The following is a 56577-nucleotide window of genomic DNA, read 5'->3' on the forward strand; positions in this document are numbered from 1 at the left end:
ACGTGCTTCGTCAAGGCCTATGGCGTCTCCTTTGCCTCCGCGCCCCGCTCCGAGGCCGCGGCCAATGCCAAGGAGGTTCCCGCCCCCATGGTGTTTGCGCAGGGCCTGCTCGCGGCCATCTGCGTCGTGCTGGGCATTGGCGCTCCCGTGATCGCGCCCGTGCTGGTCGATGTCGCCGCGTCCGTGCTGTATCCGTACGGTGGCGTGTTTGCCGCCGAGGGCATGGAGCTCATGAACCAATACTCCGGCGCTGCCACCTCCACGCCCGCGATCGCTATTGCGCTCGTGGTACTTGTCGGCCTTGCCTGCGGTTATCGCAAGCTTAAGACCGTCGGCAAGGTGCAGAAGTCCCAGCCGTGGGCATGCGGCTATGCTCCCAACGAGCATATGCCCGTCGTGGCCACGACCTTCGCCTCCGAGGTGTCCTGGTTTATGCAGCCGCTCTACACGCTGCGCGACCGCTGCACGGCCGTCTGCTGGTCCATCGCTCACTTCTTCCAGAAGCTCACCGGTGTGGCCGAGGCTGTGGAGCCCGTACCCGACAAGGTTCTCGTCGATGCCCCGCATAAGGGTGTCGAGAAGCTCGCCGACCTCGCGACTAAGCTCGAGGGCGGCAACTACAGCATCTATATCTGCTACATCGTCGCGGCACTCGTGGTGTTCCTCGTGCTCGCCGTGCAAATGGGTTAAGGAGGGGAGAGCATGAACAACATCGTACTTGCCGTTCTGCAGGGCGTGGTCGTCATGGCCGTCGCGCCGTTCTTCTCCGGTCTCGGCCGCGTGATCCGTGCCAAGATGCACAACCGTCGCGGCCCCAGCATCATGCAGGACTACCGCGACCTGGCAAAGCTCTTTGCGCGTCCCGAGTCCCAGAGCGAGGATGCGAGCTTTGCACTGCGCATCATGCCGCCGCTGTTCTTCGCCGTCGCCTTTATGCTCGCGATGGGTCTGCCGCTCTTTACGGCGCAAAGCCCCATCCCGGTCTTTGGTGACGCCATCACCATCATGTACAGCCTGGCGCTCGCCCGCTTCTTCTTCGCCCTCTGCGGTGTGGATTCGTCCAACGCCTACGCCGGTATCGGCGGCGTCCGCGAGCTGCTCATGAGCGTGCTCATCGAGCCGTCCATGCTGTTGGCGCTGTTTGCCGCCGCCCTGGTGTGCGGCTCCACCGACATCGCCACCATGGGTCAGCACATCATGACGGGCGCCATCGACGCGCCGGTCGCCGTGATCCTCGCCGGCATCGCCTTTGCGATTGCCTGCTACATGGAACTCGGCAAGCTGCCCTTTGACCAGGCCGAGGCCGAGCAGGAGCTTCAGGAAGGTCCGCTCGCCGAGCTTTCGGGCCCGTCGCTCGCCATGGCCAAGCTTGCCATGTCCATGAAACAGGTCCTGGTCGTCGCCTGGTTCTGCGCGATCTTCGTCCCCTGGGGCGAGCCCACGACCGTGGGCGCCGCCGCCGTTCTTGGCGCAGTCATCTTCCTGGTGAAGTGCCTGATCGACTTTGTCGTATGCGGCGTGATCGAGAACTCCTGCTCGCGCTCGCGTTTTAAGGTGCTCGGTAATCAGACCTGGGCCGTCGTGGGCATCGCCGTTCTGGCGTTTGTCTTCGTGGTCGTCGGCGTGTAGGAGAAGGGAGAAACAATGTCATTTGCAGTCAGTCTGTCCCTTCTCGGCTTGGTCGCTATCGCGGCCCCGATGGTGGCCTCGGTGCTCGTCGCCCTGTTCCCCCGTCCGTACGCCAAGTGGTTCAGCGTTTTGGGTGCCGCCGTCTCGACGGTCTGCACCATCGCCCTCGCCGCGAATTTCGCTGGCGCCGGCATGCCCGACACGCAGGTCCCCCTGATCTCGTTTGGGCAGACCCTCGTCATGGGATTCACCTTCGATCGCATGAGCACGCTGCTCGCGCCTGCCTTTGTGGGTATCGGCCTGCTTGTCGTGATCTATTCGATTCCCTATATGAGCGAGAATAACCGTGAGCATCCCGACGCACCGCGTCGTCGCTTCTACGCGTACCTCGCGACCTTCATCGGCGCCATGGCCGGCCTTGTGTACAGCTCGACCCTTTTGGGCCAGCTCGTGTTCTTTGAGATCACGGGTGCGTGCTCTTGGGGCCTCATTAGCTACTACATGTTGCCTACGGCCAAGAAGGCCGGCATGAAGGCCCTGATCATCACGCATATCGGTGCGCTCGGCCTGTATCTGGGCGCCGCCATCGTGTTTGCCCACACCGGTACCTTCGCCATTACCGCGATTGCCGGTCTCGACGCCAAGCTCAAGGCTATCGTCCTTTTGCTCGTGCTGTTTGCGGCCTGGGCCAAGTCCGCACAGGTTCCCATGTACATGTGGCTGCCTTCGGCCATGGAGGCGCCGACGCCTGTTTCGGCCTACCTGCATGGTGCCTCGATGGTCAAGGTCGGCGTGTGCGTGTTCGCGCGTGCACTCGTCTCTGCCGGTGAGATTCCCGAGATCGTGGGTTGGGTCGCCATTATCGACGCCATGGTCACCATGCTCTTTGGTTTCCTTATGTACCTGCCGCAAAAGGACATGAAGCGCCTGCTGGCCTTCTCCACGATCGCCCAGCTCTCCTATGTGTTCTTTGGTCTGGGCCTTTCGGTCTTTGGCAGCCAGCTGGCCTTTGATGGCGCCGTGTGCCACATCTTTAACCACGCCTTCGCCAAGACCCTGTTCTTCCTGATCGCCGGTTCGTTCTCCTTTACCCTCGGCACGCGTATGCTGCCCAAGCTTCGCGGCATCGTAAAGAAGTACCCGATCTCGGGCGTGGGCTTTGGTGTCGCGGCGCTCGCCATTGCCGGCGTGCCGCCCATGAACACGTTCTTCTCGAAGTTCCAGATTATCGCCGGCGGCTTTTCTGTGGGTGCCGGCAACGTCGCGATCCTGGTGCTCGTGTGCATCATGGTCGCCGAGACCGTCGCCACCTTCGCCTGGTTCCTCAAGTGGATGGGCTATTGCCTGCCCGGCGAGCCGAGCGACGAGGTTGCTGCGGGAGCCCCGCTTCCCCGCGCGATGGCGTTCGTGTTCATCGTGCTCATCATCATGGTTATCGTTAGCGGCCCGCTTTCGGCCAGCTGGATCGGTTAGGAGGTAGAACGACATGGGTTATTCGATCGTCAACATCCTTGGCGGCCTTCTGATCGTCACGTCCACCATGGTGGTCGTCTCCAAGAACATCAAGCACGCCATCAGCTGGTATGCGGTGCAGTCGCTGGTGCTCGTGGGACTGCTCGCCACGCTCGGTGTCACCACCGGTGCGCAGGAGCTGCTTATGTGGGCTGGATCTGCCTTTATCACTAAGGTCGTCCTGGTCCCTTATATCCTTAACCGCGCATATAAGAAGATGGGCGAGCCGAGCGACGCATCGCTCAAGGCCGGCCTTAAGCCCGCGTGGGCCATCTGCATCATCGCCGTCGAGGTCGCGATCTGCTTTGCCGTCGTGACGCAGATCAGCCTGCCCACGGCCGAGGTCGCAACTCCTGCGCTCGCCATTAGCTTCGCTCACTTCTTTGTGGGCCTCACCTGCATCATCTCGCAGCGCAACATCATGAAGCAGATCTTTGGATACTGCCTTATGGAAAACGGCAGCCACGTGACGCTCGCGCTTTTGGCCCCCACCGCTCCCGAGATCATCGAGATCGGTATCGCCACCGACGCCATCTTTGCCGTCATCATCATGTCCATCGTCGTGCGTCGCATTTGGGACGACTCCCACTCGCTCGATGCGCGCGACCTGTCCGAGCTGAGGGGGTAGTCCATGGAAACGTTGATTTTCGCCCTGCTCGCGACTCCTTTGGTGTTCTCGCTGGTCATGGCGTTTTTGCCTAAGAACACGTCCTATAACGTGTTTGCCGGTCTCAACCTGGTCTCCGTCGTAGCCGTCCTGGTGCTGTCGATTATGACGGCCGGTGACGTCCTTACGAGCGGCGAAACCGCGAGCGCTCTTGGCCTGTGGTTCCACCTCGATTCGCTGGGCGCCATCTTTGTGCTGCTCATCGGCTTTATCGGTTTTCTTACGGGGCTGTTCTCGCTGCCCTATGTAAAGGCCGATATCGAGGAGGGCTCCATGCCCGCCGAGCGCGCCAAGCAGTATTTTGCGCTGTTTAGCCTGTTTGTGTTCACCATGCTGCTCGCGTGCCTGTCCAACAACATGATCCTCACGTGGGCCGCCGTGGAGGCAACCACGCTTTCCACCGTGTTCCTCGTGGGTATCTACAAGAACAAGACGGCCCTCGAGGCTTCTTGGAAGTATGCGATGGTCTGTACCGCCGGCGTTGCCTTTGGCCTGTTCGGTACGCTGCTGATCTACGCCAACGCCGCCGACGTGATTCCCAACGCCCACGAGGCCGCATTCCTGTCGTGCGTGCTGCCGTATGCCGACCAGTTCGACCCGACGCTCATGCGCCTCGCCTTTGCGTTTATCGTGATCGGCTTTGGCACCAAAGCCGGCCTGTTCCCCATGCACACTTGGCTGCCCGATGCCCACTCTCAGGCTCCGAGCCCTGTCTCGGCCCTGCTCTCGGGTGTCCTGCTTAAGTGTGCCATGCTTGTGATCATGCGCTTCTACGGCTTTACCATCCAGGCCGTGGGTGCCGAGTATCCGCAACTTCTGCTGCTGATCGTCGGCACGCTGTCCATTTTGGTGGCGGCGCTTTCGATGTTTCGCCAGGACGACCTCAAGCGCCGCTTTGCGTACTCGTCTGTGGAGAACGTGGGCGTTATCGCCCTGTGCCTGGGTATCGGTGGCCCGCTGGGTATCGCCGCGGCCCTGCTGCACTGCGTGTTCCACGGCTTTACCAAGACGCTTGCCTTCTGCGTGTCCGGCAACATCCAGCACGCTTTTGGCACGCGTAGCCTGGCCAAGATCCAGGGCGTCGTCGAGGTTGCCCCCGCAACCGCCGCGCTCGCCGTCCTGGCGCTGCTCGGTCTTGGTGCCTTCCCGCCCTTTGGCATGTTTATCTCCGAGTTCCTGACTTTTGTCGCCGGTGTTACCGCCGGTCCCATGTGGCTGATCGTCGTGGTCGCCCTCGGTCTTACCGTGGCCATCTCCGCGCTCACCCGTATCGCACTCAAGTCGGTATTCGGCCATGCGCCCCAGGGCATGGGCAAGCATGAGGCCCCGGCGCTCATGCTTATCCCCGAAATCATCCTGGCTGTCATGATCTTGTGGTTTGGCATCGCCACCCCGCTGCCTCTCGTGCACGGTGTGGAGACCGCGACCGGCATCGTGCTCGAGCAGAGCACCGAGGAACTTCACGCGACGCCGATGTACCGCGCTGTGTTCGGTACCGAGACCGCTCAGAGCGAGGTGGAGTAACGAATGATTGAAACTGAGAACAAGGTGTATGCCCGTCGTTGCGAAAGCCACGTCGAGGCCCTGCGCGCCGCAGTGCCGGGCGCTATCGAGAAGGTCGAGTGGCAGTGCGAGGACCAGCTGACGATCACCGTCAAGCAGGACAAGCTGCCCGAGGCCGTCCACTACCTGTATTACGAGCGCTACGGCTGGATTCCCGTGATCATCGGCAACGATGAGCGCAGCCTGTGCGGCCGCTACGCCGTGTACTACGTCATCTCCATGGAGGGGGAGGATCCCGGCTGGGTGACCGTGCGCACCGAGGTCGATCCCGCCAAGATGACGTTCCCGTCCGTGACGCCGTTCGTCCCCGCCTGCGTGTGGGGCGAGCGCGAGCTGCGCGACATGTTCGGCCTGATCCCCGAGGGTCTGCCCGATCGTCGCCGCCTGGTGCTGCCCGATGACTGGCCCAGCGGCCTGTACCCGCTGCGCAAGGACTCCATGGACTACCGTTTCCGTCCCGCTCCCGCGAGCGACATGGAAAACTACGAGTTCTTGGCCGATACCAAGGGCAAGGAGACGACGCTCGTCCCTATGGGCCCGCTGCACATTACCTCCGACGAGCCCGGCCACTTCCGCCTGTTCGTCGAGGGCGAGACGATCGTGGACGCTGACTACCGTCTGTTCTACGTGCATCGCGGCATGGAGAAGGTCGCCGAGACGCGCCTGAACTATGACGCCGTGACGTTCCTCGCCGACCGTATCTGCGGCATCTGCGGCTGCGCTCACTCGGTGGCCTACGCCGAGGCCGTCGAGCGCGCCCAGGGCATTCATGTCCCGCCGCGCGCCCAGTACATCCGCGCCATCATGCTCGAGGTCGAGCGTCTGCACTCGCATCTGCTCAATATTGGCCTCGCATCGCACTACACCGGCTTCGATTCCGGCTTCCAGCAGTTCTTCCGCGTCCGCGAGAAGTCCATGGACCTGGCCGAGAAGCTCTCCGGTCACCGCAAGACCTACGGTCTCAACGTGATCGGCGGCGTGCGTCGCGACATTTTGGCCGAGCAGAAGCTCTCCACCCTCACGACCATCCACCAGCTGCGCTCCGAGGTTCAGGAGCTCGTTGACGTCTTGCTCTCCACGCCCAACTTTATTGAGCGTACGAGCGGTATCGGCATTCTGGACCGTAAGATCGCTCGCGACTTCTCGCCGGTCGGCCCGCTCATGCGCGGCTCGGGTTATGCCCGTGACGTGCGCTTTGACCATCCCTTCGACGGCTACGCCGATCCGGACGTCCAAAAGATGCACGCCGCTACGGCCGACACCTGCGACGCCTTTGGTCGCACCGCCGTCCGCATCCAGGAGGTCTACGATTCGATCGATATGATCGAGACCATGCTCGAGAACTGCCCGTCGGGCCCCATCCTCACCACGGATTGGGAGTACACCCCGCACAAGTACGCCATCGGCGCCACCGAGGCGCCGCGCGGCGAGGACGTGCACTGGGCCATGCTCGGCAATAACCAGAAGTGCTACCGCTGGCGCGCCAAGGCCGCCACGTACAGCAACTGGCCGGTCCTGCGCTACATGTTCCGCGGCAACACCGTGGGCGACGCGGCGCTGATCGTCGGCTCGCTCGACCCGTGCTACTCCTGCACCGACCGCGTGACGGTGACCGATGTTGCCGCCAAGCGCGACCACGTGCTCGACAAGGAGCAGTTCGAGAACGTCTGGCGCGACAAGTCGCCGCTTGCGGGCGAGGGCACCATGGCCGCCCCGCTCGATGAGGAGGCGCTCTAATATGCTTAAGCTTTGGAAGGTTAACGCCAAGGCCGGCGACGCGACGGTCAAGTACCCGTTTGCGCCGTTCCCCACCAACAAGGACATGCGCGGCAAGCCCGAGCACAATGCCGAGCTCTGCATCGCCTGCGGAGCCTGCGGCGTGGCGTGCCCGGCCGATGCCATTCGCATGGACACCGACCTTGCGGCCGATACCATCACCTGGTCGATCGACTATGGTCGCTGCATCTTTTGTGGCCGCTGCGAGGAAGCCTGCCCCATGGAGGCCATCAAGCTCACCGAGGAGTTTGAGTTGGCCGTCATGAGCAAGGACGACCTCACCAGCAAGAGCGTCTATACGCTCGAGCACTGTTCGCGTTGCGGCAAGCCGTTTGCCCCGCACAAGGAGATCGACTACGCCAAGCGCCTGCTGCAAAAGGCCGGCGGCATGGAGGCCGAGCAGGCCGCCCGTACCGTCGGCATGTGCCAGGAGTGCAAGCGCGAGCTCGACGCCCTGCGCGCCGCTTCGGCCGTAAAGACCGGCAACGCTGCTGGCATGGCTGCTAACGAGACGCTTGCGTCCGGCGAGCCCCAGGGCCCCGGCATGGAGTATCTGGGCGGCCACGGCGTGAACCCGGAGTATATCGACCGCGAGCTCAACCCCGATGCGCCCGAGATCCCCGCCGGTCCGGCGCCGGTCGAGGGCATCATCATGGATTTTGAAACGAAGGAGGAGTAACCATGGCCGAACCCACGCTTTTGCCCGAGCGGCTTCAGTACCGCCCGACCAAGATCGAGCTCGACGAGAGCATCGAGAAGGCCAAGGCGACCCTTCTTAAGAAGATCAAGCGCTCGGTGTACGTCTACCGTGTCGACTGCGGCGGCTGCAACGGCTGCGAGATCGAGATCTTCGGTTCCATCACGCCCGTCTTTGACGTCGAGCGCTTTGGCATCAAGGTCGTGCCCTCGCCCCGTCACGCCGATGTGCTGCTGTACACCGGCGCCGTGACGCGTGCCATGCGCATGCCGGCCCTGCGCGCGTTTGAGGCCGCACCCGATCCCAAGATCGTGGTGTCCTATGGCGCGTGCGGCTGCACCGGCGGCATCTTCTACGACAACTACTGCGTCTGGGGCGGCACGGATAAGATTCTGCCGGTCGATGTCTACATCCCCGGCTGCCCGCCCAGCCCCGCGCAGACCGTCTACGGCTTTGCCATGGCACTTGGCCTGCTGGACCAAAAGCTCCATGCCGAGACTACGGTGGAGGCTGCCGGCGAGCAGGCCGATATCCTGCACCCCGGCGTGCCGTACAAGCTGCGCGTTGCCATCGAGCGCGAGGCTCGCGCCATGAGCGGCTACCGTTACGGCCGCGACCTGGCCAACGAGTTTATGGATACGCTCGAGGACGCGCCCAAGGGTGATATCCGAGGTGCCATGGCGCTGCTCATCGACAAGCAGGACGATCCGCGCCGCGTTGAGGTCTACTCGGCGCTGCAGGATCTGGTGCTGGCCGGAGGTCACTAGATGGAGCTCACGGACCGCTCTGGTTACTTTGCGGGCCCCGGTATGCTCGGCGGCTCCTTTGGCGATGCCTCGCGCGCAAGCGACGAGGCCGCCGAGGGCGTCGCCGACCCCTGCCTGGGCCATGCGCCCGACCAGGTGGTCTTCTATGAGCTCACGCGTAAGTTTGTGGAGACCGAGGAAGACGTTCCCCAGGAGGCCTGCGACGTGCTGTACTACACGCTCGCCGTGGGCCACCACACCGGCGTGCTCGATTGCTTTGAGCCGCGCCTGTCGGTGCCGGTGGATGTCTTCTATTCGCTCGTCGACGCGCTGCCGGAGGGGGAGGCCAAGACCAAGTTCGAGGCCATCCGCTCCTTTGGCGAGTGCCAGCTCGACAAGGCGGCGGTGCCGTCGCTGCTCGAGGCCTGCGACACGCTGCTCGACGAGCGCGGTTTTCGCGGCTCGGCCAAGGCCGGCATCTCGGTGTTCGACGACGACTTTGGCCTGCATGCCCAGCAGGTCGCGTTTCTGATGAAGTTCCGCGATCTGGTTGAGCGCGTGCGCGATGTGTCGGGCGTGTATCTGACGGGAAGGTTGCAGTAATGGGTCGCGTTGTGGATGGTCGTGTGAACGGCGCCCCATTTGCGGGTATCGTGCTCACGGCGGGAAGCGTGCTGCGCGCCGACGATGCCGCCGGCCCCGTGCTCTCCAAAAAGATGGAGGACACGCCTATCGCCGGTTGGTACACCATCGACGGCGGTCAGACGCCCGAGGATGACATCATCGAGGTCAAGCGCGAGCGTCCGCCGCGTTTGGTTTTGGTCGATGCCGCCGACATGGCGCTGCCCGTCGGCGCCATCCGCTTGCTCGATAAGACCGACGTCGCGCGCAAATCGATGTTCACCACGCATTCGCTTCCTTTGTCGATTCTGATCGAAGAGATTGAGCAATCGTGTGATGATATCGTCTTCGTCGGGATTCAGCCGGGCGACACGGAGTTCTACAACCCCATGTCCCCGGAAGTCTTTGAGGCCGTCGACGCCGTGTACGACGCCGTGGCCGCCAACGACTTTTCCCACTTTGTCCGCTTGGGGCAAGAGCAATAGGAGCGCTTGTTCCTGCTGATTAGGAAAGAAGTGATTGACATGGCAGATTCCAAGGTGGAGTACCCCGCTCCCGATTGCCTGGCGCCCGCCGCGATCGAGGCCAAGACCGAGGCCGCCGGCGTGACCAAGGCTAACCTGCCGGTCGCTAAGACCTTTCTGTTGGCAATGTTCGCCGGCGCGTTTATCGCCTTCGGCGGCCTGTCCTTTACCGTGTTCTTGAGCGACAGCACGCTGGGCTGGGGCGCTCAGCGCGTCGTGGGCGGTCTGTGCTTTTGCCTGGGCCTGGTGCTCGTGCTGGTGTGCGGCGCCGAGCTGTTTACCGGCAATTCGCTTATGGTCTGCGCACTCAAGAGCAAAAAGATCACCCTGGTTCAGATGCTTAAGGCCTGGGTCGTCGTGTGGGTCGGCAATTTTGTCGGTGCCCTGTTCATCGTCTTTTTGGTGTACATGGCCGGCATCTATAAGCTCAACGGCGAGGCGGTCGCCAACTCCATGGTGAGCGTCGCCGCCGGCAAGGTGACGATCGACTGGGTGACGATCTTCTTCCGCGGCATCCTGTGCAACATCTTTGTGTGCCTTGCCGTGTGGATCGGTACCGCCGGCAAGACCGTGGTCGATAAGGTTGTGGGCATTCTGCTGCCCATCGCCGCCTTTGTGGCCTGCGGTTTTGAGCACTGCGTCGCCAACATGTACTTTTTGCCCATGGGTGCCGTGATGCACGCGTGCGGCTATGGTGCCGACGTCGCCGGCGCCGATGCGCTCAACGCTGCGGGCATTGCGTTTAACTTGTCCGCCGCTACGCTGGGCAACATCGTGGGCGGTGCGGTTCTGGTCGCGCTCGGCTACTGGTTTATCTACGCCAAGAAGTCCGAGGCGTAAGGTACCGTCTGTTTGACGTTGGGCCTCCCGCGGGGCGTTGCCGTGCGGGAGGCTTTTTGGGTCTGGGGCTCGTTGCCGGGCTTTTGGTCTGTTGTGTTTGGCTGATGAAAGGGGCAATCGAGATGGCATCTGCTGTGAAGCGTGACGGTCGCGCCGTGGTGACCACATGCGGGGGATGCTATGCCGATTGCGCCTTTGCGGCACGCGTTGAGGATGGGCGTGTGGTGGCCGAGTTGCCGGTGCCGGGGCATCCGTGCGGTGCGCGTGCCCTGTGCGCCCGCGGGCGGCATCGCCTGGACATGCCGTTTGACGAGCGCGACCGGATTTTGCATCCCATGCGCCGACGAGCTGATGGCTCGGGGTTCGATGCGATTTCGTGGGACGAGGCGTTCGCGCAGATTGCCAAGCGTCTTTTGGGGATTATTGACGAGCGCGGACCTCGTGCGCTGGGCATGACGCTCGGCGTGCCCTCGTTCGACCGCTACTGGGGCTATCGTCTTATGCACGCGCTGGGTTCGCCCAACGTGTACGGTGCCGACGGTGCCTGCGAGGTAAGCCGTCTCACTGGTTGGGAGCATAGCTTGGGCTATAGCCCCGCCTCCGACCTGGCGCACACCGACTGCATTATGTACCTGGGGCGTTCCATTGTCGATTCGTCGACGATGGGGGCCGTTGATGCACTCAACGATGCGCGCCGGCGCGGGGCGAAGATCATCGTGGTCGACCCCCGGCGCAGCGGCTCGGCTGCGCTTGCCGACCGTTGGCTGCGCGTACGCCCGGGCTGCGACCTGGCCTTGCTGCTGGGCATTGCGCATGTGCTCATTGCCGAGGGCCTGTACGACCGCGAGTTCGTTGCCCGCTTTACCACGGGTTTTGACGAGCTGGCGCAGACTGCTGCTGTTTGGACGCCCGAGTGGGCTGAGTCGATGTGCGATGTGCCGGCGGACTATATCCGAGCGACTGCGCGTGATTTGGCTGCCGCCGCGCCTGCCGCCGTGGTGGATGCGGGCTTTCACGGTGGCATCGGTATCGCGTATGCCAATAGCACCCAGACCGCGCGCGCTATCTGCTTGGTCGATGTGCTGCTGGGCTGTATCGGGCATGCGGGCGGTGCGCTCAACCCGCCCACGTCGCTTTTGTTGGGCGACCTCGATCCCGCACGTTTTGCGACGCCGCCGGTGCCGCGCGGGCCCAAGCTGGGGTCCGAGCGCTATCCACTGGTCGATCCGGTGCGCGGCCTGTGCACGACCATCGGTCAGTCGATTCGCGCCGGCGATTTGCGCGGACTCATCGTCTATGCCAGTAACCCCGGTGCGGGCTATGGCAATGCGCAGGCTTGGTTGGGTATTTTGCAGCAGCTCGACTTGCTCGTGACGATTGATATTCGCTGGTCTGAGACAGCGCGCGCTTCTGACTTCGTGCTGCCCGATGTGACGTATCTTGAGGCCGACCGCGGCGTGGGCACGGTCGTGGGCGCCAACGATGCGCGCGTGTTCTACCGCAACGCCGTGCTGCCCGTGCAGCATGACGACACACGTCCCGGTCGGGAGATTTTTGCCGGTCTGGCGCAGGCGTGTGGCGTGGGCGAGTACTTCGACTTTACGTCCGACGATCTGGCCGCTGCTCAGGTGGCTCCGTTTGGGATTGATCTGGACGAGCTCAAGGAGCGCGGCTGGGCCGACACGGGCGTTGCGCAGCCGTCGCGTACGGGCGAGCCGGTGATTCCCTTGAACGGCGGCAGGATCGCGCTGGCAAGCGACGTATGGGAACGAGCCGGCCTGGGTTGTGTACCCAACTGGATCGCTCCCATGGTGGAGCCTGGCCCGGGGATGTTTCGCCTCATTAGCGGCAACCGTCCCTTTGAGTCGCATACCTCGCGCAGGCTCGCGGCCCAAGGTGCCGCCGAGGCTGGGTCGGACCTGGATGCCGTGCAGATGAATGCCGATGCTGCTGCGCACATGGGCATCACCGACGGCGAGATCGTCGAACTCGTGAGCGACATGGGCCGCGACCGCGTGCGCGTGGAGACGACGCCCTATCTGCATCCGGCGTGCATCTTCACCTCGGCCGCTCCCGGCGGGCGTTCGTTTGGCGCCGATGCCGGTGGCGCTCAAGCCTTGGGCGTGGGCCCGCTCGACCATACGCCGTTGCGTTGGGACCCGTTGACGGGCGCTGCGCTCACCCAGGAAAACGCCGTTCGCGTGGAAAAGATCGCGGCACGCGAGGATAATAGCGATTGATTGACTCAGCCGATCGAATTGGCTGATAGTTTGACGTTCGAACGATTGATTCACCTTTGGTTTTGAAAGGTCGCACATGAGCGATAGCCAGAACATGTCCGATGAGGTGCGCGCCCGCCTGCGCGCCATTCCCTCCGTCAACGAGCTGCTTGCCGAGTGGCCGGTGGTGAAGGCGGCGGGGGAGACCTGCGACGCGGTGGTGCATGCCGCCGTCACGGCCGAGCTCGACGAGGAGCGAGCCGCCATTCGCGCCGGCGCCGCCCCGCGTTCCAAGCGCGAGCTGGCCTCGGCCATCGAGTGGCGTGCGCACCGCTCTGCGCTGCCGAGCCTGCGTCCCGCCGTCAACGCCACGGGTGTGGTTATCCATACCAACTTGGGTCGCGCCCCGCTCGCGGAATCAGCTGCCAAAGCCGTGGCCGAGGTCGCGCGCGGCTACAGCACGCTCGAGTACAGCGTCGACACCTGTTCGCGCGGGTCGCGCAAGGAGCACGCCGCGCAGCTGATCCGCTCACTCACCGGTGCCGAGGACGCGCTCGTGGTCAACAACAATGCCGCCGCTGTGCTGCTGGTGCTGGCGACCCATGCCGCAGGCAAAGAGGTCATCGTCAGCCGCGGCGAGCTTGTCGAGATCGGCGGCAGCTTCCGCATCCCCGATGTCATGGCGGCTTCGGGCGCCAAACTCGTCGAGGTCGGCGCCACCAACCGCACGCACCTGGCTGATTATGAGCAAGCCATCACACCCGATACGGCCATGATCCTCAAGGTCCATCCTTCCAACTATCGCATCGAGGGCTTTCACGAGGAGGTGGGCTCTCGGGAGCTTGCCGCCCTGGCCCACAAGCATGGCCTGCTGTTCTACGAGGACCAGGGGTCGGGCGCGCTGTTGCCCGACGACATCTTGGTGCGCGGAGGCGAAGAAACCACGCCGGCTTCGGTCTCGGCGGGGCTCGATATCGTGTCGTGCTCGGGTGATAAACTGCTCGGTGCCGCACAGGCGGGCATTATCATGGGCCGTCGCGATCTGGTCCAGGCCTGCGGGTCGCATCCGCTTATGCGTGCCCTGCGCCCGGGCAAGCTCGCACTGACGGCGCTCGAGGCTACACTGCGCATTTACATGGATGGAGCGGATGTGGCCCATCGCGAGGTGCCGGTGCTCAACATGCTGACGCTTCCGCAGGCTCATCTGGAGCGTCGCGCACGCAAGCTGCGCGAGCTGATGGTGGCAGGCCTCGATAAGGCTGGCTGCCCGTGTGCCGTGCAGGTGGAGATCGTCGAGGAATCGTCGACTCCCGGCGGCGGCTCGCTGCCTACCGTCGAGCTGCCTACGATGTGTGTGGCCGTCTGCCCTGTCGACGGGCGTCTGTCCGTCGACGCGCTCAAGCGCTCGCTCGTCCAAGATTTCGACACGCCGGTCGTCACGCGTGCCTCGCACGATCGCGTCCTGTTTGACGTGCGCACGCTCGTGGGTGACCGCGATATCGAGACGGCGGCAACGACGCTCGTCGCGTGCGTTAAGAAGGCGATTGCTCGATGAGTGAGGTTAAAGCGCTGGTGGAGTGTCCCGTTATCGTTGGCACGGCGGGCCACGTTGACCATGGTAAGTCGGCACTGATCGAGGCGTTGACCGGCAAGAATCCCGACCGTCTGGAGGTTGAGCGCCGTCGCGGTATGACCGTGGAGCTGGGCTTTGGCGAGCTGGCACTGCCAAGTGGCAAGATCGTTGGCCTGGTCGACGTGCCGGGCCACGCGCATTACTTGCGCGCCATGGTGCAGGGCGCCACGGGCATCGACGTGGCGGTGCTGGTGGTTTCGGCTGTCGAGGGCGTGATGCCGCAGACCCGCGAGCACGTGCATGTGCTGGAGCTGCTGGGCGTTACGCATATGGTGGTCGCGCTGACGATGTGCGACCTGGCCGACGCCGAGATGACCGAGCTTGCCGAGCTCGATGTCGATGACTTTTTGTCGGGTACCGTGTTTGCGGGCGCGCCGATGGTCCCCGTGTCGTCCAAGACCGGCGAGGGGATTGACACGCTGTTGGCCGCGCTTGACGATCAGGTCGGTGCCTGCTGGGATTCCTGCCGCGACCGTGCCGAGCGCACCGATGCTGCGCCGCGCTTGCCGATTGACCGCTGCTTTACGATCAAGGGCGCCGGCACCGTCGTGACAGGGACACTGCACGATGCGCCGGTTGCGGTGGGCGATGAGCTCGTCGCGCTGCCGTCGCGCACGGCCTGCCGCGTACGCGGGATCCAAGTGCATGGCGACACGCAGCAGGCGCTTCCCGGTCAGCGTGTGGCGCTCAACTTGGTGGGCGGTGGCGTCGCTGCGCTCGATCGCGGTGAGATGCTCGGCGTGGAGGGTCGCTTTGGCCAGACGCTGCGCTTTATGATGGCGTTTACGTATTTAGGTCGCGAGGGAGCCAAGCCGCGCGTGCTCGAGTCGGGTGCGCGTGTGCACGTGATGGCGGGTACGGCCGAGGTTGTCGGCCGCATCATGCTTTTGGAGGGCGAGGCCCCCATGGCGGTGGGCGAGACCCGTACCGTGCAGGTGCGCTTGGAGGAGCCGCTGCCGCTGCGAGCCGGAGACCATGCTGTGGTGCTGTCGTATTCGCCCGTTATGCTCATTGGCGGCGGGCGTGTGCTGCTTTCGCGTTGCCGTCGTTCGCGCGAGCTTGCCGAAGGAGAGCGTGCGCTGTATGTGGCGCTTGAGGCCGGCGATATCGCGGGCGGTGTGGGCGCTTGGCTGGCGCTGCAGACGCTGCCGGTTACGACGGTTGATGTTGCCGAGGCTTTGGATCTTGGTGTTGGCGAGGCCGATGCCGCACTGCGCGGATTGGTGGCGCAGGGCTCCGTTCGCAAGCTTGCCGCGGGCGATGCGGGCCTCTTGGCGGACGCCGTGGTGCTCGACGCCGCGATGGATGCACTGGCGGCGACCCTGTCAGCCATGCACGCGGCGGCTCCCAAGGAGACGGGCTTTACGCCCGGCGCCGTTGCCCATGCTGCGTGGCCTGCCGCTGATGAAGGCGTTGCCGCGGCCCTGATTGCCGAGGGCTGCTCCCGTGGCGTGTGCGCCGCCGAGGGCGCCGAGGTATTCGATCCGCATTCGGCCGCCGCGGCGGCACGCGTGGTGCGAGAGGCTTGCGAGCGCATCGTCGCTCTGCTTGACGAGGCTGGCCTGGATGCACCGGCGCTTCCCGAGGTGGGCGAACAGCTGCAGCTCGGTCGCGATACCATGACGCGTGCCCTGCGCGAGCTTTCGCTCAACCGCTCGATCGTTAAGGTCGAGCGCGACGTTGCCCTGTCCGCTGCCGCCGAGGCCCATGCGCGCGAGCTTGTTGCCGCCGCCATTGAAGCAGCCGGCGGTGCTGCCACCACGAGCGTACTGCGCGAGGCCCTGGGTGTGTCGCGCAAACGTGCCATCAGCATCTTGGAGCACCTGGATGCCGTGCGCTTTACGGTGCTCGACAAGGAGGCCGGCGGCCTGAGGTCCCTGCGCTAGATTGACTGCTCGGTTTGGTAAAATACCGCCGCACTTGGGAACGGATGGGCTCCGGTGGGCTCCGCGGTCCTCAAAACCGTTGCGAGGCGTGCAAAACGTCTTGGATGTGTTCGATTCACATACGTTCCCGCCATACGCTACCAGCGCTTTTGTGCTCGCGGTCTTGCTGCGTGCCGCAAAGGCGCTGTTTTGTTTTTGCGCGAGCTTTTCGTAGCGCCGTTATTTCGGCGGCGGTATTTGGCTTCGTGTGTCGGGTTTCGAACATGCCGATGGAGGTGTTTTGCCGTATGACTACCGTAAGACGTGCCGATTTTTCTTGTGTCGTCCAAGCGGGCGGGCTGTCCTCGCGCATGGGCTGCGATAAGGCGCGCTTGGCGTTTTGCGGCGAGCCGCTCATCGAGCGTGTGCTGGGTCGGCTGGCGCCAGTTGCCGGCGAGTTGGTCGTGACGACTTCGCGTCCCAGCGAGCTTGCCTATCTTGAGGAGCGCGCGTTTGGCGGCCTGGTGCCGCGTGTGGTGGCGGACCTTGAAGGACCGGCGGGTGCCATGCGCGGCATCGCGAGCTCGTTGGCCGCGGCCCGATTGCCGCTCGTGGCGATCGTCGCCTGCGATATGCCGTTCGTCTCGCCAGAACTGATCGGCGCGCTTGCCGATCGTGTTGAGTCTGAGGCGCTCGACGTGTGCGTGCCGCGCGAGGAGCGGGGGATTGAGCCGCTTTGCGCCGTCTGGCGCCGTGACGCGTGTGCGTCAGTTTCCCAAGAGCTGCTCGCCTGCGACCGCCAGCGCATTCGCTGCCTGATCAATCGCGTTCAGGCTGGTTATATGGATGAACTGCAGATCGTTAAGGCCGCAGGCTCGACGCTCTGCTTCGAGAACGTCAATACGCCCGAGGAGTTTGCGGCGGCCGAGTTGCTTGCCTAGACGATTGGAGTTGCCATGTCTCACGATATTTGTCCCGACACGGGAGAGCCTTGCACTTGCGATGGTTCCGAGCCCTGTACCTGCGGCTGCGGTGGCTGTGGGCATACTGCGGAAGAGGAAGCGGCCGCCGCGGCGTATCGTGAGGCACACCTCGAAGGCCCATCCGGTGATGCCCTCGACCACGAGCGCAAGATTATCGTTTCGTTCGATAGCACCTTCGATGTGATGGAATGCGAGCAGCTGTGCCTGGATGCCGGCGTGCCCGGGCGCATCATGCCATTGCCGGGCTCCATTACCGCGGGTTGCGGCCTGTGCTGGGCCATGCCGTTCTCGGGCGATGCGCTTGCCGCCTTCCGCGCTGCCACCGAAGGCCGCATAACCCTCGCCGACTACCATCAGCTCGTCCTCTAACCACTAACACCACCACAAAGGTGCCCAATGTGGTGGTTTGGAACATGTGGACGAAACAGCTTCGAAACACGCGATTTGCACGTTGGGTGCTCAAAAACGCTTCTACCTGCATCGTAATCAAAACGAAACATCTGCTCGTCGGCTTATGCGTAACTTTCCCGCAACAGTGCGATATTATCCATACTCGATAAAGCTCGCGGCGCATGGGGCGCCTCGAACGATACTTTTCTTTTCCATCAATTGGAGGAAGCATGAGCTACACGCAGAAAGTTCTCGAAGAGCTCAAGGCCCGCTATCCCGAGCAGCCTGAGTTCATCCAGGCCGCGACCGAGATTCTCGGCACCATCCAGCCGGCGCTCGACGCCCATCCCGAGTACGAGGAGGCCGCCCTGCTTGAGCGCCTCGTCGAGCCCGAGCGCATCGTCATGTTCCGTGTTCCCTGGGTCGACGACCAGGGCAAGGTTCAGGTCAACCGCGGTTACCGCGTCGAGTTCAACTCTGCCATTGGACCCTACAAGGGCGGCCTGCGCTTTAACCCGACGGTCACCCTGGGTATGCTCAAGTTCCTGGGTCTGGAGCAGATCCTCAAGAACAGTCTGACCACCCTTCCCATGGGCGGCGGCAAGGGCGGCTCCGACTTTGACCCCAAGGGCAAGTCCAACAACGAGATCATGCACTTCTGCCAGTCCTTCATGACCGAGCTCTATCGCCACATTGGCCCCAACACCGACGTTCCTGCCGGCGACCTGGGCGTTGGCGGCCGCGAGGTCGCCTACCTGTTCGGTCAGTACAAGCGCCTGACCAACGAGTGGACCGGCGTCCTTACCGGCAAGGGCCTCTCCTTTGGCGGTTCGCTCGCCCGTACCGAGGCCACCGGCTACGGCCTAGCCTACTTTGTGGACGAGTACCTCAAGAGCCGCGGCGACTCCTTCGAGGGCAAGAACGTCGTCGTTCATGGCTCCGGCAACGTCGCCATCTACGCCGTCCAGAAAGTCTCCCAGCTCGGCGGCAAGGTGCTGGCCTGCTCCGATACCCACGGCTGGGTCGAGGATCCCGACGGTATCGACTACACCGTGCTCGAGCATGTCTACAACAAGAAGCGCTCCGGCCACGACAAGGGCGTTACGCTCGCCATGTACGTTGACGAGAAGCCCAACGCCGTGTGGCACGAGGGCGACGGCCGCGGCGTGTGGCAGCTGCCCTGCGACATCGCGCTGCCCTGCGCTCGTGAGAACACGCTGCTGCTCGAGGACGCTCAGGCGCTCGTCGCCAACGGCTGCAAGGTGGTCGGTGAGGGCGCGAACATGCCCACGACCATCGAGGCTACGACCTACTTCCAGGAGAATGGCGTCGCCTTTATGCCCGGTAAGGCTGCCAACGCCGGCGGCGTGCTCGTGTCCGGCCTTGAGATGAGCCAGAACGCCGAGCACCTGTCCTGGACCTTCGAGGAGGTCGACGGCAAGCTCGAGCAGCTCATGCGCGGCATGTTCCACAACGTGGACGACACCGCCAAGGAGTATGGCCAGGAGGGCAACTTTGTCATGGGCGCCAACATCGCCGGCTTCCTGAAGGTCGCCGACGCCATGCTCGCCCAGGGCGTCTGCTAAATCTTCGCTCGACATAGCATCGCAGAAGGCTCCCAGCTATCTGGCTGGGAGCCTTTTCTATCCCGGAGGACTCCTCATAACTTGCGGTGAAATACGGACTGTTTTGCGTTCCAGAACGGCTAATCAGTCCGTATATCACCGCAAGTTATGGATGGGTGGGTGGATTTTGTCCTAAAACGGTGTGCGGCCCCTCGTTTGGTACACTTAAAAGTACTGGACAAGTGAAGAGATGGGGGAGAACGTGCTCAAGTTCGGTACCTACGTCCGTGTTGGAAACGCGGCCGAAGCCTATGAGCTCTTACAGAAGAACCGCAACAACAAGATTGTGGGCGGCGGCATCTGGATGCGCCTGGGTTCGCGTCGCGTGGCGACGGCGATTGACCTTTCGGCCTGCGGACTCGATCAGATCGAGGAGACCGAGACCGAGTTTCGCATCGGTGCCATGTGCACCCTGCGCCAGCTCGAGCGTCATGCCGGGCTCAACGCGCTTGTCAACCATGTCTTTGAGTTCGCCGTCCACGATATCGTGGGCGTGCAGCTGCGCAATACCGCCACGGTGGGCGGCAGCATCTACGGCCGCTTTGGCTTCTCGGACGTTCTCTCCGCCTTCCTCGCGCTCGATTCTTACGTTGAGCTGACGGGCGCCGGCCGCGTGCCGCTCGCGGAGTTCGTTGACATGGGCTACGTGCGCGACGTTATTGAGCACGTGGTGGTCGTTAAGCACGATTACCGCGCAAGCTATGAGGCCGTGCGCAAGGCCGCGACCGACTTTCCCTCGCTGAACGTTACCGCCGCCTGGTGGGACGGCTCCTGGCATGTCACCGTGGGTGCCCGCCCGCTGCGCGCGACCCTGCTGCAGGGCGAGGCGTGCGGCCTGGTGAATGAGCGTCCTTGCGAAAACGAGCTGCGTGCCCTGGCCGCGTCCGTACGCGCGCTGAGCTACGGCACCAACCTGTGGGGCTCGGCAGACTACCGCCGTCGCATCTCGGTCCCGCTCGCCATCCAGGCTGTGCGTCGCGCCGCCGGCATCGAGCTTTCGGCCGCGCTTGCCCGCGAGCTCGAGGGCGTGCAGATTCCTAAGTTCGCCACGGACGAGTATTCCTGCCGCCGCGTGCCCGGCGTCGATTCTAGTGAGGTGCGCTAATGGCTGCCAAACTCATCGATCTTTCCTTTACGCTCAACGGCCGCAAGGTCAAGGTTCAGATTGCCCCCGACACCATGCTCTTTGCGCTGCTGCGCGAGCAGGGCTGCGCGTCGGTGCGCTGCGCCTGCGAAACCACCAACTGCGGCCTGTGCACGGTGTGGCTCGACGGCGACCCGGTGCTGAGCTGCTCGGTTCCCGCCGCGCGCGTCGAGGGCCACACCATCACCACGCTCGAGGGCCTCAAGGCCGAATCCGAGGCGCTGGCCCGTGCGATGGCTGCCGAAGGCGCCGAACAGTGCGGTTTTTGCGCCCCCGGCCTCATTATGAACGTGCTGGCGCTCGCCCGCGCCGCCAAGGAGGACCCGAGCCTCGTCGCCACGCGCGAGGAGCTGTCGCGCCAGCTGGCCGGCAACCTCTGCCGCTGCAGCGGCTACGAGAGCCAGCTGCGCGCCATCGTCCGCTTCCTCAACGAGTCCGGCGTGCAGGTGGGCTTTGAGATGCCCGAGCTGCCCGTCAACGACACGAGCTCCGACGGCGTCTCCTACAAGCAGATCACCCACAAGCAGCCCAAGAAGGACTCGAAGGCCCTGCTCGAGGGCCGTCCCGTCTACACGGGCGACATGGTGCCCGCCGGCGCGCTCATCGTCAAACTCAAGCGCAGCCCCTATGCCCGCGCCAAGATCCGCTCCATTGATACGTCGCGCGCCCTGAAGGTGCCCGGCGTGGTGGGCGTCTACACCTACGAGGACGTGCCCCAGCGCCGCTTTACCATCGCCGGCCAGAGCTATCCGCAGCCGAGTCCCTATGACCGCCTGATTCTCGAGAACCTGGTCCGTTACCAAAACGAGGAGGTGGCGATCGTCGCCGCCGAGACCGAGGAGGCCGCCGACAAGGCGCTCAAGCTCATCAAGGTCGACTACGAGGTGCTTGAGCCCCTGCTCGACTTTACCCAGGCACTCGATAATGACATCGTGGTCCATCCCGAGGGCGACGTGACCTTTATGTTTCCGCAGGGTGGCGATGTTCCGCGCAACCTGGTGTGCAGCGGTACCAGCGATTTTGGCAACCTTGACGAGGCGTTCGCCCAGAGCGACATCGTCTTCACCCGCACCTATACCAGCCAGGCCACGCAGACCGCGCCCATGGAAACTTTCCGCGCCTTCGCGACGACCGACGCGTTCGGGCGCATTTCGGTGACCACCTCGACGCAGGTGCCCTTCCACGTGCGCCGCATGGTCGCGCAGTCGCTCGATATCCCGCAGTCGCAGGTGCAGGTCATTAAGCCGCGCATCGGCGGCGGCTTTGGCTCCAAGCAGACGGGCTGCTGCGAAATCTTCGTGGCGTTCGTGACACAGCAGACCGGCCGTCCGAGCTACTGCTGCTACACCCGCGAGGAGACCATCACCGCGGGCAACTCGCGCCACCAGATGCAGATGACCGTTAAGCTGGGCGCCATGAACGACGGCACCATCACGGCCATCGACCTGCATACGCTGTCCAACGCCGGCGCGTACGGCGAGCACGCTACCACGACGATCGGCCTTTCGGGTCACAAGAGCCTGCCCATCTACAATCACGTGAAGGCGAGCCGCTTTAGCTGGGACGCCGTCTACACCAATACCAACCGTGGCGGCGCGTATCGTGGCTACGGTGCCACCCAGGGCCAGTTTGCCGTGGAGAGCGCGGTCAACGAGCTCGCTGACATGCTGCACATGGACCCCGCCGACCTGCGCCTTAAGAACATCGTGCGCGAGGGCGAGATCATGCCGCAGTACTACAACGAGAAGCTCAACGCCTGCGCGCTCGACCGCTGCCTGCTGCGCGCGATGGACATGATCGGCTGGCGCGACAAGCCGCTGGCCGTGGACCTGGGCGACCGCGTGCGAGCCCTGGGCTGCGCGCTCACCATGCAGGGCTCGGGCATCTCCAACGTGGACATCGCCGGCATCGACATGCGCCTGGAAGAGGACGGCTTCATTACCATCGGCACCGGCGCCACCGATAACGGCATGGGCGTCGACACAATCCTGGCGCAGATTGCCGCCGAGGAGCTGGGCGTGGAGAGCTCGCTGATCGTGGTGCGCGGCGTGGACACCGATGTGTCGCCGTTCGATGCCGGCTCGTACGCGAGCTCGGGCACGTACGTGACGGGCCTTGCGGCCAAAAACGCCGCGACCGAGCTCCGTGAGAAGATTTGCGCCAAGGCAGCCCAGATGTGGGATGTGGATGCCGCCGAGGTGGTCTTCGATGGCCAGTACGTGCGTCTGTCCGACGAGCGTGCCGCGCGCGAGCAGAACCGGTACCTCACGCTGCGTGACTTTGCCAACCTGTGCGTCAAGAATATCGCGGGCGGCGACGCGCTCACCTCGCATGCCTCTGCCTGCCTGCCCGTTTCGCCCCCGCCGTTTATGGCCGGCATTGCCGAGGTTGAGGTCGACAAGGCCACCGGCAAGGTGACCGTGGTGGACTACGTGGCGGCTGTGGACTGCGGCACCGTTATCAACGAGGCGCTCGCGCGCGTCCAGGCCGAGGGCGGCATTGCCCAGGGTATCGGTCACGCGCTCTACGAGATCGTCGAGCACGATGAGCGCGGTCGCCTGCGCACCGGCAACTTTATGAGCTACAAGCTGCCCACGCGTCTGGATATCGGCAGTATTCGCGTGGCCTTTGAGCCGAGCTACGAGCCGACGGGCCCGTTTGGCGCCAAGTCGATCGGCGAGGTCGTCATCAACACGCCGCTCGCCGCCGTGGCCTCGGCCGTAGCGCACGCCACCGGCCATCAGGTTCGCTCGCTTCCGATCACGCCCGAGAAGGCCCTGCTGGGGGAGTAGACGAGGCGCCGCCGCCCTTTGGCAAGCCCGGGGAAACCGCATCCCGCTTTTCGTCCGAATTGCGGGATGCGGTTTCCGTTTGAGGCCCCTGGCGGAAAGTGCATCCCGGAATAGGGGCTCAAAACGGGTTGCAGTTTCCGGTTGATGGCTATAGCGGAAGCCGCATCCCATTCCGAGGCCCCAAGCCGGGACGCGCTTTCCGGCGCATGGCCAGCACCGCCTGACTGCCGAGTCCCACCGAAGTTGCGGTGGAATAGGGACTGTTTTGGAGGACTGGAGCCCCAAACAGTCCCTATTCCACCGCAACTTCGATGGGGCGGCGGGGGATTCGATGCGTACTCGTGGTGAGGTCGTGAGCCTGTAAAAGGTGTGCGTGCGCTTGCCGTTCGTATCTGCTATCATTCCTAGTCTGTGCGCTCATGCGGGCGTGGCGGAATTGGTAGACGCGCCAGATTTAGGTTCTGGTGGGATTCCCGTGAAGGTTCGAGTCCTTTCGCCCGCACCATCGCACTTGCGTCGGCCCTGGCCGTCGCGACACTTTGTTGCATAAAGGTACCAGCACCTCAGATAAGCTGGGCAGTATGAGGAGGAACGTGTTGAACATCACCGCTTCTGACGTCAAGGACGCCAAGCTCACCGCTACGGTCACCATCCCGGCCGCCGACGTCGACGCCGCGATCAAGAAGGCCTACAAGGACACCGCCAAGAAGTATCGCTTCCCGGGCTTCCGCGCTGGCAAGGCTCCCCGTCCGGTCATCGACTCCGCTCTTGGCGCCGAGGCTACCCTTGCTCAGGCCACCAACGACCTGATCGCCGCCAACGAGCCCGCCGTCCTCAACGAGTTGGACATCGTCCCCACCAAGAGCGGTGACTACAAGGAGCTCGACCTCACCAAGGATCACGAGGACTACACCTACACCGTCGAGTTCTCCCTGCGTCCCGCTGCCGAGCTCTCCTCCTTCGACGCCGTCGAGATCGAGATGCCTCCCGCGGAGGTCACCGAGTCCGAGATCAACAACCAGGTCGAGATGCTCCTCAACTACCGTGCCACCTTCGAGGACGTCGAGGGTCGCGCCGTCGAGGCTGACGACTATGTCACCGTCGACCTCAAGGCCGTCGAGAACGCCGACAACTTTGCCGCTGAGGGCCGCATGCTCATCGCCGGTAGCGACAGCAACCCCAAGGAGTTCAACGAGGCTCTGATCGGTGCTAACGTTGACGACGTCAAGACCGTTACCTGGACCGACGAGGTCGAGGAGGGCGAGGAGGCCGAGACCCACACCGTCGAGGTCACCGTCAAGGGCATCAAGGTCCGCAACACCCCCGAGCTCACCGACGAGCTCGTCAAGTCCGACTTCGGCTTCGACAGCATCGATGCCATGCGCGACGCCATCAAGATAGAGATCGAGCAGGACAAGGCTTCCCGCCTGCCGGCCGAGAAGGAGAACCGTTGCGTCTCCGCTCTCGCTGAGCGTCTGCAGCTCGACGAGATGGACGCCGACTACGAGCAGTCCGTCTTTGAGGAGCTTGGCCAGAACTTCCTGTCCAACCTTTCTGCCCGCGGCATGACCCTGGACACCTGGCTTCCCGCTTCCGGTCTGACCATGGAGCAGTTCATCGGCGACCTGCACAAGCAGGCCAACGACGTTGCCCGTGAGTCCCTGGCTCTGGACGCCCTCGCCCGTGAGCTCAAGATCGAGGTCACCGAGGACGACATCAACGCTGAGTTCGAGAAGGCCGGCGTCAAGGACGTCGAGGCTTCCAAGGCCGAGTTCATCGCCGATGGCCGCATGCCTGCCGTCCGCGAGTCCATCCGTCGCTCCAAGGCCGTCGATCACCTGGTCGAGAACGCCAAGGTGACCGAGGTCGACGAGACCGCCAAGGACGCCGAGTAATTCTCGCCACCTTGCCCACGAGCGCATGCGCGCGCCCGTGATGGGGTAAAGTTATACACCGGTTATCCGGTTGCTTCGTACGGTGCCAGCCAATGCATAGCATGCGGGCACCGTACGTTTATCTAGAACCAATTTGGTCCGCAAGAGAGAAATGGAGATGCGTATGATCGCCAAGTTCGATTCCGCCCTCGTGCCATACGTTATCGAGCAGACGCCGCGCGGCGAGCGCAGCTACGATATCTATTCGCGCCTGCTCAACGACCGCATCATCTTCTTGGGCGAGGAGATCAACTCCGTCAGCGCCAACCTGGTCGTTGCCCAGCTGCTGCATCTTGAGAGCCAGGATGCCGAGAAGGATATCTCGCTCTACATCAATTCGCCCGGTGGCGAGGTCTACTCCGGTCTGGCGATTCTGGACACCATGAACTTCATCAAGCCGCAGGTCTCCACCATCTGCGTCGGTATGGCCGCGTCCATGGCCGCTGTGCTGCTTTCGGCCGGCGCCAAGGGTAAGCGCTTCTGCCTGCCGCACTCCAAGGTTATGATTCACCAGCCCAGCGGCGGTGCCCAGGGTCAGCAGACCGAGATTGAGATCGTGGCCGAGGAGATCAAGAAGACTCGCCGCGAGCTCAACCAGATCCTGTCCGACGCCTCGGGCCAGCCCATCGAGAAGGTCCAGGCCGACACCGAGCGCGATAACTACCTGACTGCTGCCGAGGCCCTCGATTACGGTCTGATCGACCGTATCGTCACTTCGCGCGACCTCGCCGCGAAGGATGCCTAGGATGGCAGGAAACATGCAGGACAACTTTGACGAGAACGGCAACCCCATCCGCTGCTCCTTCTGCGGAAAAGAGCAGGGCCAGGTCCGTCGCCTCGTAAAGGGCCCGACCAACATCTTTATCTGTGACGAGTGCGTCGCCGCCTGTTCCGAGATTCTGGAGGAGTCGCTGGCTTCGGACTTTATGGACGCTGCCCGCAACGGCAAGCTGCCGGGCTTCCTCAACGACCATGGTCAGTCTGCATCCCAGCCCGCCATGGACCCCGAGACCGAGGGCTTTGAGCTCGAGGACGACCGCCAGGTCATCACGCACGTGCCGACGCCGCACGAGATCTATGACGAGCTTTCGGCCTATGTTATGGGCCAGGAGGACGCCAAGCGCGCCATGTCGGTTGCCGTGTACAACCACTATCGCCGCGTGATTGAGGGCGGCGCCGCCGTGTCTGCCTTTGACGACGGCTTGGACTCGCAGTTCGACGACGATATGGACGAGGTGGAGCTCGCCAAGTCCAACATCTTGCTGCTCGGTCCCACCGGTACCGGTAAGACTCTGCTCGCCCAGACGCTTGCGCGCATCCTCGAGGTGCCGTTTGCCATCGCCGATGCCACCGCGCTTACTGAGGCAGGTTACGTTGGCGAGGACGTGGAGAACATCCTGCTCAAGCTCATCAACGCCGCCGATGGCGACATCGAGCGCGCGCAGGTTGGCATTATCTACGTTGACGAAATCGACAAGATTGCCCGCAAGGCCGAGAACCTTTCCATCACCCGTGATGTCTCGGGTGAGGGCGTTCAGCAGGCGCTGCTTAAGATCCTTGAGGGCACGGTGGCAAGCGTTCCGCCCACCGGCGGCCGCAAGCATCCCCAGCAGGAACTGTTGCAGATCGACACGACCAACATCCTGTTTATCTGCGGCGGTGCCTTTGTGGGCCTGGACAAGATCATCGCCGACCGCGTGGGCAACAAGGGCGTAGGTTTTAACTCCGAGATCGCAGGCCCCACTTCGGTCGACGAGAACGACCTGCTGCGCCAGGTGCTCCCGCAGGACCTCAACGCCTTTGGCATGATCCCCGAGTTCGTGGGCCGTACGCCCGTCGTCACCCAGACGCAGGCGCTCGACGAGGACGACCTGGTGTCGATCCTGACCGAGCCCAAGAACGCCGTGGTGCGTCAGTACCGTAAGATGTTCCAGCTCGAGGACGTTGAGCTTGAGTTTGAGGACGCCGCCCTGCACGAGATTGCCCGCATGGCGCTCGCCCGCAAGACCGGCGCCCGCGGCCTGCGCTCCATCTGCGAGGACGTGCTGCAGCAGACGATGTTCGACCTGCCCAGCGAGGAAGGTGTCGCCAAGGTCATCGTTACCGAAGCGGCCGTAAAGGGCGAAGAGCAGCCCCAACGCATCTACGGTTAAATAGCTTGAATTCAGGCCTCGCGGCAACCACCGCGGGGCCTGCCTTTTAGGGACAGGTTTATCTTGGTCGGTTTTTATATGGGCAAATGTCGTTTCCCCTGATAAAACCTACCAAAATAAACCTGTCCCTTTTCGGTAGGTATGCCTGTGCTATTCTGTGAGATTGTCAAGTTAGTACCTTCAGACTGAAGTAATCGATACCTAAGGCGTGTCCGCCTGCTTGGTTTTCGTAGATTCCGCACGAGCCGAAGAGCACTAAATGTGCTCTTCGCGCGAGCCAGGACCTGACCGAGCGAAAACCAAGCAGGCGGACACGCCGGCGGGACAGGGAGAGATATATGGAAGAAATGCCCAAGAATTACGATCCGTCGACCAACGAGCCGGCGATCCTGCAGAAGTGGCTCGACGGCGGCTACTACAAGCGCCGTGAGGGCGTGGGCGACTGCACCGTCACCATTCCGCCTCCCAACGTGACCGGCAAGCTCCACATGGGCCACGCTACCGACGACTCCATCCAGGACGCCATCATCCGTATGGCTCGCATGCGCGGCAAGTCCACGCGCTGGGTGCTCGGTACCGACCACGCTGGTATCGCTACGCAGACCAAGGTCGACAAGAAGCTCAAGAGCGAGGGCATCAGCCGCCTGGAGATCGGTCGCGACAAGTTTGTCGACGCTTGCTGGGATTGGACCCACGAGTACGGCGGCATCATCGTCGAACAGATCAAGCGCATGGGCTGCTCCGTCGACTTCGACAACGAGCGCTTTACCATGGACGAGGATTACGCCCAGGCTGTGCGTAAGGTCTTCTGCGACTGGTACCACGACGGCCTGATCTACCGCGGCAAGCGCATCGTCAACTGGTGCCCCAACTGCACCACGGCCATCTCGGACGACGAGGCCGAGTACAAGGATGAGAAGGGCCACCTGTGGCACCTGCGCTACCCGCTGACCGAGCCGGTCAACGGCCAGGACTATATCGTCGTTGCCACCACGCGCCCCGAGACCATGCTCGGCGATACGGGCGTCGCTGTCTCCCCGAAGGACCCCGAGAAGGCCGCCTTTGTGGGTAAGACCGTCAGGCTCCCCATCGTCGACCGCGAGATCCCCATCTTTGAGGATTGGCATGTCGACGCCAACTTTGGCTCCGGCTTCGTTAAGGTCACCCCGGCCCACGACCCCAACGATTACGCCATGGGTCAGGCCCACGACCTGCCGCAGATCAATATCTTCGACGAGCACGCGGTGGTCGTCGAGGGCTACGGCGAGTTTACCGGTATGAACCGTGAGGAGTGCCGCGAGGCCGTCATCAAGTGGTTCGAGGAGCATGACCTTCTCGATCACGTAGAGGATCACGACCACTCCGTCATGCACTGCTACCGTTGCGACGCCGCGCTTGAGCCGTGGCTGTCCGAGCAGTGGTTCGTCGCCGTCGACAAGCTCAAGGGGCCGGCGCTCGACGCCGTCAACTCCGGCAAGGTCACCTTCCACCCCGCGCGCTGGACGCAGACCTACACCACCTGGATGGAGAACCTTAAGGACTGGTGCATCAGCCGCCAGCTGTGGTGGGGCCACCGCATCCCCGTGTTCTACTGCGAGGACTGTGGCTGGGAGGACGCGCTCACCGAGGACACCGACGTGTGCCCCAAGTGCGGCGGCCATCACGTGCATCAGGACGAGAACGTGCTGGACACCTGGTTCAGCTCGCAGCTGTGGACCTTCGCCACGCAGGGCTGGCCGCAAAAGCCGGAGCTGCTCGAGGGCCATCACCCCACGACGGCGCTCGTCACCGCGCGCGACATCATCGCGCTGTGGGTCGCCCGCATGGTCATGAGCTCGCTGTACTTCCTGGACGAGGTGCCGTTTAAGGACGTCGTCATCTACCCGACGATCCTTGCCAAGGACGGCAGCCGCATGTCCAAGTCCAAGGGCAACGGTGTTGACCCCATGGACCTCATTGGTATGTACGGCGCCGACGCCATGCGCTTCAACCTGCTCACGCTGTGCACCAACAACCAGGACGTCAAGTTCGACGCGAACATCGACAAAAAGACCAAGAAGCTTATCGACAGCCCGCGCACCGAGCAGGCCAAGTCGTTTGTGACCAAGATCTGGAACGCCAGCCGCTTCCTGCTCATGAACATGGAGGGCTACACGCCCGGCGAGCCCGTTGTGGAGACGCCGGCCGACGCCTGGATGTTCAGCCGCCTGGCCAAGGCCGTCAAGATGGTCACCGAGGGTATTGAGAACTATACCTTTGGCGACATGGCCCGCAGCGTGCAGCAGTTCTTTTGGAACGAGGTCTGTGACTGGTACGTCGAGGTCACCAAGGCCCGCCTGAAGGGCGAGGGCCGTCTGCAGGCGCAGCGCAACTTGATCTTTGTGCTCGATACCTCCATTCGCCTGATGCACCCGCTCATGCCTTTTGTCACCGAGGAGATCTGGGACAACATGCCGGCGAGCGTGCTCGACCTGGACGCCGAGGGCAACGTGGACCGTGCCGAGGCGCTCATGATCGCCAAGTGGCCCGAGCCCGCCGACTACGCCAAGTACGTCGACGAGTCCGCCGAGCGCGCGTTTGAGCTTTGTCGCGCTGTCGTTTCCGCCGCCCGCGCCACCCGTTCGCGTTATCGCTTGAGCCCCAAGGCCGAGCTCGACGTGGTCGTGCGTGCCGGTGCCGAGGACATCGAGAAGCTCGAGAGCCTGCGCTCGACCATCGAGCCGCTGGCCAACACTGCCTCGCTGGTCATGGGTACCGACGTCGAGAAGCCGGCTGCGAGCATCGCCGTGGTCGACAGCGGCGTCGAGGTCTTTGTGGTGCTCGAGGGCAAGGTTGACCTTTCGGCCGAGAAGGCGCGCCTGGAGAAGGAGATCGCCGCGGCCCAGAAGGAGCTCGCCGGCTGCGAGAAGACACTCGCCAACGAGGGCTTTGTGGCTAAGGCCGCGCCCGCGGTGGTCCAGAAGAAGAGGGACCGTGCAGCTGAGCTCAAGGAGATCCTGGCGGCGCTGACTGCTCAGGTTGCTGACTTCTCGTAGGCGGTACTGGGGGACGCGGTTTGGGGCATTGCTCGCTACTGCGGACACCTATTCCGCCGTTCTAACGAACGGCGGCTGGCTCGACGCTGCAAACGCCTCTGATGGCCAATCTGCCGTTCAACTTCGGGCGCATGGGCATAAGCCCTATGCGCCCTTGTTTCACGGCACCTTGGCTCATCAGAGGCGTTTTCGCTCATATGACCCAATCCGCTGTCAAGAGCCACAATGGCCCCGCCGACCGCTTGCAATCGGTCGGCGGGGCCTGCCGTTAACCCGTCCCGGTCCGCCCCCGGCATGTCATCGACGCCTTCGGCTCAGTCTCATATCCGCGGATACCGTTCTGTCGGCCCGCACTCCATTCCTTCGGCGGGGTTCCCCAAGTCTGTCGAGGCGCATGCGGAGGGCTCCGCGCGCACAGCGAAATAGGGGGTATCCCCGAAGGCCGCCCGGCTCGCCGGGACGGGGGCCATGTCTATTCCGCGCCCTCCCGGCACATCATGCCGAGGGCCCAGAGCCACCTCACGAGCTCGGCCGCGGTGGCCGCGTTGGCCTTCGCCGCGGGCATGCCGCGGGCGAGCATCTCCTCGCGCCGCCGCAGGAGCCGCTCGGACCCCTTCCTCCCGTGCATCCTTATCTCGAGGGGCACGCCCGTGTCCCTCGGCATGAGCTTCGGCTGGTGCCGTGCCGCGGCGTAGCACCATGAGCCCTCAACGGCCAGCTTCCTCACGAGCGCGTTGCCCGCGCCGCTGATGCCTCCGAGCCGCACGGAGCCGCCACTCGACCTCTGACTCGGCGCGAGGCCGAAGTAGGCCGTGACCTGCCTTCCGGAGCGGAACCTCGTGAAGTCGCCGACCTCGGCCGAGAAGGCCGCGGCCAGCGCGAAGGCGCAGCCCTTGATCTACTGGAGGGCGGCCACCTCCGCGGCGATCGGGCTGGCATCCACGGCGGCCCTGTACTCGGAGAGCAGGTCCGCCCGGGCCTCCGCCGCGGCCTCGACCTCGTTCCTCAGGGCGGCGAGCGTCCGAACCCCGCCATCGTCCTCCGGCCTGGCCTTGTCGAGCCACCTCAGGAAGTCGTAGGTCCAGTACTTCCTCGGGTTGCCGGCGGGCGTGGTGCCGCCGTAGACGAACCCCCGCTTTGCGAGGAAGGCGAGCAGCCGCTGCTTGGCGGTCGCCAGGCGCGCGGTCGCCCCGTCGTAGGCGCCGGCGAGGTCCCTGATGCCTTCGACCTCGGGGGAGGGGACCCATACGGGGGAGATGTCGTGGGCGAGTATCGCCTTGGCCATCCTGGCGGCGTCGTTCCTGTCGTTCTTGGAGGCCGAGTCGGCGGCCGACCTGGGGATCTTCGAGACCGCGGCGACGACGCACTCGACGCCGAGCCCGGCGAGCTCCCGCTGCGGGGCGAAGCCGAGGTAGCCGCTCTCGTAGGCCGCGAGCGACGGCCCGGGGAACCCATCCATCCACCCGGCGATCTCGCCCCAGGGGTTGCCGGGGAACCTCCTCGTCACGGCCTCGCCGGTGTCCGCGTCGAGGGCGCAGACGGTGGTCGACCTCAGGTGGACGTCCATCCCGAACGCGGTAGAATACTTTGGCATGGGAGCCTCCCAACCTCGTTGCGGCGCGGCTGCGCCTATGGCACTTCAACATCATTGTCGCAGCCCCGACCCGCGGTCACGAGCGGGGGCTCCTATCTTTTTAGTGCCCTCGGATTGGGTCATAGTGTCTGACTATCGTCAACCTATACTGTTTTATTTTTCTATGAATGGCGGTTCTGAAAATGCCTAAGCGTTCTGGCTTGTATACCGTTCCTTTTGAGTTTGATTTGCTTTCGTTTGGTGAGGCTGTGGGACTTGCTGCTGATACGGGGCGGATTTCTGGGGATGCTGGGCCTCTGCTTGAGACGGTTGTCGATATGCTTGATGAGTTGGGGCGTCCGGACGAGTACTTTGATTGCATTCAGGTTGCTGGTACCAATGGCAAGACTTCGACTACGCGTTTTTCGGCTGCCATTCTTCGTGGTGAGGGGCTCAAAACCGCGCTGTATACGTCGCCACAGCTTGTGCGCTATCCCGAGCGCATGGAGGTTGATGGGCGCGTGGTGAGCGATGAGGCGTTTGCCCGCGCCGTTTCTGCCGCTGTTGAGGCGGGGCGTCGAGTGAATGCCCGTCGTGTGGCGGCGGGGGAGCGTGCCTATTCCATCACGCCCTTTGACCTGCTGACGGCTGCCGCACTTGTAGTGTTTGCCGAGGCCGCGGTGGATGTTGCCGTGCTCGAGGTCGGCATGGGCGGGCGCTGGGACGCCACGAGTGCGACCGATCCTGTCGCCGTCGCCATTACGGGCATTGGGCTCGATCACACACGTATTTTGGGCGATACGCTCGAGGCCATTGCGGGGGAGAAGGCTGCGGTCATCAAGCCCGGACGTCTGGTTGTGCTGGGTGAGGGTACGCACGAGTCGAGCGTTCAGCGCGTAATGGATGCTCGCTGCCGCGCGTGCGGCATCGTGCCGCTCGTGGTGAACCATGCCACGACCAAGGTGCCGGAGCACGTGGGCGATACGGTTGAGTTTAGCTGCACCACGCCGCGTGCCATCTATACGTCGAGTATGGTTAAGCCGGCCTATCAGCCGCAGAATGCCGCGTGCGCGATTATGCTGTGCGAGGGGTACCTGGGTCGCGAGCTCGATCATGACAAGCTTGATGCGTCGCTTATGGGCTGCCCCACGCCGGGCCGATTTGATGTGCTGGGAACTGATCCGCTCAAGCTGATCGATGCCTGCCATAACCCTCAGAGCTGCGAGAACTTTGTGAGCGCGCTGGATGAGATCGATCCGTGCGTGGAGAATCGCCCCACGCTGCTATGCGCCGCGCTGGCAGACAAGGACGTAGCGGGCATCGTCGATGTGCTGATCCCGGCCTTCCCGCGCGTGGTCGTGACCCAGACCGATTCCGATCGCGCCCTGCCGGCAGAGGAACTTGCTGCCCTGGTGGACGCCAACAAGCTTGCCGGTGTGTACCCTAGCGTGCCCGAGGCTCTCGCGGCTTTTGACGCCGTGGGCGAGTCCTTCGTTGCCGCCGGTACCATCACTCTAGCCGGCGAAGTAGCCGGTCTGCTGCGCTAACCCATCCCCTCATCAGTTGCGGTGAAATACGGACTGTTTTACAAGCCAGAAGCCTTAAACAGTCCGTATATCACCGCAACTCAAAAGCAGCCAATTTGGGACGGGGCTTTTTTAGCTGCCCTGTGCCCCGAGTTGACTCGCTTGCCACGAAATGGGCCTATTTACTACGTTTGACCGGCAACCCTCGACCATACCGAGAATTGCGAAATCAAAACTGCAGGTAGAGGGCCTGCCATTTTTCAAAAAAGACCCGCATGGTCGACCCATGCGGGTTAAACGTAGTAGATAGCTCGTTTTCGTGGCGCGACTTAATCGCAATGTGACAAAGGGGCTGTCCCTTTGTCACATTGGCTAGTCTAGGCGGACGGGATCGTGGGGGTATGCGTTGAGAATCTCGACGCCGGACTCGGTAACTAGGGCCAAGTCCTCGATGCGGACGCCGGTGCGGCCGGGGAGGTAGATGCCCGGCTCGATAGAGAAGGTCATGCCCGGCTCGACAACCTGCTCGTTGACGAGTGAGACGTCGCCCGGCTCGTGGTCTTGCAGGCCGATCGAGTGACCCAGGCGATGCGTAAAGTACTGCCCATAGCCCGCATTCTCGATTACGTCGCGTGCGGCACGGTCCAGGTCGCACATACGCACGCCCGGCGCGATGAGCGCCTCGGCGGCCTCGTTGGCGCGGCGCACGATGTCGTAGATACGTGCCGTCTCTTCGTCCGGCTCGCCCCAAAAGAACGTGCGCGTCATGTCCGAGCAGTAGTTGCGATGGCGTCCGCCAATGTCGAACAGCACCACGTCGCCGCGCTTGAGTACGGTGTCGTCGGGCTCGTGGTGCGGGTCGCCGGCGTTGGCGCCAAAGCTCACGATGGGCGGAAAGCTGAATCCCTCGCAGCCGTGCTTGCGATACAGGCCGAGCATCAGATCGGCAATTTCGCGCTCCGACACATCCTCGTGGACAAGCTTGATCGCGTCGGCCATCACGGCGTCGTTGGCTGCTGAGGACACGCGCATGAGCTCCTGCTCGGCGGCATCCTTGTGGGTACGTGCGGCGGTGACGGTAAAGTCACCCAGGAAAAACTCGCTGGCGGCGTGGCGCTCCATGAGCGGCATCAAAAAGCCGGAGCGCATGACGGTATCGATGCCGAGCGGTTTGGTCGGATCTACCTCGCGAGCGATGGCGTCGGTCACGACGTCGGTATCGGTGTGGTAGGCGACGCGGGCATTGTCGTATTCCGGCAGCTGGTGTAGAGCGTTGACCAAAATCACGGGCTCGTTACCGCGCGCGAGCAGCACGCCGCAAAAACGCTCGAACATATCGGCATAAAAGCCGGTCAGGTAATAGATCGACCACGGGTCGTTTACGAGCAGCTGTGCACCGGGGTGCTGAGCCTCGAGCGCATCGAGCACGCTTGCCACACGCTGGTCATCGACATGTGCCATACATCGTCCTTTCGCTAGGTTGCCACCATGGTAGCCCAACCCCGGCACATGGGGACACTCCTTGGCCCTGGCATGGTTTATCCGGGGTGATTGGGCAAGAAAATAACCAAAAGAGCCCGTCCCAAATGAGTTGCTTTCGAAACTATGCCGGATTACGGGGCTGGATTGGCTTTGCTCGACCATGGATGAAATGGCAATAATAAAACCGCAGGTAGACGGCTTATCGAAATTAAGAATTTGCCGGTATGGATAGAGGTTCTCTATTTAGCCCCGTAATCCGGCGTAGTTTTTAAATGGCACTAATATGGCAGCAGCCTTAAATCTGATCCAAAAGAAAGCTGCGGTGGAATAGTTCCTGGATACTGGGGTTTTGGCGGAAATCAGGAACTATTTCACCGCAATTGAGGAGGGGCGGGGTGGATGGCGGGGTAGCTAAAAGAGCCACGTCCCAAATGAGCAGCTTAGGCTGGGTCGATGTTCATGCTGGCGATGAGGTCGATGCCCGTGTTGAGGAGATCTTCCAACACAACGTCGCCCATGCGGATGGGGGCATCGACGACCAAGCCGCGGATGAGGTCCATGGCTTGGGCGTGGAGTGCCAGCGGGATGGCTTCGGCCGTGCGCACGGGCAGCAGCGCCTCGTCGCCGCCGAATACGGCCACAGTTGTGGTGAGCACGCGCATGGGGCAGGTGAGTTCCTGGTGTGCGAACTTGTCGCCACGCGGGCAGCGGTTGCCAGTCACGGAGCGAGCCGCTGTCACGGAACCGTTGACATCGCGTTCCACCTCAACGGTCAGGAGGCATTCGGATGGGCAGGTGGTGCAGTTGAACTGCAATGTATTGGTCACATTCGTGCTCATGGCCTTACGCCTCCTCAACGGGATCGACGGAAAGGACAATCTCGCAACCACCCAGGTCGAGTGCGCGCTGAATTACCTTTGCCGGCAGCGGGAAGCTTTCCATGATGCTTGGCTTAAATGCACGAACCTTGCCGGCGAACAGTTCCTCGTCGCCTGACAGAATACGCACGCGGGCGGCGTCGACCGGCCGGCGTACGCGGAAGTTGAGCTTCGTGAGTGCCGCCGCCGTAATGCGTCCCGGTAGCGCGTACCCTGCAATGCCGGCGGGGGAGACCGTGAGCTCGCAGCGCTCGCTCGCAGCACTCGCCCCGGCGTTGCCGTCCAACGCCCACGCCGCCGCAGCCGCACCGGCACGCTCGGACTCGGTTGTTACGTTGTCGGCCAGGTCGTGCACGTGCAGCACGTTGCCGCAGGCAAAGATGCCCGGCACGCCCGTTTGCAGGCTCTGGTCAACCACGGCGCCGCGCGTGCGCGGGTCAAGTTCAACGCCCGCGCCCACCGAAAGCTCGTTCTCGGGAATCAAGCCCACCGAAAGCAGCAGCGTGTCGCACGGAACAATGCGCTCGGTTCCCGGAATGGGCGCCAGGTGCTCGTCGAACTGGCTCACCTCGACGGCTTCCACGCGGTCGTGCCCGATCACGCGCGTGACCGTGGTGGACAGGTGCAGCGGAATGCCAAAGTCGTCCAGGCAGTTCTTGACGTTGCGGCGCAGACCGTTGGCGTACGGCATGAGCTCGTACACGCCCTCGACCGAAATCCCCTCGAGCGTGCAGCGACGTGCCATGATCAGCCCGATGTCGCCGGAACCCAAAATGACGGCGCGCGAGCCGGGTTTGAGGTTCTCGATATTGATGTATCGCTGCGCCAAGCCGGCCGTAAACACGCCGGCGGGACGGCTACCGGGAATCTTGATCTCGCTGCGGGTGCGCTCGCGGCAACCCATGGCAAGGACGACCGCGCGCCCGGTGAGCTGCAGCATGCCGGCAGGGCTCATGAGCATGACGGTGTGGACCGCGGCTTCTTCCGTAGGCTCGCCCGAATCAATCCCAATCACCATGCTGTCCAGGAACAGCGCAATGTCGGTTGCGTGCACCTGGTCGATAAAGCGCTGCGCGTACTCGGGACCGGTGAGCTCCTGTTTAAAGTGCGACAGGCCAAAGCCAGGGTGGATGCACTGGCGGAGGATTCCGCCCAGGTGCTGCTCGCGCTCCACAATGGCCACGCGTGCCCCTGCCTTATGCGCGGCCAGCGCGGCCGCCATGCCGGCGGGTCCGCCGCCGATAACGACCACGTCGAAGGCTTGCGTTTGTACGGCTTCTATGACGCCGCAATCAATCGCGCTCGATTTGAATTCCGCCATCCTAACGCACCCCCTTCAGCGGTCCCTCGACCAACCAAGATCCGGCATCCTCCAACAGCACCTCGCTGGGGTCGCAGTCCAGCTCTCGGGCAAGAATCGCCACCACACGGCTCTGGCAAAAGCCGCTTTGGCACCGACCCATGCCGGCACGGCAGCGGCGCTTGACGCCCTCGACCGAAACCGCGCCCGGGCGGCGTCGGATCGCGGCCACGATCTCGGCCTCAGGCACCGTCTCGCATCGGCAGACAATCTGTCCCCACGCGGGATCGGACTCGATCAGCTCCTCTTTGCGCTCCAGCGGTGCGCGGTCAAAGTCGTCCGGCGCGCGGCGAATTGGGTTCCAGTCCGCCCGCTCGTGCAGCTCTACGCCCGCCTCACGCATCACAAGCTCCATGTGCTCGGCAATGGCAGGCGCGCTTGCCACACCCGGCGACTGAATGCCCGCCGCCTGGAAAAGCCCCGGCACCACGGCCGACTGTCCAATAAAGAAGTCGTTCGTTCCCTGAATGACCGGACGCCCGCCGGCAAATGCGCGCACCACGCGGCGCGTATCCAGATCGGGCACCAGCTTGCGCGCGCCGGTCAGCAGCGCGTTCACATCGCTCGCATAGGTCTGCGTGTCGCCCGGCTCGCGCACGGCGGCCGTGGCGGTGATCACGGTGTTGCCGTGTACGGTACCCGTGACGATAACGCCCTTCGATATCGGCGTCGGCACGGGGTAGAGCGGCATGAGCGTGCGCGGCTCCTTGTCCAGCACCACGATGTTTCCCTGGCGCCAGACCATCTGGAACTCCTCGGCGCCCGCCATATGCGAGATGTCGGCGGCGCCGTTGCCCGCGGCGTTGATCAGGTAGCGGCAGCGCACGTTGCCAGCGGGGGTCGCCAGCGTAAAGCGCGCGTCGTCGCTCGAGCCTGCGACTTCAATCGCCTCTACCGGAGCGGACCGCATAAACTTCACCCCGTTGGCCACGGCGTTCTCCAGCGCGGCGATGGCAACCTCAAACGGGTCGACAAACCCAGTCGAGGGGCACCACAACGCGCACGTTGCATCGGCACTGGCGCGCGACTCTAATTCGCGGATGCGGTCGGGTCCGACGATCGCCAGCTCGGGTACGCCGTTGGCCAGGCCATTCTGGCGCAGCTGCTCCAGATGCGCGCTGTCCTCGTCGTTAAAGCCCAATACCATCGACCCGGTGCGGCAGAACAGAAAGCCCAGCTCCTGCGACCACGTACCGTACAACTCGCAGCCACGGGCGTTGACCTGCGCCTTTACGGTGCCCGGCGCCGGATCGTAGCCGGCGTGCACCAAGCCGCCGTTGGCCTTCGACGCGCCCAGCGCGATGTCGTTGGCCGCCTCGACGACGCAAATGGACAGGTCAAACCGCGCGAGCTGCCGCGCGATGGCGCATCCGGTGATGCCCGCGCCGACAATCGCGATATCAAACGTTTCCGTCACAGTGCCTCCCAGATGAGTTGACAGGCTGTCAATAAGACTATCCTACGGTCTACACACCCCCAGCGCGGCGGCAATGCGGCGAACAGCCCCGCAACACCCGCCGACGGCAGGCGAGGGGAAGCTCGGTAACGTCGACGTTTTTGTCTGCTGACCCCGGTGCCGGAGGTTTGTCTCGATCTGTAACAGTAAGAAGGTTTTTGAGGTCCAAGATGTTACAGATTGAGATTGAAGCCGGGGAGAGATTCTTCTGTCTCGATCTGTAACATCTGGGGACTGTTTTGGGGTCTAGTTGTGGCAGTACTGACCAGTAAGAACGACAAAATCGAACACACTGCTTACCTGCGAGTTTAAGTACGGCAACAACGGCACAAGCGCGTAAAAACGGGTTAGCACATGCACTTGGGATAATTTGGGGATACGAAAGCCACACGGACGTGCACCCCAAATATCCGTGTTTATTAACACAAAGATCACCATGCCGCCCGGGGTCGTGATGTCGTCGGGCAGCTCGTAGCTCCTCTCAGTCATTCCTCTTCCTCCATCCCTATGCGGCCTCGTCCGTGTTCCAGCCCATCAGGTCGTTGGGCAGACAACCAAGAACCTGCGAGATAGCCAAGAGCTTGTCGGCTCCAGGAATGTAATCGCCACTCTCGTACTTCGCGAAAGTGCTGACGTTCATTCCGACTTTGGAAGCGACCTCAGCCTGAGAAAGGTCAGCTCGGGCGCGTGCGGCGCGGATATCCCCGCCAGCTCCTTACTGAAGTCCATTCGTTCCTCCTTAGAGACGTTTTTCTGTCTGTCGAATTTCAATATGAATAGTTTTATGCCCCTGTTAATCAAATGAGCAACATTTTTTTGTGTAAAGACATTTTTTGTTTACTATTCACTTAACGTAAAGAAAGGAGTGAGGATGAACCTTCGTCTAAGAGAGCGCCGAGAAGCCCAGGGGCTAAACCAAAAGGAGCTAGCACAAAAAGTCGGCAAGTCATTCCGAACTATTCAGTCTTGGGAGCGCGAGGAGAGCTATCCGAATGCAGAGCTCGTGGGTGCGCTCTGCGAAGTATTCAACACCGACCCCAACGACCTGCTCGGATGGTACGAGGAGCATCCCGAGGGCAAGCCGACGGCGCCGGCAGGCGCGGAGGGCGAGCTGATCACCTGCTACCGGCAGAGCACCGAGAAGAGGCGCTCGAAGATCTTGGAGACGGCACGCGACCAGGCCGAGCTGTCCCAAGCTCAGGCTGCAGCGCCTGAAGGCGAAGGGCTGGAAGCGGATCAAGTAAGGTCCGCGTAGGCATTCAACGGAAAGGAAGATATATGGAAGACCCTATCCAGGCCGAGATCGTCCTGTACCAGTCCGAGGGGACAAACGTGCCGGTGCAGGTGCGCTACATGAACGAAACGCTTTGGATGCCCCAGAAGGAAATCGCCGAGCTGTTCGACAAGGACAAGTCGACCATCTCGCGCCACATGAAGAACATCTTCGAAGAGGGTGAGCTTGCCCGAGACGCAGTTGTTGCAAAAATTGCAACAACTGCCTCAGATGGCAAGACATATATGGTCGACTTCTACGCGCTCGATGCCATCATTGCCGTCGGATACCGCGTGAACTCGCTGCGCGCGACCCGTTTCCGCCAGTGGGCCACGGCGACCCTCAAGGAGTACATCACCAAGGGTTTCGTCCTCAACGACGACATGCTCAAGAACGGCCGGCCCTTCGGCAAGGACTACTTCGACGAGCTGCTCGCCCGCATCCGCGACATCCGCGCGAGCGAGCGGCGCGTGTGGCTCAAGATCACCGACATATTCCAGGAGTGCAGCTTCGACTACGACAAGGACTCGACCATGGCCAAGAACTTCTACGCCGCGGTCCAGAACAAGATGCACTACGCCGTCACCGGGCACACCGCGGCCGAGATCGTCCAGGGGCGCTCCGACCCCTCCAAGCCCAACATGGGACTCACGTCGTGGAAGGGAGGCCCCGAGGGCCGCATTCACTCCTCGGACGTCACCGTGGCCAAGAACTACCTGTCCGAGGACGAGATCAGGCAGCTGAACCGCCTCGTCACGATGCTGCTCGACACGCTCGAGGACAGGGCCGAGCGGCACGTCCTTACGAGCATGGAGGACTGCGAGCGCCTGCTCGACGGCTTCCTGACATTCAGCGGGCGCGAGGTGCTCAAGGGCCTCGGCAACCGCAACAAGAAGACGGCGGACAAGATCGCCAAGGAGCGCTTCCATGAGTTCCAGAAGCTCCAGGACAAGGCCTACGAGAACGACTTCGAGCGCATGACGAAGCGTCTGAACGGCAAGGCGTGACGGGCACAAGGGCCCATCAAAACGCCAGTTGTTCCCCATTTTCGTGGGGTCGCGAAAATGGGCGACGGCTTGACCGCGCCGACGGCAAACGGTAATTTGGACAGCGGTATTGACGCAGGGACCCCACGGGGCCAGCGTCCAAAGGAAAGGCGGCTGTCCCCGAGGACAGTCGCCTTTCTTCGTCTATGAGCATCCCAACGAGAGGACAGAATTATCCACCGAGGTGATTCGGATATGGAGACATGTGATGGAGCGTAAAACAATAACCTTCAAATTCGAGGGCGACCTGGAAGGGGTCTCAGTCGGCACGTTCACCGCGGCGCTCCTCGGCTACTCGAGGGCCGTACAGGCTTCGGCAAGAGAACTTGATCCGAATGCGGTCATCGACGTCGAGATAACCGCAACTCGCCCCGGCTGCCTGGAAGCCATTCTCCAGGCGGTCGTAAAAGACCTGCCAGGCATACTTGGGACGCTGAGCCAAACGAGCGATCAGCTCGAGCCGGTGCTGAGTGCCTTCAAGGGCTATCTCGAGCTCCGCCGGTTCCTCGGCAAGAACGGAGCACCGAAAAGCGTCGAGCGCGTTGGCGACGGCATCTCGGTAACCGCTGGCAACAACTCAGTCATCAATATCACGCAGAACGTCTATAAGGTCAGTGGCTCCAATGAGGTCGACTCCGCTGTCTCGTCAATGTTCGGCGCGCTCGCGGACAACGAGAAGATCGGCGGCCTATCGATAAGCGGAGACGGTGTCGACGGCTTCGAATCTTCACGAGACGACTTCGAAGACATCAGGACGGCGCCCAAGTGCGAGACGGAGCAGGAGCGCGACGTCATCATGAAGGGTCAGCACCTCAACGTCGCGAAACCCGTGCTCGAGTACAGCGACAAGCGCAAATGGGAACTCTACTGGAACGGCCAGAAGCTCTCGGCGAACATGGGGGACTTCGACTTCCTCGGCCAGCTCGCGAGGCGTGAACGCACGTTCGGCATCGGGGACGACATGATTGCGGACCTGTTGCTCCGTCAACGACGGAACGAGATCGGAGCATGGGAGAACAAGTCCGTGAGGATAACCAAGGTCCATGACCTCAGACCCGCTCCAGAAGACCAGAAGCTTCTATAGCAAACTGCGCTAGAGCCCAACCAAGCCGTCAAAGCGCTTTTGACGACTCCAGACATAAAGAAACCCCACCGCGCACGGCTGGAACCTTGGCGCGTTGGGGTGATAGCAAGGATGCCGGAGTAACACGGAGATAGCTCCGGGCAACCTTGGGACATTATATGACACGCAAGCAGAGGCGCCGCGCGTGGGGCTCAATCACCGAGGCCAAGCGTGGCAAGAAATACATCCTCCGATGGCAGGAGAACACGTCGCGCGGACGCAAACGTAAGACCATGACGGTATACGGCACCTATCGCGAGGCATGCGCCGAACTCGACCGCATCCACGTCGAGCGTGCCGATGACAAGCCGGTGCCGACCATCGCCCAGGCATACGGCACATGGCTCGAGCCGACCATGGCGGCACAGGTCGCGGCGGGCACGCTCGCGCCGAACACCCGCAGCCTCGTCACAAGGTCGTGGCCGAACTATGTCGGCCCCGCTGGGGCTCGATGCCGGTCGACCAGCTGCGCCCCGTGCACCTGCAGTAATGACTCCTGACTCTCCCCGCAGCAACGGCAGACACTGCGCTACTCACCCTGCGCAAGATTTACGGAACCGTGTCGGGCTTTGTCGTGCTGCCCATCGACCCATTTGCCGCAACTGTGAAATACACCATGCCCACCCGCAAGACGCGCGAGCGCTCCAAGCGCCTGTATACGCTTGCCGAGGTAAGGGACATTCTGGGACGCCTGCGCGGAACCTCGCTCGAGGCGCCGTTCATCATAGCGTGCTTTGGCTCATACCGGTCGGGTGAGCCGCTGGGCATCTGCACCGACGAGTTTCTGCCGTTTGCGATGGAATCCACAACGCTCGCAACGGTCGACCTCGTGCGCGAGACGGAGCAAGCAGGCATCGAGCCCACGGCGGACGGCGTACTCAAGACGCGGAAGTCCATACGCACAGTCGTGGTGCTGCCGGATGCCGCCGGGCGCCTGCTCGAAATTGCAGACGAGCGCCGCGCGGCAGGCTCCGAGTGGCTAGCAGATCGCGGGGACGGACTGCCCATGAACCGAGGGATGTGCGATCATAGATGGAAGAAGTGGTGCGCAGCCGAGGGTATCGAACACATCCCGTGGTCGAACCTTCGCAACTCGTGGCGAACCATCTGCGAGATGGAGCTGCACATGCCCTGGGACCTCATGGAAATGCTCATGGGACACTCCCCGCCGGGCGTGTCGGGGCGACATTATATTCGTCCCTCCCGTGAGCAGGTGGCGCGTTCCGTTTGCGACGCACTTGGGATAAATTGGGATATTTCCCAACAAACCAGCAGGTAAAACGGGCGCGGTTAATAGTGGCAGATTTAGATGAACCAATCAGTCGATTTCGAATGTCTAAATCTGTAACAGTTAGACCTGTTTATGCTGAGTCTCTGTTACAGATTGAGACATTCTTCCTGGACGTTATCCTTTGTCTCAATCAGTAACAGTTAGCTGATGATTTGGGTTGTAGATGTTACAGATCAAGACAAACCTTCCGGCGGATTTTGAATGTCACGATCTGTAACAGTAAGAGTGGTTTGGGGGTCCAAGATGTTACAGATTGAGACATTTGCCATGTGGGTCCTCCGTTCGTCTCGATCCATAACATCTAGACCCGGATTCCGCTCCCACCTGTTACAGATTGAGATGTTTGTGTCCGCATCAGCCCCGCCCCTAGCCGTGGTCCCATATAAACAAACCCCGTGGTAAACTTGACCAGACTGTTAATATTCCGAAAGGTACCCGTAATGTCCAAGTACATCTCCGAGCTCATGTCGCCGCAGCTTATGGGCGTCGTCTATGCCTTCGTCGGCTTTCTCATCGCCCTGTATGTGCTGTCGGTCGTCTATGTGTTTATCGACGCTCGCCGCCGCGGCGCCAGCGCCTACGTGGCATGGGGCATCATCGCCCTCATCCCGTTTGTAGGCCTCATTGCCTACCTGGTCCTGCGCCCGCACTCCTACGCGTCCGACCGCGAAGAGCAGGAGCTGGACATGGCTCTGCGCGAGCGCCAGCTTGCCCAGTATGGCACCTGCCCGCAGTGCGGCGCGCCCATCGAGAAGGACTTCGTCGTCTGCCCGGTGTGCGATACCCAGGTTCGCAATGTCTGCCCCAGCTGCCATCGCCCGCTCGATGCGCACTGGAAAGTTTGCCCCTACTGCCGAACTCGCATCCAGTAACGCATCCATCGCCGGGCCGGCCGCAAGCCACGGGCACGCCGCAAGCCACGCGCGCCCCACACCCCACCCCACACGATGAAGCATGCGTAGAAAATCGCCCGCCGTGCCATTAAGGTGCGGCGGGCGCTTGTATACCAAGGCAACCTGCCTATAATGATGCAAGTCAAAAACGCCGAGCGCATCGCACGCACTTGCATCAGGCATCCGAGAGGAGAAAACATACCCATGAAGGCACTCTACAATGACGGTTCGGTGGCCGAGCTCCCGCAGGACGAGGTCACGCACGTCATCCGCCACTCCGCCGCGCACATCATGGCGCAGGCCATCAAGCGCCTCTATCCCGAGGCCGACTTTGCCTACGGCCCCGCGACCGACAACGGCTTCTACTACGACGTCGACCTGCCCGAGGGCGTTAAGATCAGCGAGGACGACTTCCCCGCGATCGAGGCCGAGATGAAGAAGATCGTCAAGGAGAACCTCAAGTTCACCGTGTACGAGAAGCCCCGCGCCGAGGCCATCGCCCTTATGGAGGAGCGCGGCGAGAAGTACAAGGTCGAGCACATCGGCGACCTGGACGACGACGCTCGCATCACCTTCTACCAGCAGGGCGACTACATCGACATGTGCGTCGGCCCCCACATCTGCTACACCAAGGCTCTGAAGGCCTTTAAGCTCACCGGCGTCTCTGGCGCTTACTGGAAGGGCGACAAGGACAACAAGATGCTCACCCGCATCAACGGCGTCGCCTTTGCCACCAAGGAAGAGCTCGACGAGCACATGCACATGCTGGAGGAGGCCAAGAAGCGCGACCACCGCAAGATCGGCCGCGAGATGGACCTCTTTATGATGCGCGACGAGGCCCCCGGCTTCCCGTTCTTCCTGCCCAACGGCATGATCCTTAAGAACACGCTGCTGGACTACTGGCGCGAGATCCACCACAAGGCCGGCTACGTGGAGATCTCCACGCCGCTCATCATGAACAAGCAGCTGTGGAAGACCTCGGGCCACTGGGACCACTACAAGGACAACATGTACTCTACCGTCATCGACGACGAAGAGTACTGCATTAAGCCCATGAACTGCCCGGGCGGCGTGCTGGTGTACGCCTCCAAGCCGCACTCCTACCGCGAGCTGCCCATTCGCGCCGGCGAGATTGGCCTGGTGCACCGCCACGAGCTGCGCGGCGCCCTGCACGGCTTGTTCCGCGTGCGTTGCTTTAACCAGGACGACGCCCACCTGTTTGTGCGCCCCGACCAGCTGACCGACGAGATCGTGGGCGTGGTCAACCTCATCGACTCCGTGTACCAAAAGTTTGGCTTTAAGTATCACGTTGAGCTTTCCACCCGCCCCGAGGACTCCATGGGTTCGGACGAGGACTGGGCTCGCGCCGAGGAGGGCCTGCGCACCGCTCTGGAGAAGCTGGGCATGGATTACGAGGTCAACGAGGGCGACGGTGCCTTCTACGGCCCCAAGATCGACTTCCACCTGGAGGACTCGCTCGGTCGTACCTGGCAGTGCGGCACCGTCCAGCTCGACTTCCAGATGCCGCTCAACTTTGACCTGGAGTACGTGGACGCCGACGGCACCAAGAAGCGCCCCATCATGCTGCATCGCGTGTGCTTCGGCTCCATCGAGCGCTTCATCGGTATTCTGATTGAGCACTTTGCGGGCAAGTTCCCCACCTGGCTGGCTCCCGTGCAGGTCAAGGCGCTTCCGGTCTCCGAGAAGAGCCGCGACTACGCCCACGAGGTGTGCGCCAAGCTGGAGGAGGCCGGCATCCGTGTGGTCTGCGACGATCGCGACGAGAAGATCGGTTACAAGATCCGCGAGGCCCGCAGCATCGACCGCGTGCCCTACATGCTCATCCTGGGCGAGAAGGAGGTCGAGGCCGGCAACATCTCCGTTCGCGATCGTTCCAACGAGACCGTTCAGATGAGCGTTGACGAGTTTGTGGCCAAGGTGACCGAGGAGATCAAGACTCGCGCCTAGCACAAACAATACAAGAATTAACAAAGGCGATCGTCCTCGCGGGCGGTCGCCTTTTTTGTTGTCTATAGAAGAAAAGCCGCTGGTTGGAGCGGCTTTTTTTTTGTTGTGCAAAAAGGTACAGGTTTTTGTATCTTTCGACACAGGACATTATACGAGTAAACTGCTCGCGTTTTCCCAGATTGCACAAAATGCGCCGCGAATGGGTGCATCTCCATACGCCTCTACAAAAACCTGTACTTTTGCGACTGCGCCTAGCTGCGAGCGAGAAGCCTGTTCTCAATGCCCTGCATCCGCGTGTGTCGCGGAGACAAGAAAAGGGGGCGAGAGATGGAACAGACGATGCGGCGCCAAGAGCAGCTGCCCGGCGCCTTTAGTGGCGCTACTACCAACAGCCAGCATGGCCGCGTCCGCTGGTATCTGGTCCATACCCCCAACGGTAAAGAGCGCGAGATCTGCGAAAAGGTCCGCCGTCTTATCCCGCACGAGCTGATGCAGGACGCTTTTGTGATGCAAAAGGAGTTCTGGTTTAAGCGGGACGGCGCTTGGTCGCTCCAAACCAAACCCATGTACAAGGAATACTTCTTCGTCGCCACGCGCGATGCCGCCCTGCTCGACAAGGCTTTGGCCCAGTTGAGCTTTGGCTGCCGCATTGCCGGCAGTAGGGAGCGGGCCTATGCGCCCATGCCGGACGACGCGCAGGACTGGTACCGCAGCATGCTCGACGACGACGGCGTGGTGCGCAACAGCGTAGCGCGCATAGAAGACGGCGTACTGCATATAGAGCAAGGGCCCTTGGTGGGGCAAGAGGCCCGTGTTAAGAAGATCGACCGTCATAAGCGCTGGTGCCTGGTGGACGTGGGCGATGGCGGCTCCGCTTTTAGGGAGCTGCTTCCGTTAGACGTGCCCAGCAAAACGTAAGGGAGACGTTGCGCCAGCAGTTAATTCAAATTCTGAGTTCATAGATGGGGGGGGTTCCTGGGGACAGGAACGTATGTTTTATTGTGGCTGAAAAAGAAGTAACAGAGAGCTGTGTATCCGTGGGGGACGCACTGGCTATTAAAGAGATTAAACCGAGCGGTACGCTTGGCTACCGCTTTATTAAGAGGCTGTTTGACCTTGTATTCAGTCTTTTGATGAGCGTACTGCTGCTTATCCCTATCGCCATTGTGTGTGCGCTCATCAGCCTTGAATCGCCTGGCAGTCCTATGTATACGCAGGAACGAGTTGGCATGCGCGGAAAGACTATCAAGATCCTTAAGCTCCGCAGCATGGTCGCCGATGCGGGTGACGTGCAGAGATATCTGAGTCCTGAGCAGCTGCATCAGTGGGAAGTCGAACGCAAGGTCGACGATGACCCCCGCATTACCAAAGTCGGACGGTTCATCCGTAAGTGCTCAATTGACGAGATGCCGCAGTTTCTCAACGTGCTGAACGGCGATCTTTCCGTCATTGGGCCGCGCCCCATTACACGGGATGAGCTCGAGCAGCATTTTACTGATGAAGAAAAGGCGGAGCTGCTCTCTGTCCAGCCTGGCATTACGGGCCTGTGGCAGGCGACTGATCGTAATGCTGCGACGTTCGAGAGCGGTCTGCGCCAGAAGATTGAGCTTCGCTATGTGCAGAACCGTTGCTTCCGTATGGACTGGAAGTGCTTCGCAGGCACCTTTGGCGCCATGTTTGGCAAGAAGAGGACAGGGCGATAAATGGTCAATCCTATTCGTGTCGCACAGATAGTTGGAAAAATGAACGGCGGTGGCGTTGAAGCTGTCGTCATGAATTACTACCGCCACATCGATCGCAGCAAAGTGCAGTTTGACTTTCTTGTTGATGCCGATTCGACGCTTGTTCCGTGCGAAGAAATTGAATCGCTCGGTGGCAGGGTCTTTGAGATTCCGCCCTATCAGCATGTCGCTGAATACCAGCGAGAACTTCAACGTCTCTTTAAGCAAGAGGGCTGGAAGATTGTCCACAGTCATCTCAACGCGCTTTCGGTCTTTCCGCTTCGTGCTGCAAAGCGGGCCGGTGTTCCCGTGCGCATTGCGCACAGTCACTCTACGAGTGGAAAAGGCGAGTATGCCAAGAATGCCCTGAAGGCCGTGTTGAAAACGCAATCGAATCGGTATCCAACACATCGATTTGCATGCAGCAAGTTTGCTGGTGAATGGCTATTCGGTGATGCTGCAGAGTTCGAGGTCGTATACAACGCAATAGATTTAGACGGCTTCCGCTTCAATGTGGAGGCTCGTGCGCAAGCGCGAGCCGACCTGGGCCTCGTCGGCAACCAGTTTGCCATTGGACATGTGGGGCGCTTTACTGCCCAGAAGAACCATGCGTTTTTGATTGACGTTTTTGCTGAGGTCGCAAAGCGCCGCGACGATGCTGTCCTGCTGCTTGTCGGTACCGGCGAAGCCGGGGCCTCCGTAAAGGCCTTGGTGGACGAACGCGGTCTTACTGATCGCGTTAAGTTTCTGGGGCAGAGAAGCGATGTCAATCGCTTGTACCAGGCGTTTGATGCGTTCGTTCTGCCAAGCCTTTACGAAGGCCTGTGCCTCGTCGGCGTCGAGGCACAGGTGTCTGGCCTGCCGTGCCTGCTGAGTGATGCGATTACGCGCGAAGTAGACGTAACGGGTGAGTGCAAATTCTTATCGATTGAAAACCCCGACGTTTGGGCTGATGAAATTGATTCGCTCTCGCCGTGCTCGTATGAGGGTCGATTGTCTGTCTCAAGTGGGCAATTTGCCGATTACAACATTGAGTTGCAAGGCAAGCGACTCACTCGTAAATACCTAGATCTCTACTCAAGGAATTAGATGGCAAACAGTAACTTGGTATCGGTGATTGTGCCGGTATATAACGTTAAGTCTTATCTGCGGGAGTGCTTTGATAGCATTTGCCGTCAAAGCTATCGTAACATCGAGATTATTCTTGTCGATGACGGCTCGACTGATGGTTCTGGCGAGCTTTGTGATGTTCTTGCTGCAAGCGACGACCGTACCACCGTTTTGCATAAGGAAAATGGCGGTCTTTCCGACGCTCGTAATGCAGGGCTGCGTATTGCTCAGGGCGACTGGATTTCCTTCGTTGATAGCGACGACTACATTTCTCCTGTTTTTATCGAGGTTCTTTTTAACGCCTGCCGCGATACGGGATGTCAGATATCTGCTGTTCCATTTGGCAAGCCGTTCAATGATGGTGATGCTTGCCCTTTGGTGGAGTCTCTTGACCCCGTGGCGCCTGCGAAGGCACTGCCTTCGCCCGATGTCCAGCGTCTGATGTTATATCAGACGCTGGACACCGGTGCCCAGTGGCGCCTTTACGCAAAGGCGCCACTGGGCATTGACCCGTTCCCTAAGGGGCTGTATTACGAGGATCTCGCTAGCGTCTATAAGATTATTCACAAGGTTGATTCCGTTGCCGTTGTCGATTGCCGTGAGTTGTATGCATATCGCATGAGAAGTAACAGCATTATCAGGCAAGAATATCGACACATTAAAGGCGAGTCTGCATTGATAATTGCCGATCGGCTCTACCAGGATATTTGTAATTGGTATCCGGACCTAAGTAAAGCCGCCGCTTCGCGCTGCTTTTCTGTTTGTAGGATGGTTTACGCACAGATTCCGATGGCTGGGGTCTCTGAAAGCGACCTTAAAGACCGCGATGACCTTTGGAATAACTTATCTACATTTCGTTTGCCTGTTCTGAAGGATTTCGAAGCTAGAAAAAGAGAACGCTTGGCAGCATTTTTTGCCTGCTGCGGAAGAAGAATTTTTTCCGTATTTTGTTCTGCCTGTCGCTTATCTGGATTAATGCAATAACTAACTTGAAAGTAGCTTAAACAATGTTAGTTCTATCATTAATGACGTTATATTTTCTTTTGCTGCTTGCAATCTCTCAAGAGCTATCAAAAAGTGATTGGATGAATCCAGCATCAATTTGTAACGCCTCTTTCTTTATTTGCTCACTCGCTGAATTGTATAACTGCCTTGTCTTCGGTACTGAAGTCTCCCTCCATGGAGGATTACTTATTTGCTTCTTTGTTACCGTCTTTGATGTCGCATCGCTATTTTTCTTGCTTTTTTTTAGACAGATGAAAGTGCAGCGAAGCAAACTTAATGCTAGTGTTGAATCGACGACTCTTGTAAGGATTCAAGTTCCGACATCTCTTGTTCTATTGGCTGTTGTCCTTGGGGTCGTTACTGCCGTTTTGTTTTTGAAAGATGTTCGATCAGCTGTTTCGGGTCCTGTTGCTGGGGACTGGAATTCTTTAATGAATTCTTACCGAACTGCATCTGCTTATAGCGGCGATGATCCTTCAGTCGGGCTTTCGTCTTTATCCAATATATGCTTTAAATTGCTTACCATTTTTTCGTTTGTATATCTAATTATTGGTTTTAACAATATTATTTGCGATGGATTTAGCATCAAAGATGCTCTCATGCTTCTCCCCGCTGCGTTTTATGCAATTTGTCAATTATTGAATGGCGTAAGGCTAGGTGCCATTGTTTTTGTCTGTTCATGCGTTTGCTGCATATGGATTTTACTATCGATTAACAGTGGGTGGACGATAAGAATAACCCTTGGGAAGTTTATCAAAATTGTATTCGCTCTTGTTTTTGCCTGTTTCTTATTTTGGGTTGCCTCTTGGTTTGTTGGACGAGAAGTTACTCTTGGACCATTGGATTATATTTGCAGCTACATTGGCTATTCATTTGTTTTATTTGATAAATTTCTTCAAAATCCTGGTGTTGCAAGCAAGTACTTTGGCTCGGAGACTTTCGTAGCACTATATTCTTCTTTTGGACGAAATTTTGGCTTTACTAATTTAGTTTCATCCGGTAACCATGAGTTTCGTTCTTGGGGTTCAATCGATCTCGGTAATGTATACACGGTATTTCGATTGTGGTATCACGATTTCGGTTTTGGCGGTACTGCGCTATTTAGCCTCTTAACTGGTCTTTTTTATTCAAACCTCTATGAGCATGCTCGCATGCTTCATGGTGGGTCCCCGCTGTCTATTTCGATGATTTCGTATACCTATCTTTCTTCGGGCATATTCTCCATGCCGCTTGTTGGAAAGCTCACCTCATCTCTCTTTACTCCAACGACTTGGTTTTTAGCCATCTCGTCTCTGTTCCTAAGTGAGTGGATAAAAAGATATCAGAAACGACAACCCCCTATGAATTAGTCCATTATCTAGAAAAGGTATCAGAATGAAAAAAGTTTCAATTATTACTCGTCATAACGTTCTCAACTACGGGTCTGTCCTCCAGGCTTATGCTACGCAAGAAGTTGTTAAAAACTTGGGGTACGATCCTGTTGTTGTTGACTATCGGAGATGCGCTGAGACCCTTGATTCTCTTGTGAAGCGTTATTCAGAAGGTAGGTCTCTGCCTCATCGCATCTATAGGAACACGGTTTGGCGTTTGCTGTACAGTGCAGGTGAGAAGCGTTTTAAGAGCATGAGAGAGCAGTATCTGACTCTTTCTCCGCATTGTGATGAAACAAGTATCGACGCCTTGCTGCCTAACACAGATATCTATTTGACTGGCAGCGATCAGGTCTGGAACGAACTTGGCGATGGCTCTCTAGATCCGGTATTCTTTTGGGACGGGCTTTCTAAGGTCGAGGGAAAGAAGGTCGTATCCTACGCCGCTAGTTTTGGACGTGGTGGCGTTGTAAAGGGGTATGAGTCGCAAATTGGTAACTGGCTCAAGCGCTACGATGCCATTTCCGTCCGCGAGGATTCAGGTAAGGATATCGTTGAGAGCTACGGTCTCAAAGCTGAGCAGGTTTTGGATCCGACCCTGCTTCTCAATCGCTCCGAGTGGAACAAGATTGCCAGTAAAAAGGCTCCCGTTGAAAAGCCCTACGCCCTCGTCTATAACCTCCATCCTGATTCAGATATGCTGCAGTACGTTAAAGATAAGACCGCTGGCTCCAATCTTGAGATTGTAAGTGTTTGCCCTACGTTTAGGAGAAGGGTAGGAAAACAGGTCGTTCTTCCGCCCCTGGAGGATTTCCTTGCGCTGTTTAGGGATGCATCTTGCGTATACACGGATTCATTCCACGGCACTGCTTTTTGTATCAATCTCGGCACCCCATTTGTTGAGATCTTTCCAAAGGCTAATGCCGCGCGAAATAAATCTGTTCTTAGACTCTTTGGCCTAGAGAATAGGGCCTGGGACACGTTCCAAGGCAATGCTTGGGACGACGATATCGATTGGCAGCATGTTGGCGAGGTTCTTGATGGGGAGCGCAACCGCAGCCTCTCCTGGCTTGATCGCGCGTTGAAGGAATAGATGAATGCAAAGTATCTGCGAAGACAAAATGTGTGCGGGCTGCATGGCATGTGTCGATGCCTGTCCTAAAGATGCAATCGCTGTTCTTGAAAGGCTCGAGTACTATACCCCCAGTATCGATCAAAGCAAATGCATTGATTGCGGTAGGTGCACAGCTGTATGTCAACAATGCAATCCGCCTCAAGGCTCTAAACCTAGTAAATGGTTGCAAGGATGGGATTCTAACTCGGAGAGCAGGGGAACCTCCTCATCGGGCGGCTTGGCGGCCGCGATTATCCGAGGGTTTATTTCTGCCGAAGGAGTAGTTTGCTCTTGCTGTTTCCGGGACGGTCAGTTTGGGTTTGAGTTTTCTAGCTCGATTGCGGATGCCGTTAAATATAAAGGATCTAAGTACGTTAAAAGCAATCCAATTGGCTCTTACGCTCGTATAAAAAAATTGCTGGTTGAGGGTAAAGAAGTCTTATTTGTAGGATTGCCTTGCCAGGTGGCCTCTCTTAAAAACTTTGTCGGCAACAAGCTTCTTTCGAATTTATATACGGTTGATTTGATTTGCCACGGTACTCCTTCGCCTGCGATTCTCCGTCAATTCCTGAGTGAGAATGGGATTGACATGAATCAGCTTGAGTCGATTGAGTTTCGTTCTAAAGGCAGCTTTCAGCTAAGGGAGAACGAGCGAACGATTGATTTGCCCGGTGTTTTGGATGGGTATACAGTAGCTTTCTTGGCGGGGCTGGACTATACGGAAAACTGTTATCACTGCAGGTATGCAAGCATTGAAAGAGTTTCTGATGTTACATTAGGCGATTCCTGGGGGACGAATCTTACCGAAGAAATGCGTCGGGGTGTCTCCCTGGTTTTAATCCAGAATCAAAAAGGACAGCGACTGATAGACCTTGCTGGTGCTGAGTTAATGACGGTTGATATCGAGACCGCCATTAAGAATAACGGTCAGTTGAGGAGTCCCTCCGAGAAGCCATCTGCGCGAGCGCGATTCTTCGAGGACCTTTCATGCGGTAGATCAATTACCGATGCGGTAAGAAGGTCTTTGCCCAAAAGGTATTTCAAACAATCGCTTAAACGTTTGCTAATTCGCATTGGTTTGCTCAAGCGCGGGGGGGGGTACGGAATTAAGGTCTCATTAGCACCTGATTCCAACCCCTTGCATTACATTAAAGGAAGCATTCAATGAAGATTCTTCTAATTGGTGAGGTCACAGGCAATACTGGACCTTCAAATGTACACAAGTCATTAGTGGAATATTGGCCTTCTTGCGATTCGATACGGCCGCTATATTCAAAAAGTAAAATCTCCAAGTTATATGAGGCTATTTCTGAGGGTCTTAAGAGCGATGTGATTGTCTCTTGCGGCGCTGGTTGGACGGATATCATTGCGCATCGGGTGCTTTCTGCCTTTGGTAAACCTGTCATTTGCTTTAATCATGGGTACGTCCCTTTTGAGAATGAGATCAACGGTCTCGGATATAGCGATAGAACTGTCAAGGCAATCATTAAGCATTTGCGTACTGCGGATTTGATCGTTGCGAATTCTTTCCTCCAGGAGAACTTTGTTAAGAAACAGCTGCCTGAATGCTCCGATAAGGTTAAGCACGTTTGCCTTGGGGTCAAAAGGTTTAAACAATGCGGCTTCGAAGGCCAACGTGAAAATATCGTTGCTGTTAGCGGGGGCACCCGTCCAATTAAGGCCAACGAAATAGTCGCGAAGGCCGTCTCGATTCTCAGAGATCGTGGTGTCGATTGCTCTTTAAGGGTGTACGGGCGACGGTACTCCGATAACTCTTCCTTAGATAATCTCATGACCTCGGCTGACGGTGAATATAGGGGCCAAGTTGCCTCCGATCAGTTTGTGAACGAGCTTCGAGAGTGCTCGGTATTCGTTATGAATTCTAGGCATGAGTCCTTTGGTCTCTCTGCCCTTGATGCGATTGAGGCCGGATGTTCGCTCCTTCTTTCGACTAACTGCGGAATTGCCGAAGTGATGTCGATTCAGGGATCCGATGTCGTGAAAAACTGCGAGGACCCGATCGAGGTTGCCGATAAGATCGAGGGATTGCTTCGAGCTCCTAACTCCAAGCGGCTGTTTGATTCCATCGATTTTGATGAATGTAGCTGGACCAAAACGGCCGAGACGCTACGAAATTACTGTGCGGAGGTATAAGGGTAAATGGCCGAAAGCAAGAAAGTGACCGTCTCCAAAAGAGATGTGATTTGGAATTATGTCGGCACGATCGCGTCTATGGGCAGTAACTTTTTGCTCTTGCCGCTACTCCTATCTTTTTTATCGAGTGCTCAAATCGGTCTCTGGTACGTGTTCGTAGCCATTTCGGGTTTTGCGCAGCTGCTTGAATTCGGTTTTACTTCTACCTTGTCCCGCAACATTCTTTATTGCCTGAGCGGGGCAAAGAAACTGACCAAACAAGGCTGCGACTATTCTTCTGTTGATGGAGAAGTTGACTGGCACTTGATGCGCGTCGTTCTTGATACGTCTAAAACGATATACGCTGTCTTGGGTCTCATCGCGTTATTTGTTGCGGCAACGTTGGGAACTTTTTACGTTTCTTATGTCACCGATTCTTTTTTAATTGAGGGTTCGTTGCCTGCATGGATTGTGTTTGTCGTTTCCATTTTCACTAACTTGTATTTTCTTTACTGTCTCACGTTTCTCCGTGGGCTTGGAGACGTTGCCGGTGAGAACAGGGCTAAAACGCTTGCCAGGATTGGGCAGCTTGCTATTACGGCGGTCCTTCTGTTTTGTGGCTTGAGCCTTCTCGCTGCCGCACTCGGCTTCTTGGCCTACAGCACTTTGCTGAGGTTATTTGCGATTAGGACATTTCGGAGCCATCATGACGTCGAAGAGGGGATTAAATCCGATGCCGCAGCTGTTGCTAAGGACGAAATGCTTGACGTTCTAAAGACGGTTTCGTTTGTGGCGTGGCGTGATGGTGTCGTATCTCTAGCCTGGTATGGCGCCACGCAGGCAACATCGCTGCTTTGCTCGGCTTTCCTAGGGCTTGAACAAACTGGTACGTATTCCGTCATGTTGCAGTTCGCGACGGCGATCCACCAGATTTCAAGCGCCTATTTACGTTCATGCTTTCCCACCTTCCAGTCTGCCTATGTCAGGGATGACAAGCAGACTCAGAAGGCGGTGGTCGAACGCGGAATTTCCTGCTATGTATGCATGTATATTGTCGCTACAGTTCTTGTAACGGCATGCCTGCCGATACTCACGCTTTTCAAGCATGATTTCATTTGCGATCCAGTTTTGTTCCTGGGTATTGCCCTCTATTACTTCCTGCTTAATCAGCACTCTCTGTTTTGCAACATTATTGTTAGCATGAACGAGATTCCGTACTTCAAAGCGTATTTGGTATCAACTGCTGCTGGAATCTGCGTAAGTTGCGTTTTATGTGGCTCCTTTAGCTGGGGAGCCTGGGGTCTTGTAGTTGGCCAGGCAATTCCACAGCTCTGCTACAACAATTGGCATTGGCCACAATATGTTTTAAAACGTACCGGGCTTGGATATGTGCAGGCTATACACAGCGGTCTTGATTGGTGGAAAAATAGAATGGTTGGGCAAAGAGCCTAATTGAAGCATGTGCCTTTGCATGGTGACACGTAATTTCTTTCGCAAACTGACATCCGCATGGCGAACACGGCCCGCGCCCCGTCATATGATTTCTAGCGGCTAAACAACAAATCATTGACGAAGGGATACGGGTCGTGTCTGCGAACATCGTATAAGTCGACGAGGAGTCGCTGCGCAAGGACATATAGAATCTGGTGAGAAAGACCGTCGAGGAGACGCCCAGCGCGCTGGTAGACGAAAATGTGTCTGATTTTGTCGGGGCCGGCCGGTTAGGTGCTGGGGCTTTGAAAGCCCCAGCACCTTTTGCTTTATGGAACGGCCATGACTATGTGACGTTGCCGCTTGTACTCTTTGCCGTGGGCAAACAAAGGTTATGATCGCGTCGAAAATGTTGGTGTAAGGGTGACGCTCTAGCGCCCGTTTAACGAAGAACGGCCTTCGTCCTAGAATCTGAA

48 protein-coding genes and 2 tRNA genes (1 of these 50 cut by a window edge) are annotated in these 56577 nt (G+C 60.1%); 42 read left to right on the forward strand and 8 right to left on the reverse strand.

Going from position 1 to position 56577, the window contains the following annotated elements:
* From hyfB to GPK42_RS04255, 25 genes are all read left to right on the forward strand, one after another.
* On the forward strand, window positions 1-690 hold the 3' portion of the coding sequence (gene hyfB / locus GPK42_RS04135; protein ID WP_215693713.1) for a hydrogenase 4 subunit B. The gene continues 1329 nt to the left of window position 1, outside the view; only the last 690 of its 2019 coding nucleotides appear in the window; the start codon falls outside the window, past its left edge; its stop codon occupies window positions 688-690.
* A gap of 12 nt (window positions 691-702) precedes the next feature.
* Complete coding sequence (locus GPK42_RS04140; protein ID WP_215693715.1) at window positions 703-1629, forward strand: respiratory chain complex I subunit 1 family protein; 927 nt, start codon at window positions 703-705, stop codon at window positions 1627-1629.
* Between the two features lie 15 nt (window positions 1630-1644).
* Window positions 1645-3102 (forward strand): hydrogenase 4 subunit D, encoded by a 1458-nt coding sequence (locus GPK42_RS04145; RefSeq protein WP_215693717.1) that lies wholly within the window; start codon window positions 1645-1647, stop codon window positions 3100-3102.
* A 13-nt stretch (window positions 3103-3115) separates the two neighbouring features.
* On the forward strand, window positions 3116-3769 hold the full coding sequence (hyfE, locus tag GPK42_RS04150; RefSeq protein WP_055286167.1) for a hydrogenase 4 membrane subunit: 654 nt from the start codon (window positions 3116-3118) through the stop codon (window positions 3767-3769).
* Window positions 3770-3772: 3 nt separating this feature from the next.
* On the forward strand, window positions 3773-5332 hold the full coding sequence (locus GPK42_RS04155) for a hydrogenase 4 subunit F (RefSeq protein ID WP_215693719.1): 1560 nt from the start codon (window positions 3773-3775) through the stop codon (window positions 5330-5332).
* A gap of 3 nt (window positions 5333-5335) precedes the next feature.
* Window positions 5336-7108, forward strand: coding sequence for a hydrogenase large subunit (locus GPK42_RS04160; protein WP_215693721.1), 1773 nt, complete (start codon window positions 5336-5338; stop codon window positions 7106-7108).
* Between the two features lies 1 nt (window position 7109).
* Window positions 7110-7826, forward strand: a complete 717-nt coding sequence (locus GPK42_RS04165; RefSeq protein WP_070097519.1) for a formate hydrogenlyase complex iron-sulfur subunit — start codon at window positions 7110-7112, stop codon at window positions 7824-7826.
* Window positions 7827-7828: 2 nt separating this feature from the next.
* A complete protein-coding gene (locus GPK42_RS04170; RefSeq protein ID WP_215693723.1) occupies window positions 7829-8611 on the forward strand; it encodes an NADH-quinone oxidoreductase subunit B family protein in 783 nt (260 codons plus the stop codon).
* Complete coding sequence (locus GPK42_RS04175) at window positions 8612-9193, forward strand: formate hydrogenlyase maturation HycH family protein (protein ID WP_055286175.1); 582 nt, start codon at window positions 8612-8614, stop codon at window positions 9191-9193.
* Window positions 9193-9696 carry a hydrogenase maturation peptidase HycI gene (gene hycI / locus GPK42_RS04180; RefSeq protein WP_215693726.1) on the forward strand — a complete coding sequence of 168 codons (504 nt, stop codon included), beginning with the start codon at window positions 9193-9195 and terminating at the stop codon, window positions 9694-9696. Before GPK42_RS04175 ends, hycI begins: the two co-directional genes overlap by 1 nt.
* A 39-nt stretch (window positions 9697-9735) precedes the next feature.
* On the forward strand, window positions 9736-10575 hold the full coding sequence (locus tag GPK42_RS04185) for a formate/nitrite transporter family protein (protein WP_215693728.1): 840 nt from the start codon (window positions 9736-9738) through the stop codon (window positions 10573-10575).
* Window positions 10576-10697: 122 nt separating this feature from the next.
* Window positions 10698-12815 carry a molybdopterin-containing oxidoreductase family protein gene (locus GPK42_RS04190; RefSeq protein ID WP_215693730.1) on the forward strand — a complete coding sequence of 706 codons (2118 nt, stop codon included), beginning with the start codon at window positions 10698-10700 and terminating at the stop codon, window positions 12813-12815.
* Window positions 12816-12891: 76 nt separating this feature from the next.
* The gene (gene selA / locus GPK42_RS04195; protein WP_215693732.1) at window positions 12892-14349 is read left to right on the forward strand and encodes an L-seryl-tRNA(Sec) selenium transferase; all 1458 of its coding nucleotides are present in this window, start codon (window positions 12892-12894) and stop codon (window positions 14347-14349) included.
* A complete protein-coding gene (selB, locus tag GPK42_RS04200) occupies window positions 14346-16313 on the forward strand; it encodes a selenocysteine-specific translation elongation factor (RefSeq protein ID WP_215693735.1) in 1968 nt (655 codons plus the stop codon). The genes selA and selB overlap by 4 nt, the downstream gene beginning before the upstream one ends.
* 36 nt (window positions 16314-16349) lie before the next feature.
* A tRNA-Sec gene (locus GPK42_RS04205) sits at window positions 16350-16446 on the forward strand.
* A 154-nt stretch (window positions 16447-16600) separates the two neighbouring features.
* Window positions 16601-17233: a molybdenum cofactor guanylyltransferase gene (mobA, locus tag GPK42_RS04210; protein ID WP_215693737.1), complete on the forward strand. Its 633-nt coding sequence runs from the start codon at window positions 16601-16603 to the stop codon at window positions 17231-17233.
* Between the two features lie 15 nt (window positions 17234-17248).
* Window positions 17249-17644, forward strand: coding sequence for a putative Se/S carrier protein (locus tag GPK42_RS04215; protein WP_215693739.1), 396 nt, complete (start codon window positions 17249-17251; stop codon window positions 17642-17644).
* A 251-nt stretch (window positions 17645-17895) separates the two neighbouring features.
* Window positions 17896-19251 (forward strand): NADP-specific glutamate dehydrogenase, encoded by a 1356-nt coding sequence (gdhA, locus tag GPK42_RS04220; RefSeq protein WP_022095186.1) that lies wholly within the window; start codon window positions 17896-17898, stop codon window positions 19249-19251.
* A 241-nt stretch (window positions 19252-19492) separates the two neighbouring features.
* Window positions 19493-20395 carry an FAD binding domain-containing protein gene (locus tag GPK42_RS04225; protein ID WP_215693741.1) on the forward strand — a complete coding sequence of 301 codons (903 nt, stop codon included), beginning with the start codon at window positions 19493-19495 and terminating at the stop codon, window positions 20393-20395.
* A complete protein-coding gene (locus tag GPK42_RS04230; protein WP_215693743.1) occupies window positions 20395-23226 on the forward strand; it encodes a molybdopterin-dependent oxidoreductase in 2832 nt (943 codons plus the stop codon). Before GPK42_RS04225 ends, GPK42_RS04230 begins: the two co-directional genes overlap by 1 nt.
* Before the next feature lie 421 nt (window positions 23227-23647).
* Window positions 23648-23731 (forward strand) — tRNA-Leu (locus GPK42_RS04235).
* Between the two features lie 88 nt (window positions 23732-23819).
* Window positions 23820-25121, forward strand: coding sequence for a trigger factor (gene tig / locus GPK42_RS04240; protein WP_338404329.1), 1302 nt, complete (start codon window positions 23820-23822; stop codon window positions 25119-25121).
* Window positions 25122-25284: 163 nt separating this feature from the next.
* Complete coding sequence (locus tag GPK42_RS04245) at window positions 25285-25905, forward strand: ATP-dependent Clp protease proteolytic subunit (RefSeq protein WP_022095182.1); 621 nt, start codon at window positions 25285-25287, stop codon at window positions 25903-25905.
* 1 nt (window position 25906) lies between these two features.
* Window positions 25907-27313, forward strand: a complete 1407-nt coding sequence (gene clpX / locus GPK42_RS04250) for an ATP-dependent Clp protease ATP-binding subunit ClpX (RefSeq protein ID WP_215693745.1) — start codon at window positions 25907-25909, stop codon at window positions 27311-27313.
* 338 nt (window positions 27314-27651) lie between these two features.
* Window positions 27652-30348, forward strand: coding sequence for a valine--tRNA ligase (locus GPK42_RS04255; RefSeq protein WP_215693747.1), 2697 nt, complete (start codon window positions 27652-27654; stop codon window positions 30346-30348).
* Between the two features lie 472 nt (window positions 30349-30820).
* Here the strand turns inward: GPK42_RS04255 and GPK42_RS04260 are convergent, their stop codons facing one another.
* Both GPK42_RS04260 and GPK42_RS04265 read right to left on the reverse strand, forming a co-directional pair.
* Window positions 30821-31246, reverse strand: coding sequence for a transposase (locus GPK42_RS04260; RefSeq protein WP_215693792.1), 426 nt, complete (start codon window positions 31244-31246; stop codon window positions 30821-30823).
* Window positions 31247-31942, reverse strand: coding sequence for an IS110 family transposase (locus GPK42_RS04265; RefSeq protein ID WP_215693749.1), 696 nt, complete (start codon window positions 31940-31942; stop codon window positions 31247-31249). It abuts the gene before it with no gap.
* Window positions 31943-32124: 182 nt separating this feature from the next.
* Here GPK42_RS04265 and GPK42_RS04270 point away from each other — a divergent pair, with 182 nt between their 5' ends.
* The gene (locus GPK42_RS04270) at window positions 32125-33468 is read left to right on the forward strand and encodes a bifunctional folylpolyglutamate synthase/dihydrofolate synthase (RefSeq protein WP_215693751.1); all 1344 of its coding nucleotides are present in this window, start codon (window positions 32125-32127) and stop codon (window positions 33466-33468) included.
* Between the two features lie 351 nt (window positions 33469-33819).
* Here the strand turns inward: GPK42_RS04270 and GPK42_RS04275 are convergent, their stop codons facing one another.
* From GPK42_RS04275 to GPK42_RS04300, 6 genes are all read right to left on the reverse strand, one after another.
* Window positions 33820-34908 (reverse strand): M24 family metallopeptidase, encoded by a 1089-nt coding sequence (locus GPK42_RS04275; RefSeq protein ID WP_215693753.1) that lies wholly within the window; start codon window positions 34906-34908, stop codon window positions 33820-33822.
* Between the two features lie 461 nt (window positions 34909-35369).
* On the reverse strand, window positions 35370-35768 hold the full coding sequence (locus GPK42_RS04280) for a DUF1667 domain-containing protein (protein WP_215693755.1): 399 nt from the start codon (window positions 35766-35768) through the stop codon (window positions 35370-35372).
* Between the two features lie 4 nt (window positions 35769-35772).
* Window positions 35773-37128, reverse strand: a complete 1356-nt coding sequence (locus GPK42_RS04285; RefSeq protein WP_252200091.1) for an NAD(P)/FAD-dependent oxidoreductase — start codon at window positions 37126-37128, stop codon at window positions 35773-35775.
* A gap of 1 nt (window position 37129) precedes the next feature.
* Window positions 37130-38584 carry an FAD-dependent oxidoreductase gene (locus tag GPK42_RS04290; RefSeq protein ID WP_215693757.1) on the reverse strand — a complete coding sequence of 485 codons (1455 nt, stop codon included), beginning with the start codon at window positions 38582-38584 and terminating at the stop codon, window positions 37130-37132.
* Window positions 38585-38869: 285 nt separating this feature from the next.
* The gene (locus GPK42_RS04295; protein WP_215693759.1) at window positions 38870-39112 is read right to left on the reverse strand and encodes a hypothetical protein; all 243 of its coding nucleotides are present in this window, start codon (window positions 39110-39112) and stop codon (window positions 38870-38872) included.
* 16 nt (window positions 39113-39128) lie between these two features.
* Entirely contained in the window at window positions 39129-39323 is a 195-nt protein-coding gene (locus GPK42_RS04300) for a helix-turn-helix transcriptional regulator (RefSeq protein ID WP_215693796.1), read from the reverse strand.
* 171 nt (window positions 39324-39494) lie between these two features.
* On the opposite strand from GPK42_RS04300, the gene GPK42_RS04305 reads away from it, so the two are divergent.
* From GPK42_RS04305 to wzx, 16 genes are all read left to right on the forward strand, one after another.
* Window positions 39495-39878, forward strand: a complete 384-nt coding sequence (locus GPK42_RS04305) for a helix-turn-helix transcriptional regulator (RefSeq protein WP_022095173.1) — start codon at window positions 39495-39497, stop codon at window positions 39876-39878.
* Between the two features lie 23 nt (window positions 39879-39901).
* Window positions 39902-40903 (forward strand): virulence RhuM family protein, encoded by a 1002-nt coding sequence (locus GPK42_RS04310; protein ID WP_055309555.1) that lies wholly within the window; start codon window positions 39902-39904, stop codon window positions 40901-40903.
* 247 nt (window positions 40904-41150) lie between these two features.
* Window positions 41151-42026 (forward strand): LAPAL motif-containing putative phage structural protein, encoded by an 876-nt coding sequence (locus GPK42_RS04315; protein ID WP_055309554.1) that lies wholly within the window; start codon window positions 41151-41153, stop codon window positions 42024-42026.
* Window positions 42027-42184: 158 nt separating this feature from the next.
* On the forward strand, window positions 42185-42565 hold the full coding sequence (locus GPK42_RS04320) for a hypothetical protein (protein WP_215693761.1): 381 nt from the start codon (window positions 42185-42187) through the stop codon (window positions 42563-42565).
* Window positions 42566-42624: 59 nt separating this feature from the next.
* Window positions 42625-43344, forward strand: coding sequence for a site-specific integrase (locus GPK42_RS04325; protein ID WP_215693763.1), 720 nt, complete (start codon window positions 42625-42627; stop codon window positions 43342-43344).
* A gap of 452 nt (window positions 43345-43796) precedes the next feature.
* Window positions 43797-44228 (forward strand): double zinc ribbon domain-containing protein, encoded by a 432-nt coding sequence (locus GPK42_RS04330; protein WP_215693765.1) that lies wholly within the window; start codon window positions 43797-43799, stop codon window positions 44226-44228.
* A 225-nt stretch (window positions 44229-44453) separates the two neighbouring features.
* A complete protein-coding gene (thrS, locus tag GPK42_RS04335; RefSeq protein ID WP_215693767.1) occupies window positions 44454-46217 on the forward strand; it encodes a threonine--tRNA ligase in 1764 nt (587 codons plus the stop codon).
* A gap of 327 nt (window positions 46218-46544) precedes the next feature.
* On the forward strand, window positions 46545-47135 hold the full coding sequence (locus tag GPK42_RS04340) for a hypothetical protein (protein ID WP_215693769.1): 591 nt from the start codon (window positions 46545-46547) through the stop codon (window positions 47133-47135).
* Window positions 47136-47254: 119 nt separating this feature from the next.
* On the forward strand, window positions 47255-47920 hold the full coding sequence (locus GPK42_RS04345; RefSeq protein WP_215693771.1) for a sugar transferase: 666 nt from the start codon (window positions 47255-47257) through the stop codon (window positions 47918-47920).
* Entirely contained in the window at window positions 47921-49027 is a 1107-nt protein-coding gene (locus GPK42_RS04350) for a glycosyltransferase family 1 protein (protein ID WP_215693773.1), read from the forward strand. It begins immediately after the preceding gene.
* Window positions 49028-50032 (forward strand): glycosyltransferase family 2 protein, encoded by a 1005-nt coding sequence (locus GPK42_RS04355; RefSeq protein ID WP_215693775.1) that lies wholly within the window; start codon window positions 49028-49030, stop codon window positions 50030-50032.
* 101 nt (window positions 50033-50133) lie between these two features.
* Complete coding sequence (locus GPK42_RS04360; RefSeq protein WP_215693777.1) at window positions 50134-51402, forward strand: O-antigen polymerase; 1269 nt, start codon at window positions 50134-50136, stop codon at window positions 51400-51402.
* Window positions 51403-51427: 25 nt separating this feature from the next.
* Window positions 51428-52516 (forward strand): polysaccharide pyruvyl transferase family protein, encoded by a 1089-nt coding sequence (locus tag GPK42_RS04365; protein ID WP_195520810.1) that lies wholly within the window; start codon window positions 51428-51430, stop codon window positions 52514-52516.
* A gap of 4 nt (window positions 52517-52520) precedes the next feature.
* Window positions 52521-53705 carry a Coenzyme F420 hydrogenase/dehydrogenase, beta subunit C-terminal domain gene (locus tag GPK42_RS04370; protein WP_215693779.1) on the forward strand — a complete coding sequence of 395 codons (1185 nt, stop codon included), beginning with the start codon at window positions 52521-52523 and terminating at the stop codon, window positions 53703-53705.
* Complete coding sequence (locus GPK42_RS04375) at window positions 53702-54691, forward strand: glycosyltransferase family 4 protein (RefSeq protein WP_215693782.1); 990 nt, start codon at window positions 53702-53704, stop codon at window positions 54689-54691. Before GPK42_RS04370 ends, GPK42_RS04375 begins: the two co-directional genes overlap by 4 nt.
* Before the next feature lie 6 nt (window positions 54692-54697).
* On the forward strand, window positions 54698-56122 hold the full coding sequence (wzx, locus tag GPK42_RS04380; protein ID WP_215693784.1) for an O-unit flippase-like protein: 1425 nt from the start codon (window positions 54698-54700) through the stop codon (window positions 56120-56122).
* The last annotated feature ends 455 nt before the right edge of the window (window positions 56123-56577 follow it).

Source organism: Collinsella aerofaciens (assembly GCF_018785265.1).
GTDB classification, from domain to species: domain Bacteria; phylum Actinomycetota; class Coriobacteriia; order Coriobacteriales; family Coriobacteriaceae; genus Collinsella; species Collinsella aerofaciens_AI.

What these genes read in the sequence shown, in the direction of transcription:
- GPK42_RS04370 (WP_215693779.1), top strand. Translation starts at nt 52,521, where the DNA reads ATGCAAAGTATCTGCGAAGACAAAATGTGTGCGGGCTGCATGGCATGT.
- GPK42_RS04165 (WP_070097519.1), top strand. Translation starts at nt 7,110, where the DNA reads ATGCTTAAGCTTTGGAAGGTTAACGCCAAGGCCGGCGACGCGACGGTC.
- hycI (WP_215693726.1), top strand. Translation starts at nt 9,193, where the DNA reads ATGGGTCGCGTTGTGGATGGTCGTGTGAACGGCGCCCCATTTGCGGGT.
- GPK42_RS04215 (WP_215693739.1), top strand. Translation starts at nt 17,249, where the DNA reads ATGTCTCACGATATTTGTCCCGACACGGGAGAGCCTTGCACTTGCGAT.
- GPK42_RS04305 (WP_022095173.1), top strand. Translation starts at nt 39,495, where the DNA reads ATGAACCTTCGTCTAAGAGAGCGCCGAGAAGCCCAGGGGCTAAACCAA.
- GPK42_RS04155 (WP_215693719.1), top strand. Translation starts at nt 3,773, where the DNA reads ATGGAAACGTTGATTTTCGCCCTGCTCGCGACTCCTTTGGTGTTCTCG.
- GPK42_RS04360 (WP_215693777.1), top strand. Translation starts at nt 50,134, where the DNA reads ATGAATCCAGCATCAATTTGTAACGCCTCTTTCTTTATTTGCTCACTC.
- GPK42_RS04375 (WP_215693782.1), top strand. Translation starts at nt 53,702, where the DNA reads ATGAAGATTCTTCTAATTGGTGAGGTCACAGGCAATACTGGACCTTCA.
- GPK42_RS04265 (WP_215693749.1), bottom strand. Translation starts at nt 31,942, where the DNA reads ATGCCAAAGTATTCTACCGCGTTCGGGATGGACGTCCACCTGAGGTCG.
- clpX (WP_215693745.1), top strand. Translation starts at nt 25,907, where the DNA reads ATGGCAGGAAACATGCAGGACAACTTTGACGAGAACGGCAACCCCATC.
- GPK42_RS04285 (WP_252200091.1), bottom strand. Translation starts at nt 37,128, where the DNA reads ATGGCGGAATTCAAATCGAGCGCGATTGATTGCGGCGTCATAGAAGCC.
- GPK42_RS04330 (WP_215693765.1), top strand. Translation starts at nt 43,797, where the DNA reads ATGTCCAAGTACATCTCCGAGCTCATGTCGCCGCAGCTTATGGGCGTC.
- GPK42_RS04280 (WP_215693755.1), bottom strand. Translation starts at nt 35,768, where the DNA reads ATGAGCACGAATGTGACCAATACATTGCAGTTCAACTGCACCACCTGC.
- GPK42_RS04190 (WP_215693730.1), top strand. Translation starts at nt 10,698, where the DNA reads ATGGCATCTGCTGTGAAGCGTGACGGTCGCGCCGTGGTGACCACATGC.
- GPK42_RS04175 (WP_055286175.1), top strand. Translation starts at nt 8,612, where the DNA reads ATGGAGCTCACGGACCGCTCTGGTTACTTTGCGGGCCCCGGTATGCTC.
- GPK42_RS04320 (WP_215693761.1), top strand. Translation starts at nt 42,185, where the DNA reads ATGACACGCAAGCAGAGGCGCCGCGCGTGGGGCTCAATCACCGAGGCC.
- thrS (WP_215693767.1), top strand. Translation starts at nt 44,454, where the DNA reads ATGAAGGCACTCTACAATGACGGTTCGGTGGCCGAGCTCCCGCAGGAC.
- GPK42_RS04170 (WP_215693723.1), top strand. Translation starts at nt 7,829, where the DNA reads ATGGCCGAACCCACGCTTTTGCCCGAGCGGCTTCAGTACCGCCCGACC.
- GPK42_RS04315 (WP_055309554.1), top strand. Translation starts at nt 41,151, where the DNA reads ATGGAGCGTAAAACAATAACCTTCAAATTCGAGGGCGACCTGGAAGGG.
- GPK42_RS04365 (WP_195520810.1), top strand. Translation starts at nt 51,428, where the DNA reads ATGAAAAAAGTTTCAATTATTACTCGTCATAACGTTCTCAACTACGGG.
- GPK42_RS04295 (WP_215693759.1), bottom strand. Translation starts at nt 39,112, where the DNA reads ATGACTGAGAGGAGCTACGAGCTGCCCGACGACATCACGACCCCGGGC.
- GPK42_RS04245 (WP_022095182.1), top strand. Translation starts at nt 25,285, where the DNA reads ATGATCGCCAAGTTCGATTCCGCCCTCGTGCCATACGTTATCGAGCAG.
- GPK42_RS04160 (WP_215693721.1), top strand. Translation starts at nt 5,336, where the DNA reads ATGATTGAAACTGAGAACAAGGTGTATGCCCGTCGTTGCGAAAGCCAC.
- selA (WP_215693732.1), top strand. Translation starts at nt 12,892, where the DNA reads ATGAGCGATAGCCAGAACATGTCCGATGAGGTGCGCGCCCGCCTGCGC.
- gdhA (WP_022095186.1), top strand. Translation starts at nt 17,896, where the DNA reads ATGAGCTACACGCAGAAAGTTCTCGAAGAGCTCAAGGCCCGCTATCCC.
- GPK42_RS04255 (WP_215693747.1), top strand. Translation starts at nt 27,652, where the DNA reads ATGGAAGAAATGCCCAAGAATTACGATCCGTCGACCAACGAGCCGGCG.
- mobA (WP_215693737.1), top strand. Translation starts at nt 16,601, where the DNA reads ATGACTACCGTAAGACGTGCCGATTTTTCTTGTGTCGTCCAAGCGGGC.
- GPK42_RS04270 (WP_215693751.1), top strand. Translation starts at nt 32,125, where the DNA reads ATGCCTAAGCGTTCTGGCTTGTATACCGTTCCTTTTGAGTTTGATTTG.
- GPK42_RS04275 (WP_215693753.1), bottom strand. Translation starts at nt 34,908, where the DNA reads ATGGCACATGTCGATGACCAGCGTGTGGCAAGCGTGCTCGATGCGCTC.
- selB (WP_215693735.1), top strand. Translation starts at nt 14,346, where the DNA reads ATGAGTGAGGTTAAAGCGCTGGTGGAGTGTCCCGTTATCGTTGGCACG.
- GPK42_RS04310 (WP_055309555.1), top strand. Translation starts at nt 39,902, where the DNA reads ATGGAAGACCCTATCCAGGCCGAGATCGTCCTGTACCAGTCCGAGGGG.
- GPK42_RS04185 (WP_215693728.1), top strand. Translation starts at nt 9,736, where the DNA reads ATGGCAGATTCCAAGGTGGAGTACCCCGCTCCCGATTGCCTGGCGCCC.
- hyfE (WP_055286167.1), top strand. Translation starts at nt 3,116, where the DNA reads ATGGGTTATTCGATCGTCAACATCCTTGGCGGCCTTCTGATCGTCACG.
- GPK42_RS04230 (WP_215693743.1), top strand. Translation starts at nt 20,395, where the DNA reads ATGGCTGCCAAACTCATCGATCTTTCCTTTACGCTCAACGGCCGCAAG.
- wzx (WP_215693784.1), top strand. Translation starts at nt 54,698, where the DNA reads ATGGCCGAAAGCAAGAAAGTGACCGTCTCCAAAAGAGATGTGATTTGG.
- GPK42_RS04355 (WP_215693775.1), top strand. Translation starts at nt 49,028, where the DNA reads ATGGCAAACAGTAACTTGGTATCGGTGATTGTGCCGGTATATAACGTT.
- GPK42_RS04350 (WP_215693773.1), top strand. Translation starts at nt 47,921, where the DNA reads ATGGTCAATCCTATTCGTGTCGCACAGATAGTTGGAAAAATGAACGGC.
- GPK42_RS04340 (WP_215693769.1), top strand. Translation starts at nt 46,545, where the DNA reads ATGGAACAGACGATGCGGCGCCAAGAGCAGCTGCCCGGCGCCTTTAGT.
- GPK42_RS04140 (WP_215693715.1), top strand. Translation starts at nt 703, where the DNA reads ATGAACAACATCGTACTTGCCGTTCTGCAGGGCGTGGTCGTCATGGCC.
- GPK42_RS04145 (WP_215693717.1), top strand. Translation starts at nt 1,645, where the DNA reads ATGTCATTTGCAGTCAGTCTGTCCCTTCTCGGCTTGGTCGCTATCGCG.